A 55,974-nucleotide genomic window follows, 5' to 3' on the forward strand; every position below is an offset into this window, starting at 1 on the left:
CCCCCCCCCCCCCCCCCCCCCCCCCCCCCCCCCCCCCCCCCCCCCCCCCCCCCCCCCCCCCCCCCCCCCCCCCCCCCCCCCCCCCCCCCCCCGCCGTGGAGGCAGGCATGCCGCGTCAGCGCACGAACACCCCCGCCTGTCCCGCCAGGTCCAGGAAGTACTGCGGTGCCACACCGAGCACCACCGTGACCGCCACGCCGACGCCGATCGCCGCCATGGTCAGCGGCGACGGGACGGCGACGGTCGGGCCCTGGGGCCGCGGCTCGCTGAAGAACATCAGCACGATCACGCGGATGTAGAAGAACGCGGCGATGGCCGAGGAGATCACACCGATCACGACCAGCGGGGCCGCGCCGCCCTCCGCCGCCGCCTTGAACACGGCGAACTTGCCCGTGAAACCGGAGGTCAGCGGGATACCGGCGAAGGCCAGCAGGAACACCGCGAACACGGCCGCCACCAGCGGCGACCTGCGCCCGAGCCCGGCCCACTTCGACAGGTGCGTCGCCTCGCCGCCCGCGTCGCGCACCAGCGTGACCACCGCGAAGGCGCCGATCGTCACGAAGGAGTACGCGGCCAGGTAGAAGAGGACGGACGAGACACCGTCCGGCGTGGTCGCGATGACGCCCGCGAGGATGAAGCCCGCGTGGGCGATCGACGAGTACGCCAGCAGCCGCTTGATGTCGGTCTGCGTGATCGCGACGATCGCGCCGGCCAGCATGGTGACGATCGCCACGCCCCACATCACCGGCCGCCAGTCCCAGCGCAGGCCGGGCAGGACGACGTAGAGGATGCGGAGCAGGGCGCCGAAGGCCGCGACCTTGGTCGCCGCGGCCATGAAGCCGGTCACCGGCGTCGGCGCGCCCTGGTACACGTCCGGCGTCCACATGTGGAACGGCACCGCGCCCACCTTGAACAGCAGGCCCATGACGACCAGCGCGGAGCCGACGAGCAGCAGCGCGTCGTTGCCCATGGTGTTCGCGAGCGCCGGGGTGACGTTCTGCACGGTGCCGTCGACGACCCGCGCGATGGTGCCGTACGACATGGAGCCCGCGTAGCCGTAGAGCAGGGCGATGCCGAACAGGGTGAAGGCGGAGGCGAAGGCGCCGAGCAGGAAGTACTTGACCGCCGCCTCCTGCGACATCAGCCGCTTGCGGCGGGCCAGCGCGCACAGCAGGTACAGCGGGAGGGAGAAGACCTCCAGGGCGACGAAGAGCGTCAGCAGGTCGTTGGCCGCCGGGAAGATCAGCATGCCGGCGACGGCGAACATCAGGAGCGGGAACACCTCGGTGGTGGTGAAGCCGGCCCTGACCGCCTTCTGCTCGCTCTCGCTGCCGGGCACGGCCGCGGCCTGCGCGGCGAAGGAGTCGACGCGGTTGCCGTGGGCCTCCGGGTCGAGCCGCCGCTCGGCGAAGGTGAACACCGCGACGAGGCTCGCCAGCAGAATGGTGCCCTGCAGGAACAGGGCCGGGCCGTCGACGGCGAGGGCGCCCATCGCCGCGATGCCCGCCCTGGTGGTGCCGTACCCGTTCGCCGCCAGCGCGACGACCGCGGCGAAGGCGGAGATCAGCGCGACGGCGGACAGGAACAGCTGCGTGTGGTAGCGGGACCGGCGTGGTACGAAGGCCTCGACCAGAATGCCGGCGATCGCGGCGCCGAGGACGATCAGCGTGGGCGCGAGCTGCCCGTACTCGATCTTCGGCGCGTCGATCCTGGCGATCGGGTCGGCCGCCGTCGCCGCCGTTGTCCACAGACTGTGGACGGCTGTTGCGCTCACTTGGCCGCCTCCACCTCAGGCTGGGGGTCCTTCTTGTGTACGTCGGACATGGTCTGCCGCACCGCCGGGTTCACGATGTCCGTCACGGGCTTGGGATAGACGCCGAGGAAGATCAGCAGCGCGACCAGCGGCGCCACGACCACCAGCTCCCGCACCCGCAGGTCGGGCATCGCGGATACCTCCGGCTTCACCGGGCCCGTCATCGTCCGCTGGTAGAGGACGAGGGTGTAGAGCGCGGCGAGGACGATGCCGAAGGTGGCGATGATCCCGATCACCGGGTAGCGCGTGAACGTGCCGACCAGCACCAGGAACTCGCTGACGAACGGGGCGAGTCCCGGCAGGGAGAGCGTCGCCAGGCCGCCGACCAGGAAGGTGCCGGCGAGCACCGGGGCGACCTTCTGCACACCGCCGTAGTCGGCGATGAGCCGCGAGCCGCGCCGGGAGATCAGGAAGCCGGCGATCAGCATCAGCACGGCGGTCGAGATGCCGTGGTTGACCATGTACAGGGTCGCGCCGGACTGGCCCTGGCTGGTCATCGCGAAGATGCCCATGATGATGAAGCCGAAGTGCGAGATCGACGCGTAGGCGATCAGGCGTTTGATGTCGCGCTGGCCGACCGCCAGCAGCGCGCCGTAGATGATGCTGACGACCGCGAGGACGAGGACGACCGGCGTCGCCCACTTGCTGGCCTCCGGGAACAGCTGGAGGCAGAAGCGGAGCATCGCGAAGGTGCCGACCTTGTCGACCACCGCCGTGATGAGCACGGCGACCGGCGCGGTGGCCTCCCCCATCGCGTTGGGCAGCCAGGTGTGCAGCGGCCACAGCGGCGCCTTCACCGCGAAGGCGAGGAAGAAGCCGAGGAACAGCCACCGCTCGGTGCTCGTCGCCATGTCCAGCTCGCCACTGGCGCGGGCCTCGGCGATCTCGGTGAGGGAGAAGTTCCCGGCGACCACGTACAGCCCGATCACCGCGGCCAGCATGATCAGTCCGCCGGCCAGGTTGTAGAGGAGGAACTTCACCGCCGCGTACGACCGCTGGGTGGCGGCCGTCTGCTCGCCGTGCTCGTGCGCCCGGTCCCCGAAGCCGCCGATCAGGAAGTACAGCGGGATCAGCATGGCTTCGAAGAAGATGTAGAAGAGGAAGACGTCGGTGGCCTCGAAGGAGATGATCACCATCGCCTCGACGGCCAGGATCAGGGCGAAGAAGCCCTGCGTCGGCCGCCACCGCTTGCTGCCGGTCTCCAAGGGGTCGGCGTCGTGCCAGCCCGCGAGGACGATGAACGGGATCAGCAGGGCGGTCAGCGCGATCAGCGCCACCGCGATGCCGTCCACGCCCAGCTCGTAGCGGACGCCGAACTCGGCGATCCAGGAGTGGGACTCGGTGAGCTGGTACCGGTCGCCGTCCGGGTCGAAGCGGACCAGGACCGCGATCGCCAGCGCGAGCGTGGCCAGCGAGAACAGCAGCGCCAGCCACTTGGCCGCGGTGCGTTTCGCGGCCGGTACGGCGGCCGTGGCGATGGCCCCCACGGCCGGGAGCACCGCCGTCGCTGTCAGCAGGGGAAAGGACATCGGTATCAGACCGCCCTCATCAGCAGGGTCGCGGCGACGAGGACCGCCGCACCGCCGAACATCGAGACCGCGTAACTGCGCGCGAAGCCGTTCTGCAGCCGGCGCATCCGCCCGGACAGGCCGCCGAACGAGGCCGCCGTGCCGTTGACGACCCCGTCGACCAGGGAGTGGTCGACGTAGACCAGCGAGCGCGTGAGGTGCTCGCCGCCGCGGACCAGGACGACGTGGTTGAAGTCGTCCTGGAGCAGGTCGCGGCGGGCGGCCCGGGTGAGCAGCGACCCGCGCGGGGCCACGGCCGGCACCGGACGCCGTCCGTACTGCGCCCAGGCGATCGCCACGCCGATGACCATGCAGGCCACGGTCGCCCCGGTGACCGTGGCGGCGCTGATCGGCGCGTGCCCGTGGTCATGCCCGGTGACGGGCTCGAGCCAGTGCAGGAAGCGGTCGCCGATGCTGAAGAAGGCACCGCCCGCGACCGAACCGACGGCCAGCAGGATCATCGGGATCGTCATCAGCCCCGGCGACTCGTGCGGGTGGGGCGGTGCGTACTCGCCGCGGGTCTCGGCGGCGGGCTCCACGTCCGGCTGGGCCGGGGACGGCGTCGGGGCGTCGCGCCAGCGCTCCTCGCCGAAGAAGGTCATCAGCATCACGCGCGTCATGTAGTACGCGGTGACGGCCGCGCCCAGCAGGGCGCAGGCGCCGAGGATCCAGCCCTCGGTGCCGCCCTTGGCGAACGCCGCCTCGATGATCTTGTCCTTGGAGAAGAAGCCGGACAGGCCCGGGAAGCCGATGATGGCGAGGTAGCCGAGGCCGAAGGTGACGAAGGTGACCGGCATGTACTTGCGCAGGCCGCCGTAGCGGCGCATGTCGACCTCGTCGTTCATGCCGTGCATGACGGAGCCGGCGCCGAGGAACAGGCCGGCCTTGAAGAAGCCGTGCGTCACCAGGTGCATGATCGCGAAGACGTAGCCGATGGGGCCGAGGCCCGCGGCGAGCACCATGTAGCCGATCTGCGACATGGTCGAGCCGGCCAGCGCCTTCTTGATGTCGTCCTTGGCGCAACCGACGATCGCACCGAACAGCAGCGTGACCGCGCCGACGATGGTGACCACCAGCTGGGCGTCCGGGGCGCCGTTGAAGATCGCCCCGGAGCGGACGATCAGGTAGACGCCCGCCGTCACCATGGTCGCGGCGTGGATGAGGGCCGAGACCGGGGTCGGGCCCTCCATCGCGTCCCCGAGCCAGGACTGCAGCGGCACCTGGGCGGACTTGCCGCAGGCGGCGAGCAGCAGCATCAAGGCGATCGCGGTGAGCTTGCCCTCGTCGGCCGAGCCCGCGAGCCCGGCCTCCCCGTGGCCGCCGAGCACCGGCCCGAAGGCGAAGGTGCCGAACCACAGGAACATCAGCATGATCGCGATGGACAGGCCCATGTCGCCGACGCGGTTGACCAGGAAGGCCTTCTTCGCGGCGGTGGCGGCGCCGGGCTTGTGCTGCCAGAAGCCGATCAGCAGGTAGGAGGCGAGACCGACGCCCTCCCAGCCGGCGTACAGCAGCAGGTAGTTGTCGGCGAGGACGAGGATCAGCATCGCCGCGAGGAACAGGTTCAGGTAGCCGAAGAAGCGGCGGCGCCGCTCGTCGTGCTCCATGTACGCGATCGAGTACAGGTGGATCAGCGAGCCGACGCCGGTGATCAGCAGGACGAAGGTCATCGACAGCTGGTCGAGCCGGAAGGCGACGTCGGCCTGGAAGCCCTCCACCGGGACCCAGCTGAACAGGTGCTGTGTCAGGGTGCGGTCCTCGGCGGCGCTGCCGAGCAGCTCGGTGAAGAGGACGACGCCGATCACGAAGGACACGGCGGCCAGCAGTGTGCCGATCCAGTGGCCGACGGCGTCCAGCCGGCGGCCGCCGCAGAGCAGGACCGCGGCTCCGAGCAGGGGCGCCGCCACCAGCAGCGCAATCAGGTTCTCCACGATTCTTCCGACCCCTTACAGCTTCATCAGGCTGGCGTCGTCGACCGAGGCCGAGTGACGGGCGCGGAACAGGGACACGATGATCGCGAGTCCGACCACGACCTCGGCGGCGGCGACGACCATCGTGAAGAAGGCGATGATCTGCCCGTCGAGATTGCCGTGCATGCGGGAGAAGGCGACGAACGCGAGGTTGCAGGCGTTGAGCATCAGCTCGACGCACATGAAGACCACGATGGCGTTGCGCCGGATCAGCACGCCCGTGGCGCCGATGGTGAACAACAGGGCCGCGAGGTAGAGGTAGTTGACCGGGTTCACTTCGACGCCTCCTCGGACCGCTTGAAGGTGGCCGGCTCGGCCGCCCTGCGCTCCAGACGCTCCTCGGCGCGCTGCTCCAGGGCCTTGAGGTCGTTCAGCGCCTCCATCGAGACGTCGCGGATCTGGCCCCGCTCGCGCAGCGTCTTGCTGACGGTCAGCTCGGACGGGGTGCCGTCGGGCAGCAGGCCCGCGATGTCGACCGCGTTGTGCCGGGCGTAGACGCCGGGCGCCGGCAGCGGCGGCAGGTACTTGCCCTCGCGGACGCGCTGCTCGGACAGCTCGCGCTGCGTCCTGGCCCGCTCGGTGCGCTCGCGGTGGGTGAGCACCATGGCGCCGACGGCGGCCGTGATGAGCAGGGCGCCGGTGATCTCGAAGGCGAAGACGTACTTGGTGAAGACGAGGGACGCGATGCCCTCCACGTTGCCGTTGGCGTTGGCCTGGGCGAGGCCGGTGAACTCGCTGACGGAGGCGTTGCCGATGCCGGCGATCAGCAGGATGCCGAAGCCGAGCCCGCAGAGCAGGGCCAGCCAGCGCTGCCCCCTGATGGTCTCCTTCAGGGAGTCCGCCGCGGTGACGCCGACGAGCATCACCACGAACAGGAACAGCATCATGACCGCGCCGGTGTAGACGACGATCTGCACGATGCCGAGGAAGTAGGCGCCGTTGGCGAGGTAGAACACCGCCAGCACGATCATGGTCCCGGCGAGGCAGAGGGCGCTGTGCACGGCCTTCTTCATGAAGACGGTGCACAGGGCGCCGATCACCGCGACCGTGCCGAGGATCCAGAACTGGACGGCCTCTCCGGTGGAGGTGCCGGCGGAGAGAGTCGCCGCGGCGGCGAGCTGCGCGCTCATCGGCGGATCACCTCCGGGGAGGCCGGTTCGGTCCCGCCGAAGGTCGAGTCGCCCTCCTGGACGACCTCGCCCTCGGAGTGGGCGACCTGCTGGACGGTGCCGGGCGCGGCCTCGGTGACCAGGCCCCGGTAGTAGTCCTGTTCGTCCGTGCCCGGGTAGATGGCGTGAGGCGTGTCGACCATGCCCTCCTCCAGGCCGGCGAGCAGCTGTTCCTTGGTGAAGATGAGATCGGCGCGGCTGGAGTCGGCCAGTTCGAACTCGTTGGTCATCGTCAGCGCGCGCGTGGGACAGGCCTCGATGCACAGGCCGCACAGGATGCAGCGGGCGTAGTTGATCTGGTAGACGCGGCCGTACCGCTCGCCCGGCGAGTAGCGCTCCTCGTCGGTGTTGTCCGCGCCCTCCACGTAGATCGCGTCGGCGGGACACGCCCAGGCGCACAGCTCGCAGCCGACGCACTTCTCCAGGCCGTCCGGATGGCGGTTGAGCTGGTGCCGTCCGTGGAAGCGCGGAGCGGTGGTCTTCTTCTGCTCCGGGTACTGCTCGGTGAGCCGCTTCTTGAACATGGCCTTGAAGGTCACGCCGAAGCCGGCCACGGGGTTCAGGAAACCGGGGTCGGTCTCCTTGGGTTCCTCAGCCATCGGACGCCTCCTTTCCATCCGTAGATCCGCCCACGGGTCCGTCACGGTGAGTATCGGGCCCGCCACTGACAATCAGCTCCCGCTCCCCGCGCGGGCGGCGCCTGGGCACCGGCGGCAACTCCTGACCGGGCAGCGGCGGTACGGGGAACCCGCCGGCCATCGGGTCGAAGGCGGCGGCCGGTTCCTCCTCGGGGGGCTCGGCCCGCCTGCCCTTGTCGCGGTACATGTCGACGAGGAAGGACAGCACCAGGAGGGCCAGGACACCGCCGCCGATGTAGAGGGCGATGTCGGTGAAGCCGTAGTTCTCGTTCCTGAGGGCCCGCACGGTGGCGACGAGCATCAGCCACACCAGGGAGACCGGGATGAGGACCTTCCAGCCGAGCTTCATCAGCTGGTCGTAGCGGACGCGCGGGAGCGTGCCGCGCAGCCAGATGAAGAAGAACAGCAGCAGCTGCACCTTCACCACGAACCAGAGCAGTGGCCACCAGCCGTGGTTGGCGCCCTCCCAGAAGGTGCTGACGGGCCAGGGGGCCCGCCAGCCGCCGAGGAAGAGGGTGGTGGCGACCGCCGAGACCGTCACCATGTTCACGTACTCGGCGAGCATGAACATCGCGAACTTGATCGACGAGTACTCGGTGTTGAAGCCGCCGACCAGGTCGCCCTCGGACTCCGGCATGTCGAAGGGGGCGCGGTTGGTCTCGCCGACCATGGTGACGATGTAGAGGATGAAGGAGACCGGCAGCAGCACGATGTACCAGCGGTCGGTCTGCCCCGCGACGATCTCCGAGGTCGACATGGACCCCGAGTAGAGGAACACCGAGGCGAACGCGGCGCCCATCGCGATCTCGTAGGAGATCATCTGCGCGCAGGAGCGCAGACCGCCGAGGAGCGGGTAGGTCGAGCCGGAGCTCCAGCCGGCGAGCACGATGCCGTAGATGCCGACCGAGGCGACCGCGAGGATGAACAGCATCGCGATCGGCAGGTCGGTGAGCTGCATCGCGGTGCGGTGGCCGAAGATCGAGACCTCGTTGCCGGCCGGTCCGAAGGGGATCACGGCGATCGCCATGAAGGCCGGGATCGCCGCGACGATCGGAGCGAGGACGTAGACCGCCTTGTCGGCGCGCTTGACGACGACGTCTTCCTTGAGCATCAGCTTGATGCCGTCGGCGAGCGACTGGAGCATGCCCCAGGGGCCGTGCCGGTTGGGGCCGATGCGCAGCTGCATCCAGGCGACGACCTTGCGCTCCCACACGATGGAGAACAGCACGGTCACCATCAGGAAGGCGAAGCAGAAGACCGCCTTGATCACCACCAGCCACCAGGGGTCGGTGCCGAACATCGAGAGGTCTTCGGCGGCGAGGTACGGGCTCATGCCTCCACCTCCTGGAGGGCCTCGCCCGCGAGCGTGGCCGGGCCGATGCGGACGAGGGTGCCGGGCAGCGCCCCGGCGTCGGAGGCGACGCCGCGGCCGGCCGAGTTCAGCGGGAGCCAGACCACCCGGTCGGGCATCTCGGTGACCTCCAGCGGGAGTTCCACGGCTCCGGCGGGCCCGGTCACGGCCAGGAGGTCGCCGTCCTTGACGCCCGCCTCGGCGGCCGTGGCGGGCGACACGCGCGCGCGTGCGGCGTGCCGGGTGCCGGCGAGCGCCTCGTCGCCCTGCTGGAGGACGCCCCGGTCGAGCAGCAGCCGGTGCCCGGCGAGGACGGCCTCCCCGGCGGCCGGCCGGGGCAGGGCGCCCGCGGAGTGCGCCGGTTCGTCGGCCCGGGGCCCGTCCCAGGCGCCGAGCCGGTCGATCTCCGCGCGTGTGGTGCGCAGGTCCGGCAGGCCCAGGTGGACGTCCATGGCGTCGGCGAGCATCTGCAGCACCCGGCCGTCGGTGGGCGCGACGCGGCGGGTCATCTGGTCGGGCTTGAGCGCGGCCTCGAAGGAGCGCGCCCTGCCCTCCCAGTTGAGGAAGGTGCCGGCCTTCTCGGCGACCGCGGCGACGGGCAGGACCACGTCGGCGAGCGCGGTGACCTCACCGGGCCGCAGCTCCAGGGACACCACGAAGCCGGCCTCGGCGAGTGCCGCACGCGCGCGTGCCGGGTCGGGCAGGTCGGCGATCTCCACGCCCGCCACCAGCAGCGCCTGCAGCTCACCGCGTGCGGCGGCCTCGACGATCTGGCCGGTGTCGCGGCCGTAGCGGTGCGGGAGGTCGGCGACGCCCCAGACGGCGGCGACCTCCTGACGCGCGCGGGGGTCGGTCGCGGGGCGTCCGCCGGGCAGCAGCGACGGCAGCGCCCCCGCCTCGATCGCGCCGCGCTCCCCGGCCCGGCGCGGGATCCACACCAGCCGGGCGCCGGTCGCGGCGGCGGTCCGCACGGCGGCGGTGAACCCGCCGGCCACGGCCGCCAGCCGTTCGCCGACGACGATGACGGCGCCCTCGGCGCGCAGGGCCTCGGCGGCCCTGGCCCCGTCGTCCTCCAGGCCGACGCCGCTCGCGAGGGCGTCCAGCCATTCGGTCTCGGTGCCGGGGGCGGCGGGCAGCAGCGTGCCGCCGGCCTTCTCCAGGCCCCGGGTGGTGTGGGTGGCCAGCGAGAACACCTTCAGCCCGTGCTTGCGCCAGGCCTTGCGCAGCCGCAGGAAGACGCCGGGCGCCTCCTCCTCGGCCTCGAAGCCGACCAGCAGCACCGCCGGCGCCTTCTCCAGCGCGGTGTACGTGACACCCGTGCCGTCCAGGTCGCGGCCGCGGCCGGCCACCCGGGCGGCGAGGAAGTCGGCCTCCTCGGCGCTGTGCGCGCGTGCGCGGAAGTCGATGTCGTTGGTGCCGAGGGCCACGCGTGCGAACTTGCTGTACGCGTAGGCGTCCTCGACGGTGAGCCGGCCGCCGGTCAGGACGCCGGTCCGGCCCTTGGAGGCGAGCAGTCCCTGGGCGGCGATCTGCAGGGCCTCCGGCCAGGAGGCCGGCTCCAGCTCGCCCTCGGCGCCTCGCACCAGGGGGGTCGTCAGCCGGTCCCGCTGCTGCGCGTACCGGAAGGCGAAGCGGCCCTTGTCGCAGATCCACTCCTCGTTGACCTCGGGGTCCTCGGCCGCGAGGCGTCGCATGACCTTGCCGCGCCGGTGGTCGGTGCGCGTCGCGCAGCCGCCGGAGCAGTGCTCGCACACGGACGGCGAGGAGATCAGGTCGAAGGGGCGGGAGCGGAACCGGTAGGCGGCCGAGGTGAGCGCGCCGACCGGGCAGATCTGGATGGTGTTGCCGGAGAAGTACGACTCGAAGGGGTCGCCCTCGCCGGTGCCGACCTGCTGGAGCGCGCCCCGTTCGATCAGCTCGATCATCGGGTCGCCCGCGACCTGGTTGGAGAACCGGGTGCAGCGGGCGCACAGCACGCACCGCTCGCGGTCGAGCAGCACCTGCGTGGAGATCGGCACGGGCTTCTCGTAGGTCCGCTTCTTCCCCTCGAAGCGGGACTCGGCGTTGCCGTGCGACATGGCCTGGTTCTGCAGGGGGCACTCGCCGCCCTTGTCGCAGACCGGGCAGTCCAGCGGGTGGTTGATGAGCAGCAGCTCCATCACCCCGTGCTGGGCCTTCTCGGCGACGGGCGAGGTGAGCTGGGTCTTGACCACCATCCCGTCGGTGCAGGTGATGGTGCAGGACGCCATGGGCTTGCGCTGGCCCTCGACCTCGACGATGCACTGGCGGCAGGCGCCGGCCGGGTCGAGGAGCGGGTGGTCGCAGAACCGGGGGATCTCGATGCCGAGCTGCTCGGCGGCCCGGATGACCAGGGTGCCCTTGGGCACGCTGATCTCGATGCCGTCGATCGTCAGCGTGACGAGGTCCTCGGGCGGTACCGCCGCGGCTCCCCCGCCGGAGGGAGCGCTCGTGGTCACGGTCATGCGTTCACCTCCATGCGGTGGTCGGCCCAGGCCGTGGACCTGGCCGGGTCGAAGGGGCAGCCGCCGCCCGTGATGTGCTGCTCGTACTCCTCGCGGAAGTACTTGAGCGAGGAGAAGATCGGCGAGGCGGCGCCGTCGCCGAGGGCGCAGAAGGACTTGCCGTTGATGTTGTCGGCGATGTCGTTCAGCTTGTCGAGGTCGCTCATCGAGCCCTTGCCGGCCTCGATGTCGCGCAGCAGCTGCACGAGCCAGTAGGTGCCCTCGCGGCAGGGCGTGCACTTGCCGCAGGACTCGTGGGCATAGAACTCGGTCCAGCGGGTGACGGCGCGCACCACGCAGGTCGTCTCGTCGAAGCACTGGAGCGCCTTGGTGCCGAGCATGGATCCGGCGGCGCCCACCCCCTCGTAGTCGAGGGGGACGTCGAGGTGCTCGTCGGTGAACATCGGCGTGGAGGAGCCGCCCGGGGTCCAGAACTTCAGCCGGTGGCCGGGGCGCATGCCGCCGCTCATGTCGAGGAGTTGGCGCAGGGTGATGCCGAGCGGGGCCTCGTACTGGCCGGGGGTGGCGACGTGGCCGCTGAGCGAGTAGAGCGTGAAGCCCGGGGACTTCTCGCTGCCCATCGACCGGAACCACTCCTTGCCCTTGTTGAGGATCGCGGGAACCGACGCGATGGACTCGACGTTGTTCACCACGGTGGGGCAGGCGTAGAGGCCCGCGACGGCGGGGAAGGGGGGACGGAGCCGCGGCTGGCCCCGGCGGCCTTCGAGCGAGTCGAGCAGTGCGGTCTCCTCGCCGCAGATGTACGCGCCGGCGCCCGCGTGCACGGTGAGTTCGAGGTCGAGTCCGCTGCCCAGGATGTTCTCGCCGAGGAAGCCGGCCGCGTAGGCCTCGCGCACGGCCGCGTGCAGCCGCCGCAGCACGGGGACGACCTCGCCGCGCAGATAGACGAAGGCGTGCGACGACCTGATGGCGTAGCAGGCGATGACGATGCCCTCGATGAGGCTGTGCGGGTTGGCGAAGAGGAGCGGGATGTCCTTGCAGGTCCCCGGCTCCGACTCGTCGGCGTTGACGACGAGGTAGTGGGGCTTGCCGTCGCCCTGGGGGATGAACTGCCACTTCATGCCCGTGGGGAAGCCGGCGCCGCCGCGGCCGCGCAGACCGGAGTCCTTGACGTACGCGATCAGGTCGTCCGGCGACATCGCCAGCGCCTTGCGGAGCCCCTCGTACCCCTCGTGCCTGCGGTAGACGTCCAGCGTCCAGGACTCGTCCTCGTCCCAGAAGGCCGACAGCACGGGTGCGAGCAGCTTCTCCGGGCTGTGGTCCTTGATCTCGGGTGCCAAGGTCATCACTCCCCCTCCTCGGCGGTGGGCCCTGCGGGATGCGCCGGGTCGGAGGCCGATGTGTCCTGCGGCGCGTCGTGCGAGCTGAGGTGGCGACTCGGCGACGGGTCGTGCACGGCCCGGTCCTGCGGCGCGTCGTACGGTCCGCCGTCCCGCGGGTGCACCACGCGCGCGGCGGACGTCTCGCCCTTGGCCAGCTTCAGTCCGGCCAGGGAGGCGGGGCCGGCGCTGCCGCCGGCCGCGACGGCGCCCTCCCGCTCGTCGGGGAAGCCCGCCAGGATGCGGGCGGTCTCCTTGAAGGTGCACAGCGGCGCGCCGCGCGTGGGTGTCACCTGGCGTCCCGCACGCAGGTCGTCGACGAGGCGGCGGACGCTCTCGGGGGTCTGGTTGTCGAAGAACTCCCAGTTGACCATCACGACCGGGGCGTAGTCGCAGGCCGCGTTGCACTCGATGTGCTCCAGCGTGACCTTGCCGTCCTCGGTGGTGCCGCCGTTGCCGACGCCCAGGTGCTCCTGGAGGGACTCGAAGATCGCGTCGCCGCCCATGACCGCGCACAGGGTGTTGGTGCAGACGCCGACCTGGTAGTCGCCGCTCGGCCCGCGCCGGTACATGGTGTAGAAGGTCGCGACCGCGGTGACCTCGGCCGTGGTCAGTCCCAGCACGTCCGCGCAGAACCGCATGCCGGTGCGGGTGACGTGGCCCTCCTCCGACTGCACGAGGTGCAGCATCGGGAGGAGGGCGGACCGGGAGTCCGGGTAGCGGGCGATGATCTCGCGCGCGTCGGCCTCCAGCCGGGTCCGGACGTCGTCCGGGTAGGCGGGCGCGGGCAGTTCCGGCATGCCCAGGCCGACGCCCCGCCCGGACCGCTCGGAAGAAGAGGTGGTCACCGGTCGACGCCTCCCATCACGGGGTCGATGGACGCCACCGCGACGATGACGTCGGCGACCTGGCCGCCCTCGCACATCGCCGCCATGGCCTGCAGGTTGGTGAAGGACGGGTCGCGGAAGTGGACCCGGTAGGGGCGGGTGCCGCCGTCGGAGACGACGTGCGCCCCGAGCTCGCCCTTGGGCGACTCGACCGCCGTGTACGCCTGTCCCGGCGGGACGCGGAAGCCCTCGGTGACCAGCTTGAAGTGGTGGATCAGGGCCTCCATGGAAGTACCCATGATCTTCTTGATGTGGTCCAGGGAGTTGCCGAGTCCGTCCGGTCCGAGCGCGAGCTGGGCGGGCCAGGCGATCTTCTTGTCGGCGACCATGACCGGTCCGGGCCGGAGCCGGTCCAGGCACTGCTCGACGATCCTGAGCGACTGGCGCATCTCCTCCAGCCGGATCAGGAAGCGGCCGTAGGAGTCGCAGGTGTCGGCGGTCGGGACGTCGAAGTCGTACGTCTCGTAGCCGCAGTACGGCTGGGTCTTGCGCAGGTCGTGCGGGAGGCCGGCGGAGCGCAGGACGGGGCCGGTGACGCCGAGGGCCATGCAGCCGGCCAGGTCGAGGTAGCCGACGTCCTGCATGCGGGCCTTGAAGATGGGGTTCCCGGTGGCGAGCTTGTCGTACTCCGGGAGGTTCTTCTTCATCTTCTTCACGAACTCGCGGATCTGGTCCACCGCGCCCGGCGGCAGGTCCTGGGCGAGCCCGCCGGGGCGGATGTACGCGTGGTTCATCCTCAGGCCGGTGATCAGCTCGTAGATGTCGAGGATCAGTTCGCGGTCGCGGAAGCCGTAGATCATGATCGTGGTGGCGCCGAGCTCCATGCCGCCGGTGGCGATGCACACCAGGTGGGAGGAGAGCCGGTTCAGCTCCATCAGGAGCACCCGGATGACCGACGCCCGGTCCGGGATCTGGTCCTCGATGCCGAGGAGCTTCTCGACGGCCAGGCAGTACGCCGTCTCGTTGAAGAACGGCGTCAGGTAGTCCATGCGCGTCACGAACGTGGTGCCCTGCGTCCAGGTCCGGTACTCGAGGTTCTTCTCGATGCCGGTGTGCAGGTAGCCGATGCCGCAGCGGGCCTCGGTGACCGTCTCGCCGTCGATCTCCAGGATCAGGCGGAGCACGCCGTGGGTGGACGGGTGCTGGGGGCCCATGTTGACGACGATGCGCTCGTCGTCGGCGCGGGCCGCGGACTGGACGACCTCGTCCCAGTCGCCGCCGGTGACCGTGTAGACGGTGCCCTCGGTGGTCTCGCGCGCCGACGCCGACGAGGGGGTGTGCGTGCTCATGAGTACGACCTCCGCTGGTCCGGAGCCGGGATCTGGGCGCCCTTGTACTCGACGGGGATGCCGCCGAGGGGGTAGTCCTTGCGCTGCGGGTGGCCCTGCCAGTCGTCCGGCATCATGATCCGCGTCAGGGCCGGGTGACCGTCGAAGACGATGCCGAAGAAGTCGTACGTCTCGCGCTCGTGCCAGTCGTTGGTCGGGTAGACCGAGAACAGCGACGGGATGTGCGGGTCGCCGTCGGGGCAGCTGACCTCGAGCCGGATCATCCGGTTGTGGGTGATCGAGCGCAGGTGGTAGACGGCGTGCAGCTCGCGGCCCTTGTCGTTCGGGTAGTGGACGCCGCTGACGCCGGTGCACAGCTCGAAGCGCAGGGCCGGGTCGTCGCGCAGGGTGCGGGCGACGCGGACGAGGTGCTCGCGCTCGATGTGGAAGGTGAGTTCGCCGCGGTCGACGACCGTCTTCCCGATGGCGTTCTCGGGCAGCAGCCCCTGTTCCTCCAGGGCGCCCTCGAGCTCGTCGGCGACCTCGTCGAACCAGCCGCCGTAGGGCCTGCTCGCCGGTCCCGGGAGGCGGACCGAGCGGACCAGGCCGCCGTAGCCGGAGGTGTCGCCGCCGTTGTTCGCGCCGAACATGCCGCGCTGGACGCGGATCTCCTCGCCGCCCTGACCGCGCTGGCCGGGAAGGTTCTGCGCGGAGAGGTCCTTCTCGGGGTTCACGCCGTTCGCGTCACCGTTCGTGTGGTTCGCGTCGCTCACCGCAGCAGCCCCTTCATCTCGATGGTGGGCAGGGCCTTGAGCGCCGCCTCCTCCGCCTCGCGGGCCGCCTCCTCGGCGTTCACCCCGAGCTTGGAGTTCTGGATCTTGTGGTGGAGCTTGAGGATGGCGTCCATCAGCATCTCGGGCCGCGGCGGGCAGCCGGGGAGGTAGATGTCGACCGGGACGATGTGGTCGACGCCCTGGACGATCGCGTAGTTGTTGAACATGCCGCCCGAGGAGGCGCAGACCCCCATGGAGATCACCCACTTGGGGTTCGGCATCTGGTCGTAGACCTGCCGCAGCACCGGCGCCATCTTCTGGCTGACCCGGCCCGCGACGATCATCAGGTCCGCCTGCCGCGGCGAGCCGCGGAAGACCTCCATGCCGAAGCGCGCCAGGTCGTAGCGGCCGGCGCCGGTGGTCATCATCTCGATGGCACAGCACGCCAGGCCGAACGTGGCCGGGAAGACGGACGACTTGCGCACCCAGCCCGCGGCCTGCTCGACGGTGGTCAGCAGGAATCCGCTCGGCAGCTTTTCTTCGAGTCCCATGACTAAAGGCCCCTCAGTCCCATTCCAGGCCGCCGCGCCGCCATACGTACGCGTACGCGACGAAGACGGTGAGCACGAAGAGCAGCATCTCCACGAGCCCGAAGATCCCCAGGGCGTCGAAGGTGACGGCCCAGGGGTAGAGGAAGACGATCTCGATATCGAAGATGATGAAGAGCATCGCCGTCAGGTAGTACTTGATGGGGAAGCGCCCGCCGCCGGCCGGCGTGGGGGTCGGCTCGATGCCGCACTCGTAGGCCTCGAGCTTCGCCCGGTTGTACCGCTTCGGACCGATCAGCGTGGCCATCACCACGGAGAAGATCGCAAAGCCTGCCCCGAGGGCTCCCAGTACGAGGATGGGCGCATACGCGTTCACCGCTCCTCGCTCCTCTCAGTCGGCACTGACTGGTGGCGGTTCTGTGCCGGACTCACAACCGCCCCGGCAGTCCCACGAGTCCCACCCGTTCCGGGGTGAAGATCGCGAACATGTGAAGCAGGTCACAAGCCCAACTGCCTCGCATCTTATGCCTGCCGCTCTGTGATCTGCGACACGGGGTATCGCACAAGCTTTGTGATCTTCACCACCTGACGAAGGATCATGAAGTCGGATGAGCGGTGATCTTCGTGCAGGAAGTGTTCAGCCGATCACCATAGGTGACATTTTCACTCGTCGTCGCTGGTCAGATGGGTAACGGGAGGTACGTTCCACTATCAAGGCGCTTCGCGACGAAGCAAATTGGCACTGGACCGGATCTCTTGATAGAGGGACGCGATCACACCTCGGAGGGACGGCGGAACCCGGCGTGGACACGTGCACGCGTTCACGAGCGGCACCGGCCGGCGGCCCGCGCACGGGACGCAGCCGACGGGGCGCCCGTTCCGTGACCTCCGCCACATCCACGAGGGGCGCCCGGGAGCCGGGCTTGGCCATCCATGTCAACAAGTGGTAGGCGAGGGGCAATTCGGGCGAAACGATCAAAGCCCGTGATCACAGGTGGGTTACGGTCGGCCCGCTATGTCCGTTACGTCGTCAAGAAAGGGCGACACGCCCGGGTTTCGGGCCCCCGGCCGGGCAACTGTGGCGCACGACACGTTTCTTGAAGGTACGGAGGAGGTCCTGATACCGGTTGTCCCTATGTCCCACACCGCTCACATACGCAGCCACCGGAAGCCCCGCCGCAGCGCGTCGACCATCGCGATGCGGGCCGGAGTTGCCGGTGGCGTCCTCAGCACCCTGGCAGTGGCCGGGGCGTCGGGTTCGGCCCACGCGGCCGAGCCGGTGACGCAGACCCTCGAACTGCCCACCCTGACGGCCGACCTGGCCGCCCAGATCGCCCAGTCCGCGGACGCCACCCAGCAGGCCGCCGTCGCCTACGAGCTGCGCGCCGAGCGTGACGCGGCCGCCGCCGAGGCCGCCGAGAAGGCCGAGGCGGACCTCGCCGAGGCCAAGAAGAGGGCCGCGGAGGAGAAGAAGAAGGCCGAGGAGGCCGCCCGCCAGGAGGCCGCCGAGCGCGCCTCCCGCACCGCCGAGCGCGCCACCCTGAGCGCCTCCGCCGACACCGGTTCCCCGTCCGCCTCATCGGCCTCGTCCGCCTCCTCCGGCAGCACGGCCACGGTCGGCTCGTCGGCGACCGGTTCGGCCGCCGCGGTCGTCTCCTTCGTCCGGGCGCAGGTCGGCGACGCCTACGTCTCCGGCGGCACCGGCCCCAACTCGTGGGACTGCTCCGGTCTGGTGCAGGCCGCCTTCAAGCAGGTCGGCGTCGACCTGCCGCGCGTCTCCCAGGCCCAGTCGACCGCCGGCACCCAGGTGTCGCTGAGCAACCTCCAGCCGGGCGACATCCTGTACTGGGGCGGCGCGGGCAGCGCGTACCACGTGGGCGTCTACGTCGGTGACGGCATGTTCGTCGGCGCGCAGAACCCGTCGACGGGCGTCGCGCTGAAGCCCCTGTCGTACGACCCGCCGAGCGGCGCGGTGCGCGTGCTCTGACGCCCGCGTCCGGACGGACCCGGACCGTCCCGGACACACACGTCCGGACACGCCGGAACAGAACAGACGAAAAGGCCGCAGCCGCTCGGGGCTGCGGCCTTTCGGCGTGGTTCAGGCCTTCGGCGCGACCTTGCTCAGTCCGTTGATGATGCGGTCCATCGCGTCGCCGCCCGTCGGGTCCGTCAGGTTGGCGAGCATCTTCAGCGTGAACTTCATCAGGACCGGGTGGGTGAGGCCGCGCTGCGTCGCGATCTGCATGACCTTCGGGTTGCCGATGAGCTTCACGAAGGCGCGGCCGAGCGTGTAGTAGCCGCCGTAGGTGTCCTTCAGGACGCGCGGGTAGCGCTGCAGGGCGGCCTCGCGCTGGGCCGGCGTGGTCCGCGCCTGGGCCTGGACGATGACGTCGGCGGCGATCTGGCCGGACTCCATGGCGTAGGCGATGCCCTCGCCGTTGAAGGGGTTCACCAGTCCGCCGGCGTCGCCGACCAGCAGCAGGCCCTTGGTGTAGTGGGGCTGGCGGTTGAAGGCCATGGGGAGCGCGGCGCCGCGGATGGGGCCGGTCATGTTGTCGGGCGTGTAGCCCCAGTCCTCGGGCATGGAGGCGCACCAGGCCTTGAGGATCTCGCGCCAGTCGAGTTCCTTGAAGGAGGCGGAGGTGTTGAGCACGCCCAGGCCGACGTTGGACGTGCCGTCGCCCATGCCGAAGATCCAGCCGTAGCCCGGCAGCAGGCGGTCCTGGGCGCCGCGGCGGTCCCACAGCTCCAGCCAGGACTCCAGGTAGTCGTCGTCGTGGCGGGGCGAGGTGAAGTACGTGCGCACCGCGACGCCCATCGGGCGGTCCTCGCGGCGGTGCAGGCCCATCGCCAGGGACAGGCGGGTGGAGTTGCCGTCGGCGGCCACGACCAGCGGCGCGTGGAAGGTGACCTCGCGCTTGTCCTCGCCGAGCCTGGCGTGGACGCCGGTGATGCGGCCGGTGCGGTCGTCGATGACCGGCGCGCCGACGTTGCAGCGCTCGTGCAGGCGGGCGCCGGCCTTCTGGGCCTGCCGGGCGAGCTGTTCGTCGAAGTCGTCGCGCTTGCGGACCAGTCCGTAGTCCGGGAAGGAGGCCAGGTCAGGCCAGTCCAGCTGGAGGCGGGAGCCGCCGCCGATGATGCGCAGCCCCTTGTTGCGCAGCCAGCCGGCCTCCTCGGAGATGTCGATGCCCATGGCGACGAGCTGCTTCACCGCGCGCGGGGTGAGGCCGTCGCCGCAGACCTTCTCCCGGGGGAAGGCGGTCTTCTCCAGCAGGAGGACGTCGAGCCCGGCCTTGGCCAGGTGGTACGCGGTCGTGGAGCCGGCTGGCCCCGCGCCCACGACGATCACATCGGCGGTGTTGTCGGAGAGGGGCTCGGTCACGGCGGGTTCTCCCCAGAGTTTCGAAATCTGTGTGCCGACGGGCACAGGACACGGGCAGTCTATTCAGCGTCACCGATCACCCGGCTGAAGGGCTGCCCCGTGAACCGAGCTCTGCCTGTCGTACGGCTGCGCGTCCCCACCGACGAGGACGCCGTCGCCTGGCACCGGGTCTTCGACGACCCGGACGTCATGGAGTTCCACGGCGGGAGGCCCGCCGAGCTGTCCGTCTACGAGGAGCTCACCGCGCGCCAGCGCCGCCACGACGCCGAACGCGGCTTCTGCCTGTGGACGATGGTGGACGAGTCCGGCCGGGTCATCGGCTTCACCGGCGCCCAGCCGTGGCCCGGCGACTGGGGGCCCAGGGGCGAGATCGAGATCGGGTGGCGGCTGGGACGGGCGTACTGGGGCAAGGGATACGTCACGGCGGCGGCCCGGCAGACGCTGGAGCGGGTGCGCGCGGCGGGCGTGACGGAGGTGGTCGCGATGGTCGACGCCCGCAACAGGCGCTCCATCGCGGTCACGGAACGGCTCGGCATGCGGCTCGCCGAGGTGTTCACGACACCGGCGTCGCAGCAGCGGGGGCACTGCTACCGGCTCGCGCTGTGACGGCGGCTCAGGCCTCCTTGAAGCCCCGGTGCAGCGCCACGACGCCACCGGTCAGGTTGCGGTACGCCACCTTGGACCAGCCGGCCTCGCGCAGCCGTCCGGCGAGCGCCGGCTGGTCGGGCCAGGCGCGGATGGACTCGGCGAGGTAGACGTAGGCGTCCGGGTTGGAGGAGACCGCGCGGGCCAGCGGCGGCAGGGCGCGCATCAGGTACTCGGTGTAGACGGTGCGGAAGGGCGCCCAGACCGGGTGCGAGAACTCGCAGATCACGACCCGGCCGCCGGGCCTCGTCACCCGGTACATCTCGCGCAGCGCCGCGTCCGTGTCCTGCACGTTGCGCAGCCCGAAGGAGATGGTGACCGCGTCGAACACGTCGTCGCGGAACGGCAGCCGCGTCGCGTCGCCCGCGGTGAACGGCATCCACGCGTGCCGCTCCTTGCCGACCTGGAGCATGCCGAGGGAGAAGTCGCAGGGGACGACGTAGGCGCCGGCGCGGGCGAAGGGCTGGGACGAGGTCGCCGTGCCGGCGGCCAGGTCGAGGACCTTCTGCGCGGGCCGGGCGTCGACGGCCCGGGCGACCTCCTTGCGCCACGCCCGGTCCTGCCCGAGCGAGAGCACGGTGTTCGTCAGGTCGTACCGTTCCGCGACGTGGTCGAACATCGAGGCGACTTCGTGCGGCTGCTTGTTCAGGGAAGCGCGGGTCACCGGCCCATTGTTGCAGCACCGCGTCACGGCACGAGCCCCGGCCTCCTCCGCGCGGCGACGTGCCGAGACGCGCGGGGAAGGACCCGTTCAGCGCCGCCGGTACACCAGGCGGCCCGCGACGACCGTCGCCACGCACGTGGACGCGCCGTCCCGCACGAGCGCGGCCCGGTCGGGCACGTCGAACACCGCGAACCGCGCGGGTCTCCCGGGGGCGAGCCCAGGAAGCAGCACGAGCGGCACCGGTGAGAACGACGCGGGCCCGGGCAGAGCGGCCGGGCGCCCCGCCAGGGCGAGCCCCGCTCCGCGCACCGCGTCCAGGGCCGCGCGGCTGCGCAGTTCACCGGCGACGGCGACCGTGCCGTGCGCCAGCATGCGCTGTACTCCGCGGCGCGCGCTGGCGCCCCGCGCGGACGGGGCGGCGGTGAGAAGTGCGAGCGCGCGCTCCCCGAAGACCGGCTCGGTACCGAGCCGGTCCGCTTCGCGCGGGTCGGGGTGGTAGGCCTGTTCCAGCAGTTCCGGACCGTACGGGTTGAGCAGGCCGGGCGTCAGGATGCCGGGCCACCGGCGCACTCGCGCCCGCGGGTGGTCGGCGGCCAGCGCCTCGTACGGGCCGACGGCGGCGACATGCGCGCCGTCGACCACGACGGCCGCCTCGGGCGAGGCCTCAGGGACGTGAATCGTCAGCACGGCGGCGTCAGTTGGGGGCGAGCAGCTTCAGCTCGGGGTGGGCCGTGCCGCCCTCGATGGCCGTGGACGAGATGTGGGAGACGACGCGCTCGTCGACGGGGTCGTTCGCCGGGTCGTCGTGCACGACGAGGTGCTCGTAGGTCGTGGACCGCTGGGCCGGGACGCGTCCCGCCTTGCGGATCAGGTCGATGATCTCGAGCCGGTTGGAGCGGTGCCTGGCGCCCGCGGAGGAGACGACGTTCTCCTCCAGCATGATCGAGCCGAGGTCGTCGGCGCCGTAGTGCAGGGAGAGCTGGCCGACTTCCTTGCCGGTGGTCAGCCAGGAGCCCTGGATGTGGGCGACGTTGTCGAGGAAGATCCGGGCGATGGCGATCATCCGCAGGTACTCGAAGAGCGTGGCCTGCGTGCGGCCCTTCAGGTGGTTGTTCTCGGGCTGGTAGGTGTACGGGATGAAGGCGCGGAAGCCGCCGGTGCGGTCCTGCACGTCCCGGATCATGCGCAGGTGCTCGATGCGCTCGGCGTTGGTCTCGCCGGTGCCCATCAGCATGGTGGACGTCGACTCCACGCCCAGGTTGTGGGCGATCTCCATGATCTCCAGCCAGCGCTCGCCGGACTCCTTCAGCGGGGCGATCGCCTTGCGCGGCCGCTCCGGGAGCAGTTCGGCGCCGGCCCCGGCGAAGGAGTCGAGCCCGGCCGCGTGGATGCGCCGGATCGCCTCCTCGACCGACACCTTCGAGATCCGCGCCATGTGCTCAACCTCGCTCGCCCCCAGGCTGTGGATGACGAGCTCGGGGAACTCCTTCTTGATGGCGGCGAAGTGCTTCTCGTAGTACTCGACGCCGTAGTCCGGGTGGTGGCCGCCCTGGAACATGATCTGCGTGCCGCCCAGCTCGACGGTCTCCGCGCAGCGGCGCAGGATGTCGTCGAGATCGCGGGTCCAGCCCTTCTTCGTGTCCTTGGGGGCCGCGTAGAAGGCGCAGAACTTGCACGCCGTGACGCACACGTTCGTGTAGTTGATGTTGCGCTCGATGATGTACGTCGCGATGTGCTCGGTACCCGCGTAACGGCGCCTGCGGACGGCGTCGGCGGCGGCGCCCAGCGCGTGCAGCGGGGCGTCGCGGTAGAGGGCGAGCGCCTCTTCGGGGGTGATCCGCCCACCGGCGGCGGCACGGTCGAGGATGGGCTGAAGGTCGGCCTTCTCGGTCACCGGCGTCCCTTTCGTAAGGGTTGTGGACAGACCTGCCCAGCGTACGCCAGCCCTTTCGGCCGGCCGCGCTCAGGCCGCGTACGCGCCCGCGAGGAGGCCGAGGAACACGCCGCCGAGCAGGAACGGCCCGAAGGCGATGGCGGTGCCGCGCCCGGCCCGCCCCGCGAGGACGAGCACACCCCCGTACAACGCCCCGAGCAGGAACCCGGCGAAGGTGCCCAGCATCAGCGTCGGCCAGCCGTACCAGCCGAGGACGGCGCCGGCGCCCAGGGCGAGCTTGACGTCGCCGAAGGCCATGCCTGCGGGGTTGACGAGGAACAGCGTGAAGTAGCCGGTGCCGAGCGCGAGGGTGCCGAGCAGGGCGGTGGTCCACTGTCCGGCGTGCCCGGGCACGAGCGCGGTGACGCCCAGCAGGGCGAGCGCGGCACCGGCGAGCGGCAGGGTCAGCGGGTCGGGCAGCCGCCGTACCCGCAGGTCGACGACGGCCAGCAGCACGCCGGCCGGCGCGAGCAGCAGCCAGACACCCAGCTCGGGCCGGACCCCGGTGGCTGCGGCGAGGAGGGCGCAGACCAGTGCGGTGACGACGGCGAGGACGAGACCGCTGGGGCCGTAACGGAGCACCGTCGGCTTCCGGTGGTACCCGGTGACTGTGGTGACATCACCGGCCGGTCCGCTCACGTACCCCCCGGTCACGGCCCCCGCCGGGGTGCACTTCCGGCAGCGGGCCCGTCCGAGCCAGCCCGGAACCGGGTGTCCGCCGGGACACTCGGCGCGCCATGCCTCGCCCGACGGAGCGGAGAACCGGTAGGCCGCCCGGGGCAGCAGGCCGCCGGCCGCCAGTCCCCACGCCGCGGCTCCCCCCACCAGCACGGACTCCATCATCCGAAGAGGGCGAGGTCGACGAGGGCGGGGCCGACGAGCAGCGGAGCGGCGACAAGCCGACGGCCCGGCGGCCGACCGGGCCCGGTCCCCGGCACTCGCCCCGGCGTCCCGGCATCGGACGACCACCGCCGCGTACACGCGGACCGGGCCCTGCGGTTCCCCGGAGCCGGGGGAACCGCCGAGGACGGGAGAGAGGGGATGCGGTGTCGCGGCATGGATGGTGTCCCGGGGTGCGTGTCGTGTGCGGACTTGGCGGACCTACGCGAAAGACCCAGGAAGGCGCGGTCCCGGAAGAGCCTGTACCTCACCCGCCGAACAGGTCCTCGGCCCGCTCCACGGTCATCGCACGCCGGGCCCAGGTCTCGAGCTGGTCCAGGTCGGAGCAGGCCCGCACCCGTTCCCGCACGACGTCGGGCACCGGAACGTCGCGCCATTCGAGAATGCGCAGGGTCATCTCGGCCCGGTCCTCGGCACGCCCTTCCTCACGCCCTTCCTCGCGCCCCTCCTCACGTACCTTCTCGGCCACCGGATGCCGAAAGAAATAGTGCACCTCCGCCATCAGTTCCCTCCAGATCTCCTGCGCCCGGCGGTCGGCCAGGCACGATTCGACGAACTGCCCGAAAACCGCCGCACTCTCCCCGTCGATCGTCCGCAGAGCGGTAGCCAGTGGCTCCAGTATGGCGGCGGCGTTCGCACCGCGGCCATGCGTCATGGCGGAGAGCACGGCAAGCGGGACGTCCTTCTCCGCCTCCCGCTCACTCGCGATCACCGGCACGTTCTCCGGGCCGATGACGAGCGGCCGCACCGTCAGCGAATGCCAGCCCGGCAGCCCCCGCCGAATGGGCCGGGCCGCCCGACGTGCCGTCGCGCTGTCCTGTGTGATCACGACGAGAACCGGCTCACAGCGGTACTTCGCGTACAGGTACGACAGGTAGTACGCCCAGCTTCCCCGCTTGCCCTCGTCCTGCTTCCCCTGCGCCTCGACGACGAGGAGGTACGCCCCGTCGTCCGTCTCCACCCGCATCAGCGTGTCCACCCGCCGCTCGACGGGTTCGATCTCCGTCAGGTCGGCGTTCAGGACGGCGAAGTCCCGTGGCTCGGGAAAGGGGACGCGCAGGACATTCTGGAACGCCCGGGTCAGCAGCGCGGGATCCTTCTGGAACACCCGGTGCAGCGCCTCGTGCGACGAACCGACCATGTGCTCTCCCTCCGGTACGACACGGTCAACGCGCTGTACCGCGACGAGGTCACGCCACCTGGCTGTCTCCCGGTGGCCGGGGTCCCGTACTCGTCGTGCTGCCCGTGTGGCACGGCGCACGCGCCGCGCCCCGTCTACCCGACCTTCGTCAGCCGGGCCTCGGGTCTTCCCGAGGCCGCGCTCTCGGAGGCGTACTGCAGGTCGTCGCCGACCGGGGTGAACCGGACTGTCGTGGGCGCCTGGTTGCAGCCGCCGTGGTTGTCCTGCGCGCCGACGGACTCGGCGACGACCTGCCGGTCCGTCACCTGCTTGAGCGTCAGGACGTCGACGCAGACCCCGCCCAGCTGGTCGGTCTGGGTCAGCCGCCCCAGCTCCTCGCCGACGCCGGCCTGGGTGAGGGTGACGCGGAAGGTGCCCGCCGGCAGCGCGCCGTCGAGGGCGGTGCCCTTGCCCTCCCAGGTGCCGAGGTAGGCGGCGGGGACGGCGCCCGCGCCGCGGGGCGGGGGGCTGCCGCCGTCCGCCCCGCCCGAGCCGCCGCCGGTGTCCGGGGCGGGCGAGGAAGGGGCGGCGGAGCCCTCGTCCTTGCCTCCCGCGGTGTCGCGGTGACCGCCCGGCAGCTGGTCGAGGAGGAACACCGAGCCGACCGTCACCGCCGCCAGTGCCCCCGCCACCGCGAGGGCCACGGTGCAGCTGAGCCGGCGGCCACGTCCGTCCCCGCCCCGCGTGGAGGCCGCCGCCACCTGTACGGAGAACCTGCCGGGCCCCCGGCCGCCGTCCCGCTGTCCGGGCACGGCGGTGGGGGGCGAGAGAGGCGAGGGAAGTGCGGAAGCCGTCGCGGGGACGGGCGCCGCGGAGGGCACGGGCGGCGAAAGGGGCACCGAGGACACCGGCACCGGGGAAGGCGCGGCGAACGGTCCGGCGGCCGGCGCGCCGTTCGCCGCGGAACCGGAGGACACCGGCGCGGGCATCACCGGCGGCGGCCCGAAGACACCCCCGTCGGCCGGCCCCGCCTCCGCCCCGCCCGTCACCGAGGACCGGCTGAAGCCCACCGGCCCCGACCCCGCGCCGTCCGCCGGACCGCCGTCCTCCCCCGCGGCCTCCAGATTGAGCAGCTGTACGGCGCTCCGGCTGACCCGCTCCACCAGCGTCCCCGGCAGCCAGCCGCCCGCGACCAGCCGGGCGGCGCCGTCCGGGGCGAGCCGCCGGGCCACCTCGCCGGGTGCGGGCCGGGCCCCGGGCTCCTTGGCCAGGCACCGCCGCACCAGTTCCCTCATCTCACCGTCCAGGGCGCCGAGTTCCGGCTCCTCGTGGACGACCTTGTAGAGCAGCGCGGCCGAGGAGTCCCCGGGGAAGGGCGGTGCGCCGGTCGCGGCGAAGGCGAGGACCGCGCCGAGGGAGAAGACGTCGGCGGCGCCGGTGACGCCCTTGCCGAGGATCTGCTCGGGCGACATGTAGCCGGGCGAGCCGATGGAGACGCCCGTCGAGGTCAGGGAGGCGGTGCCTTCCGTGGCACGGGCGATGCCGAAGTCGATCAGCAGCGGGCCGTCGAGGGTGAGCAGCACGTTGGACGGCTTCACGTCCCGGTGCACCAGCCCCAGCTCGTGCACCGCGGCCAGCGCCTCGCCGAGGCCCGCGCCCAGCGCCCGCACCGAGTGGGCGGGCAGGGGGCCGCCGTCCGCGACCGCCGCCGACAGGGACGGCCCGGCCGCGTAGGCGGTGGCGACCCAGGGCACGCGCGCCTCCGGGTCGGCGTCGAGCACCGGCGCGGTCCAGGCGCCGCCGACCCGCCGGGCCGCCTCCACCTCCCGCCGGAACCGGGCCCGGAACTCCTCGTCCAGCGCGAAGTGCGGATGGACGATCTTCACGGCGACCGTCCGGCCGCCCGTGCTGCGGCCCAGGTAGACCCGGCCCATGCCGCCGGAGCCCAGCCGGCCGAGCAGCCGGTAGGGCCCCACGACCGTGGGCTCGTCCTCGTCCAGCGGCCGCATGGCGTCCACCCCTCCCCCCTCACGCCGGATCCCCTGCACGTCGGATCCCCGGTGCGCCGAAACCTTCCAGCAGGGTAGTGGGCCGGGCCTGCGGCGCTCAGGGCTCGAGCAGTTCGACCTTCACGTCCGCCGGGAAGCCCGTCGTCGGTCCGACCCGGCGGGCGAACTCCGCGACCGCCTCCAGCTGCGGGGCGCCGAAGCGGAAGTCCAGGGTCGTGAAGTACTGCTCCAGGGTCTTCTCGTCGAAGGCCTCCCAGCGGGCCGCCTGCTCGGCGACCTTGCCGACCTCCTCCAGGGAGAGGTTGCGGGAGGCGAGGAAGGCCTCGTGCACCTTGCGGGCGATGACCGGCTCGCGTTCCACGTAGTCGCGCCGGGCCGCCCAGACCGCGAAGACGAACGGCAGGCCCGTCCACTCCTTCCACAGCGCGCCCAGGTCGTGCACCTCCAGGCCGAAGCGCGGCCCGTCGATCATGTTGGCCCGCAGCGCCGCGTCGCCGATGAGGACGGCCGCGTCGGCCTCCTGCATCATCACGCTCAGGTCCGGCGGGCAGGTGTAGTAGTCGGGCTGTACCCCGAAGCGCTCGGCCAGCAGCAGCTGGGCGAGCCGGACCGAGGTGCGCGAGGTCGACCCGAGGGCGACCCGGGCGCCGTCCAGCCTGTCCAGCGGGAGCTGCGAGACGATCACGCACGACATCACCGGGCCGTCGCAGCCGACAGCGATGTCGGGGAAGGCGACGAGCTCGTCGGCGTGCTTGAGGAACTCGACCAGGGTGATCGGCCCGATGTCGAGAGCGCCCTGCACCAACTGCTCGCTGAGCCTCTCCGGGGTGTCCTTCGTCAGCTCGAAATCGAGGAGCGTTCCCGTTCTCGCGAGCCCCCAGTACAGAGGCATGCAGTTCAGGAACTGGATGTGGCCGACGCGCGGCCGGGTGCGAGAATTGTCCACATCGCGAGGCTAGCCCTCCGCCGCGGACCGTCCGGCGGCACCCCCCGCCGTCAGCCGAATGACACATGCGTTCAAACATTCGGGTGAAGTGATCTTGGCCTCTGTTGCGCCGGGGGGCCTGCGTGCTAGGCTCACAGCAAGTTGCAGTTTGGTTTCCCTTGCAGTACAGAGCCTGCGGAGCATGTGACCGCGGGCTCTCGTCATTCTCAGACATATGCAGTTGTGCGGATCGGTCTTCACACTTGCTGGTTCTGGAGCAGGGCAACCCTTTGGGCCCAAGGAGGGCTTATGGCTACCGGAACCGTGAAGTGGTTCAACGCCGAAAAGGGCTTTGGTTTCATCGCCCAGGAAGGCGGCGGCCCGGACGTCTTCGTCCACTACTCCGCGATCAACGCTCAGGGATTCCGTTCCCTCGAGGAGAACCAGCAGGTGTCCTTCGACGTCACGCAGGGTCCGAAGGGCCCGCAGGCGGAGAATGTCACTCCTGTCTGACCGACAGCAGTACCCAAGGAGCCCCGCGCCGTTTCCGGCGACGGGGCTCCTGCCCTTTTCGGCGTCCCTTTTCCGCATCCCTGTGAATTTCCGGTGAATTCCCGCGTACGCCGGTGCACGGTCATCCGCGGACGCCGGTTCCCGCCGGCGAGCGGGCGGGGGCCGATGCCTGTCAGTGGCGGCCCCTAGAGTCCCGCCATGACCCACGACACCGGTTTCCTCGACACCACCCGGACCTTCTACGACACCATCGCCGAGGACTACGCGTCCCTCTACCGCACCGTGCTCGACGACTCCCCGCTGGACCGCGCGCTGATGGGCGCCTTCGCCGAGCTGGTGGGACCGGAGGGCCGGGTGGCCGACCTGGGGTGCGGGCCCGGCCGGGTCACCGCCCACCTCGCCTCGCTCGGCCTGCGCGTCTTCGGCCTCGACCTCTCCGCCTCGATGCTCGCGATCGCCCGCCGCGAGCATCCGGACCTGCGGTTCGAGCAGGGTTCCATGCTGGAGCTGGACCTGCCCGACGGCGCTCTCGCGGGGGCCGTCTCCTGGTACTCGTCGATCCACACGCCGTGGGAGCGGCTGCCGGACCTCTTCGCGGAGGTGCGGCGCGTGCTGGCCCCCGGCGGGCATCTGCTCCTCGCCTTCCAGGCCGGCGACGAGCCGGGCCGCGTCGACCGTCCCTTCGGCCACGAGGTCGCCCTGGACTTCGAACGGCGGCGGCCCGAGGCGATGGCGGAACTGCTGGAGGCGGCCGGCTTCACGGTGCTGTCGCGGACGGTGCGCGTGCAGGAGGCGGACACCTCCGCGAAGGTTCCGCAGGCCTGTCTGATCGCCCGCCGCTGAACGCCCGCCGCCGGGCGCACCCGGACCCACGGGCCCACGAGGGCCACAGGGGAGAACACCGACCGTGCTTCTTGAAGGCGACCGCGGTACCGCCGCACACTTGGGCTTCGGCCCGGAGAGCGAGGAAGCGCTGTGGGACATCGGATCCCGTCGGGAAGCCGGCGGACCGTGGACCGCTCGCCCGCACCGGCGTGATGGGGGGGATCATGCCCGAGTGGCTGATCGCCGTACTGATTCCGCTGGGTCTGCTGGGGCTGGGCGCGGCCGTGTACCTGGTCTGGGTCTCCTTGGGCACCCAGGATCCCGTGGGCCGCGACGTGTCCGACCCCGACAAGGACCACTGGTCCTACCCCAGCTGAAGCGCGTACGGGCGGCGCCCCGCACCCGTGCCGGGTGCGGGGCGCCGTCCGTGAGGACGTCAGCGGTCAGGCCGCGACGGGGACGGGCCCCTTCTCCCGCTGTTCCGTCTCCGCCTCCGGCTCGTCCAGCGGCGAGCTGTGTGCCTCGTCGTACGCCTTGCGGTCGAGCAGGCCCTCGCGGGCGGACACGATGACCGGTACCAGGGCCTGGCCGGCAACATTGGTCGCGGTGCGCATCATGTCCAGGATCGGGTCGATGGCGAGGAGGAGACCGACGCCCTCCATGGGCAGGCCCAGGGTGGACAGGGTCAGGGTCAGCATGACGGTGGCGCCGGTGAGACCGGCCGTGGCGGCGGAGCCGACCACCGAGACGAAGGCGATCAGCAGGTAGTCGCCGACACCGAGCTGGATGTCGAAGATCTGCGCGACGAAGATCGCGGCGATCGCCGGGTAGATCGCGGCGCAGCCGTCCATCTTGGTCGTCGCGCCGAAGGGCACGGCGAAGGACGCGTACTCCTTCGGCACGCCGAGGCGCTCGGTGACCCGCTGGGTCAGCGGCATGGTGCCGACGGAGGAGCGGGAGACGAAGGCCAGCTGGATGGCGGGCCAGGCGCCCTTGAAGAACTGCAGCGGGCTGACCTTGGCGACGGTCGCGAGCAGCACCGGGTAGACCACGAACAGGACGAGCGCGCAGCCGACGTAGATGTCGGCGGTGAAGGTGGCGTACTTGCCGATGAGGTCCCAGCCGTAGGTGGCGATGGCGCGGCCGATGAGGCCGACGGTGCCGAGCGGGGCCAGGCGGATGACCCACCACAGGGCCTTCTGGAGGAGTTCGAGGACGGACTCGCTCAGGGTGAGGATCGGCTGGGCCTTCTCGCCGAGCTGGAGGGCGGCGATGCCGGCGACGGCGGCCATGAAGACGATCTGCAGGACGTTCAGCTCGGTGAACGGCGTGATGACGTCGGTGGGCACGATGCCGGTCAGGAAGTCGAGCCAGGAACCGGTGTGCTCGGGCTTCGCGCCGTCGGCGGGCGTGAGGCCGGTGCCGGCGCCGGGGTTGGTGAGCAGGCCGATGGCGAGGCCGATGGCCACCGCGATCAGCGACGTGATCATGAACCAGAGGAGGGTGCGCGACGCGAGGCGGGCCGCGTTGTTGACCTTCCGCAGGTTGGTGATCGAGACGAGGATCGCGAAGAAGACGAGCGGGGCGACGGCCAGCTTCAGCAGGCCGACGAAGGTGCCGCCGATCTTGTCCAGGGTGGTGACCAGCCAGGAGAGGTCCTGGCTGCGGGCCAGCCAGCCCAGCAGGACGCCGAGCACGAGGCCGGCGATTATCTGGGCCCAGAAGGGCACCTTGAAGGACTTCAGGGGAGAAGACACGGACAGGCTCCGTAGGGGGACGTGACGCGGGGACGGACGCGCGTGACTGACGTGGAGAACGGTGGGATGAAGAGGAACGTCAGAGGCGACAGTTCGCGGACGAGCACCGACAGAGGTCCACGTGCAGGCGCGCCACGAGCGCGAGGCTCGGCGGCGTGGCGGGCGCGACTGCTGACTTCATGCGTATGACTTTAACACCATCACTTTGGGGGTCTCAAAGCCTCTCTTTGAGAGGTGACGGGCGGCCGCTGCCCGTAAAACGCAAAGCGCCCCGGTTCCTGCGCATTCGGGAACCGGGGCGCGCGAGTCGTGTGTGACGAGGGTTACGAGGCCTGTCGCTGGGCGCGGGCGGCGTCGTCGGCGAGGTCCTCCTGGGTGCGGCTGGCCTCCAGGTTGGCCTTCATCCGGTCCACCCGCTGCACGACCTGCACGGAGGCGCGGTCCCGCTCCCCGCGCAGCACCACGTAGCTGATGGGCGCCGACAGCAGCAGCGACAGCAGGACGATCCACATGCCGTTGGAGTCGCCGAGGCCGCGGGGGAACACACCGGCGTAGACGAGGCCCCAGACGGCCACGAGGCAGCCCACGAAGACACCGAGGCGCATCAGCGTGTAGCGGAGCATCTCAATCCACTCTTCCGTTCGGGGGTGGCCGGAACATACCCAAAAGGGCACCCTCCAGTGAAGCATGGTGGAGCCCGCGCGCCGCAGGCGGGGTACGTCGGCCGGACGTCAGGTCAGCGGGAGCAGGAGCGTGATGTCGTCCCGGTCGTCGCCCGGCGCCACCCGGATCGCGCCGGGCACGCGGCCGACCTCCTTGTAGCCGCAGGACTCGTAGAACCGCTCGAGGCCGAGGCCGCCCCGGCAGGTGAGCCGGATCGCCTCGATGCCTTCGCAGGCGCGGGCCGCGTCCGCGGCGGCGGCCATCAGGTCCCGGCCGTAGCCGCGGCCCTGGTGGCGGGGGTGGACCATCACCGTGTAGAGCCACAGCCAGTGGGTCATCAGCCGGTGGGTGTTGCGGGTGAGGAAGGCGGTGGCCGCGACCCGCCCCGCCTCGTCGTGTCCGACGAGCAGCCGGGTGCGGCCCTCGGCCATCGCCACCAGGTGCCTGACCAGCTCGGGCCGGACGTCCTCGCGGGTCACCGGCGGCACGAAGCCCACGGAGCCGCCGGCGTTGGTGACGTCCGTCCACAGGTCGAGCACGCCGTCGCGCAGTTCGGGGGTCAGGGCGGGATCGAGCGTGAAAGCAAGGGACACGCCGTCATTTTTCCACGGCCCGCATCCGGCCCACGGGGGACCGTCTCACACCCGCATCGGCTGCGGCGCGTCACGGCGCGCCGGGTCGGGACCGTCGTACTCGCGGATGATCTCGTACCGCGTGTTCCGCTCGACCGGCCGGAAACCGGCGTCGCGGATCAGGTCGAGCAGGTCCTCGCGGCTCAGCTTGTTCGGCGTGCCGTAGTTGTCCGCGTCGTGCGTGATCTTGTACTCGACGACCGAGCCGTCCATGTCGTCGGCACCGTGCTGGAGCGCGAGCTGGGCGGTCCGGACGCCGTGCATGACCCAGAAGACCTTGACGTGCGGGACGTTGTCGAAGAGCAGCCGGGAGACCGCGAAGGTCTTCAGCGCCTCCGCGCCGGTCGCCATCTGCGTCCGCGCCTGGAGCCGGTTGCGGATCTTGCCGTCCTTCATGTCCACGAAGTCGTGCTGGTAGCGCAGCGGGATGAAGACCTGGAAGCCGCCCGTCTCGTCCTGCAGCTCACGCAGGCGCAGCACGTGGTCCACGCGGTGGCGGGGCTCCTCGATGTGGCCGTAGAGCATGGTGCACGGGGTCTTCAGGCCCTTCTCGTGCGCCAGGCGGTGGATGCGCGACCAGTCCTCCCAGTGGGTGCGGTGGTCGACGATGTGCTGCCGCACCTCCCAGTCGAAGATCTCGGCGCCGCCGCCGGTCAGGGACTCCAGACCGGCGTCGATCAGCTCGTCGAGGATGTCGGAGGCGGACATCCCGGAGATCGTCTCGAAGTGGTGGATCTCGGTGGCGGTGAACGCCTTCAGCGACACGTCCGGCAGCGCGGCCTTCAGTTCGCGCAGCGAGCGCGGGTAGTAGCGCCACGGAAGGTTCGGGTGCAGGCCGTTGACGATGTGCAGCTCGGTGAGGTTCTCGCCCTCCATCGCCTTGGCGAGCTTCACCGCCTCCTCGATGCGCATCGTGTACGCGTCCTTCTCCCCCGGCTTGCGCTGGAAGGAGCAGTACGCGCAGGACGCGGTGCACACGTTGGTCATGTTGAGGTGGCGGTTGACGTTGAAGTGGACGACGTCGCCGTTCTTCCGCGTCCGCACCTCGTGCGCGAGGCCGCCGAGCCAGGCCAGGTCGTCCGACTCGTACAGCGCGATGCCGTCCTCGCGGGTCAGGCGGACGCCCGCCCGCACCTTCTCCTCCAGCTCGCGCTTGAGCCCGGCGTCCATGCGATACCTCTTTCTCCAGCAGACTCCGTAAACCGTACGCCCCGGGGGCTACACCTCTTCGGGCAGCTCGCCCACCCGGTTCTCCCACTTGGTGGAGAGCACGATGGTGGTGCGGGTCCGCGAGACGCCCTTCGTCCCCGACAGGCGCCGGATGATGCTCTCCAGGCCGTCCACGTCGGCCGCGCGCACCTTGAGCATGTACGAGTCGTCGCCGGCGATGAACCAGCAGTCCTCGATCTCCCGCAGCTCCTTGAGCCGCTGCGCGACGTCCTCGTGGTCGGCGGCGTCGGAGAGCGAGACGCCGATCAGGGCGGTGACGCCGAGTCCGAGCGAGGCGGAGTCGACGGTGGCCCGGTAGCCGGTGATGACTCCGGCCGCCTCCAGCCGGTTGATGCGGTCGGTGACGCTGGGTCCCGACAGTCCGACGAGGCGTCCCAGCTCCGCGTAGGAGGCCCGCCCGTTCTCCCTCAGGGCCTGGATGAGCTGCCTGTCCACCGCGTCCATGCGATCGAAGCCTTCCACTGAAGAGGTCTGAAGATCTGGGGTCCTGAAACGTGTGGGGGGAGGTGATGCTCAGCCGGCGGTGCGCGACCCTCCGCCGAGCTCGCCGCGCCAGCGGCGGTACAGGCCGTGCCCGACGCCCGCCGCGTCCAGGACGCGTCCGGCGACGAAGTCCACCAGGTCCTGGATGTGCGTCGCCCCCGCGTAGAAGGCCGGGGAGGCGGGCACCACGGCCGCGCCCGCGTCGTCCAGGGTCACCAGGTGCCGCAGCGTCCGGCCGTCCAGCGGGGTCTCCCGTACGGCGACGACCAGCTTGCGCCCCTCCTTCAGGGTCACGCTCGCCGCCCGCTGCAGCAGGTCCTTGGACAGCCCCAGCGCCACCCCGGCCACGCAGGCCGTGGAGGCGGGCACGATCAGCATGCCCTTGGCGGGGTACGACCCGGAGGACGGCCCGGCCGCGAGATCGCCCGCGCTCCAGTGCCGTACCCGGTCGCCGTCGAGGTCGACGTCGAAGGTGTCCGGCCTGCCGTCGGCTCCGCGGGCCAGCCACTCGCGCAGGTCGTGCTGCCAGTGGGCGTCGCGGAAGGAGATGCCGGTCTCGTCGAGCAGGGTGAGCCGCGAGGCCCGGCTGACCACCAGGTCGACGCTCTCGCCGGCCGCGAGCAGCGCCCGCAGCACGGACGCCGCGTACGGGGTGCCGGATGCCCCGGACACCCCCACGATCCAAGGCACGCGCTGCGTTTCTCCTGGTTTCACATCTTGAGCCTACCGGTGGACACGGCAGACCTCAGGACCGGTCCGCCGCCTCGGGAAGACGGTCGCCCATGTGACGTGCGCCACTTCGTGGTCTACTCCAGACCATGCCGATTAGACACGTGTCATTTGGGTAGACGCTTTTCGACGGGAGGCTGCCAGCAGGCGGCCGAATGGACCTACCTCAGAGCCACCTGCCGATTGCACGCTCTACGATGGGTAGGTTTCGGCACGCCACATGTCGGTGCCGCTGTCACCTAGTCGAAGGAGCACCATGCCCACGGCCGTCGACCCCAGTCTCAACCGTCGCAAGTTGCGCCTCGCCCTCAAAGCGGCACGCGACAAAAGGGGACTGACCCAGCGGGACGCGGCGGACGCTCTTGAGTGGTCATTGTCGAAGCTGATCCGTATCGAGGCCGGCACCGTCAGCCTGTCCGTCACCGACCTGCGGGCCATGCTCCACGAGTACGGGGTCGAGGACCCGGACGTCGTCGCCGAGCTGGAAGAGGCGGCCCGGGGCAGCAAGGGCCAGTCCTGGTGGACGCCGTACAGCGACGTCATCTCCCAGCCGTTCAGCCAGTACTTGGGCTACGAGAGCGCGGCGAGCGACATCCTCGGCTACCACCCGAGCCTCATCCCCGGTCAGCTCCAGACCGCCGACTACATCAACGCGCTCTTCGCGGTGGGCCCGGCCCCCACCAACGCCCAGCAGCGCATCGATCTCCGCCTGGCCCGCCAGGAGCGGATCTTCCACAACGACGGCCCCAAGGTCGAGATGATCCTGGACGAGGCGGCCCTGCGCCGCCAGGTGGGCGGCCCGGCGGTCATGCGTCGCCAGCTGGCCTTCCTCAAGGAATTGATCACCGAGCAGAAGGCGATCCTGCGGGCGCTGCCGCTGACCGCGGGCGCGCACGACAGCCTGGACAGCAGCTTCTTCCTCCTCGGCTTCCGGGACGACGAGGACGTGCTGTACCTGGCCGGCCCCGGGGGCGTGTCGACCATCCGGGACGACCGGGAAGTGGTGGCCCGCTACCAGGAGTGCTTCGAAGACCTGCGGAACAAGGCCGTCTCCGTGGAGGACACCGTGACGCTGCTCGACGAACTCGTCGTCGGATACCACGCCGACTGACACCCGATTTCGTGCCTTCGGGGCCCGGGAGGGGGGGAGCCATGGCAACCGGCAAAGGGCGCGACAAGCGCCGCGAACAGGAGGCGAGCCACGCTGCGACGAGCGTGGAGTCCGCACGTCCTGGCGCCGTTCCCGGGCCCCGTCGGCAACCGGCGAGCTCCTCCCTCGTCCGGATGGTGCTCGGCAGCCGTGAGGCGTGCGGGCGTCTGCTCCGCTGGAAGCGGACGGAGGCCGACACCCGTATCCGGCGCCGCCGCGCCCATGTGAACGACCTCCTGCGCGTCACGCGCAACGTGGCGGCGCTCGTGCTCCTCTTCTCGGGCGTGTCGGTCCTGGTGGCCTACGCCGGGATACGGATGGGGGTGCCGCCGGAGATCTGCTGGATCGGTTCCGTCACCGGAGGCCCGACCCTCGTCAGAACGTTCATCAAGCTCTTCGAGACGCTGCGTCCCGCGCTGCCGGCCGCACCAGAAGATCCACCGTCCAGTGACGCGCTGTAGCCGGGGATCTCACCCACCACCAGCCCGCGGTGGCGGCCACCGCCGCCAGCACCGTCAGCCAGAGGGCCGCCCGCGCCCAGGCGCTCCCGCCCAGCAGCGAGACTCCCGCACCGGCGCCGGACGCGATCACTCCAGTCACCAGGCAGTAGCCCACGACACCGGTGCCCCTGCCCGTCGTGCACTCCCGCTGTTCGCTGCTCATAGCCCGTCCCGTGGTCAGGTCCGAGTCAATCATGGCTGCGCCCTGGGCCGCCCTGCTCCGACAGCAGGGCCAGCGCGGCCCGCCAGGCATCGGGGGCGAAGCTCAGCACCGAGGAGTCCGGACACTTGGAATCCCGTATGCGTATCTCGTCCGGGAGCATGGCGACCTCGCAGCACGCCTCGTCCTCGTTGTTGCCGCTGTAGGTGCTCTTCCGCCAGCGAACCGTGCCCCGTTCCACGGCCAATGCCGCCCCCTCCCTGCACCGCACCGGGCTGACGCCCTGCGCCCACCGGATCGACAGAAGAACGCCATGCGTCTGTGAAGGCTTACCCGCTGTCCCACCGCTTCAAGAGTCGCTCTCCGGCCGGGGACGGGTCGCACCGGGGCGCACGAGAGCACTCAGACGGTGAGGCCCCGCACCAGCAGGTCCAGCAGCGCGCACACGAACAGCGCGATGCCGATGAAGCCGTTGACGCTGAAGAACGCCCTGTTCAGGCGGGTCAGGTCGTGCGGGCGGACGATGGTGTGCTCGTAGACGAAGGCGCCGGCGACGATCAGCAGGCCGAGCCAGAAGAAGAGGCCGGCGTCGGTGGCGAGGGCGTACCAGGCGAACAGGGCCGTGGTGACGGTGTGGCAGGCGCGGGCGCCCCAGATGGCGGCCGGGATGCCGAAGCGGGCCGGGACCGACTTCACGCCGATCTCCCGGTCGGTCTCGACGTCCTGGCAGGCGTAGATCAGGTCGAAGCCGCCGATCCAGATGCCGACGGCGAGGCCGAGGATCACGGCGTCCCAGGACCACTCGCCGGTGATCGCCAGCCAGCCGCCGATGGGGCCCATGGCCTGGGCGAGACCCAGGATGGCCTGCGGGAAGTTCGTGAACCGCTTGCCGTACGGATAGACCACCATCGGGATCACCGCGACGGGGGCGAGGGCGAGGCAGAGCGGGTTGAGCAGGGCCGCCGCGCCGAGGAAGACGACGAGGGCGACGAGCGCGCCGGTCCAGGCGTGCCTGACCGACATGGCGCCGGTGACCAGCTCGCGGTGGGCGGTGCGCGGGTTACGGGCGTCGATCTCGCGGTCGATGATCCGGTTGACGGCCATCGCGAAGGTGCGCAGGCCGACCATGGCGACGGTGACCAGGAGCAGCCTGCCCCAGTGGATGTTCTCGTCCCACAGGTACATCGCGGTGAGGGAGGCGATGTAGGCGAAGGGCAGCGCGAAGACCGAGTGCTCGATCATCACCAGGCGCAGGAACGCCCTGGTGCGCCCCGGCTGCTGCGGTAGCGCGGCGGAAGCCGACGTCACAGTCCGTACTCCTTCCAGCGGCGGTCGACCATCGCCGCCGTCTCCGGGTCGGACAGCACCATGTCCGGCCAGCCCCCGTCTCGTGTGTACCCCTCCTCGGGCAGCTTCTTCGTCGCGTCGATGCCCGCCTTGCCTCCCCAGAACTGCTGGTAGGAGGCGTGGTCGAGGTGGTCGACCGGGCCTTCGACGACGGTGAGGTCGCGGGCGTAGTCGGTGTTGCCGAGCGCGCGCCAGGCGACCTCGTGCAGGTCGTGGACGTCGCAGTCGGAGTCGACGACCACGATCAGCTTGGTGAGGGACATCATGTGCGCACCCCAGATGGCGTGCATCACCTTCTGGGCGTGTTTGGGGTACTTCTTGTCGATCGACACGATCGCACAGTTGTGGAAGCCGCCCGCCTCGGGGAGGTGGTAGTCCACGATGTCCGGGACGATGATCTTGAGGAGCGGGAGGAAGAAGCGCTCGGTGGCCTTGCCCAGCGGGCCGTCCTCCGTCGGTGGCCGCCCGACGACGATCGACTGGAGCAGCGGGCGCTTCCGCATCGTCACGCAGTCGATCTTCAGGGCCGGGAAGGGCTCCTGGGGCGTGTAGAAGCCGGTGTGGTCGCCGAAGGGGCCCTCGGGCAGCATCTCGCCGGGCTCCAGCCAGCCCTCCAGCACCACCTCGGCGTTGGCCGGGACCTGGAGCGGCACGGTCTTGCAGTCGACCATCTCGATCCGCTTGCCCTGCAGGAAACCGGCGAACAGGTACTCGTCGATGTCGCCGGGCAGGGGTGCGGTGGAGGCGTAGGTGACGGCGGGCGGGCAGCCGAAGGCGATGGCGACGGGCAGGCGTTCGCCGCGCCGGGAGGCGACCTGGTAGTGGTTCCGGCTGTCCTTGTGGATCTGCCAGTGCATGCCGATGGTGCGCCTGTCGTGGCGCTGGAGCCGGTACAGGCCCAGGTTGCGGATGCCGGTCTCGGGGTCCTTGGTGTGGGTGAGGCCGAGGTTGAAGAAGGAGCCGCCGTCCTTGGGCCAGGTGAACAGGGCGGGGAGCCGGTCGAGGTCCACCTCGTCGCCGCGCAGGACGACCTCCTGGACGGGGGCGCTGTCGCCCTTCACCTTCTTCGGCGGCACGTGGGTCATCGCGCCGAGCTTGCCGAAGGCCTCGCGGATGCCGACGAAGCCCTGCGGCAGCTCGGGCCTCAGCAGCCCGCCGATCTTGTCGGAGATGTCGCTGTACGACTTCAGACCGAGGGCCTTGAGCAGGCGCCGGTCGGTGCCGAAGACGTTCATCGCCAGCGGCATGTCGGAGCCCTTCACGTTCTCGAAGAGCAGGGCGGGGCCGCCGGCCTTGTTCACCCGGTCGACGATCTCCCCGACCTCCAGGTACGGGTCCACCTCGGCCTTGACGCGCTTGAGGTCGCCCTCGCGTTCCAGGGCCCTGAGCAGGGAGCGGAGATCGTCGTAAGCCATGCGGTCCAGTATCCCCGAGCGGCTACCCTGGCCCTGTACCTGGGGGCCGTGACGCGTCCCCGCCCACCGCTTGAGCTGGAGAGGCCCCATGCTCCGGGTGCTGATGTTCCTCGTGCCACTGGCGTTGAGCGTCTACGCGTTCATCGACTGCATCAGTACGAAGGAAGAGGACGTCCGCCACATGCCCAAGCCGCTGTGGGCGATCCTCGTGCTGCTCTTCCCGCTGGTCGGGTCGGTCTCCTGGATCATCGCGGGCAAGAGGCGGAGCCCGGCCGGCGCGGGGCCCTGGCAGGGCGGCGGGCGGCGGCAGTGGGTCGCGCCCGACGACAACCCCGACTTCCTGAAGTCCCTCGGCGGGGAGAAGAACCGGGACGGGGACGGCGACAGCGAGGGCCCCGGGGGCGGCGGCAAGGGTCCGGGCAAGGAGAAGGACCCGGACCGGGACAAGGACGAGGACCCGAAGCGGGACTGAGGCGGCGTCGGTGTGCCGGTCCGGGCCCGTTGCCGTGCGTTCCCCTCGTACCGCGCGGATCCGGACCCGGACCAGGGCCCGGATCAGGATCCGGGCGGCCTCCAGTGTGTACCACCACCGCAGTGAACTGGAATGTTTTTCTAGAGGCGAATTCTAGAATTTCACCGGAAGCGATACGGGAGGCAGGCTGCCTCCCGTGGTCCTTCCCGGTCCCCGGCGAGGAACGGTCGTCCCATGAGCCCCAAACAACAGCGCGGCGAGGCCACGGTCGAACTGCTCCTGGACTCCGCTCTGCGCCTCTACGCCGAGCAGGGTGAGCAGGGGCTGACCGTCACCGCGGTGACCAGGACCAGCGGCGTGAGCCTGGGCAGCCTCTACCACCACTTCGGCGGCGTCGACGGCCTCGTCGACGCCCTGCTGATGCGGTGGCTGGAACGGCTGCTGGGCGAGATGGTCACCGCGCTGGAGCACTCGCGCACCGCCCGGACCGGCGTCCGTGCCCTGGTGCGGGCCTACCTGGCCTTCGTCCGGGAGCACCCGGAGGCGGCCCGGCTGCTGCACTCCTCCCACGCCGACCGCCTCGGCATGGCCCGGGCCAGGCAGCTCCGTGACGCCCAGGAGGCCCGGCTCACGCCCCTGACCTGCTGGATCCAGCGGTACGTCGACAAGGGGCAGCTCGCGCCGCTCTCCCCCGCGCTGACCGAGAGCCTCGTGCTCGGACCGGTCATCGGCGCGGCCCGCCGCTGGCTGACCGTCGGCGACATCGACCTGGACGAGGCCGCGCGCGTCCTGCCGGACCGGATCTGGCGGTCGGTGAGCGCGGACGCGGAGGCACCTGCGGCGTCCTCCTCCTGAAGCCCGGAGACCGGAGGGAGGAGAAAGGCCCCCGGGGCGGAGATCGCGCCGGCCGGGCGGCGGGTGAGCGGAGCGGGCCGGGCGGCGGGTGAGCGGAGCGGGCCGGGGCGGTGGCGGGCACTGCGTACCGCCGTTCGAGGGGCCATCCGTTTCGTTGAAGAGTGCCGACACGCCTGGTAAGCCCTCGCGGGCACGGCATTCCCTTGGTCGGGTCTGGTGACATCTGTGAACGGAGACCCCTCGTGCGAATGACCGACCTCCAGCGCTGCGGGATCAGGCCCGGGCGCCTCGTCGAGTGGACGCTCAGTGCCCGGACCGTCGGTCTGGCGGCGGCGCTGCCGGACGACGCCCGGCCGCCGGCGTACATCCAGGAGTCGCACATCCGCACGGCCCGGTCCGTGCGCGACGACGGGCTGTTCGTGCCGACCTGGCTCGGGGCCGCGTTCGACGTCCCGGGGCCGGTCGACCTGGACGCGCTGCAGGAGGCGCTGCGCCGCTGGACGGTGCGGCACGAGACGCTGCGCAGCGGCTTCCGCTGGAGCGGGGAGGCCGGGGACGGGATGCGCAGGTTCACGCTGGACGCGGACGCGGTGTCGCTGCACCGGGAGGACGTCGGGGAGTTCGGCGACGCGACGGTCCTCGCGCGCTACCTCCAGGACCGGTTCGACGACGTGGCCGACGCGCTGCGCTGGCCCAACCTCATCTACACGGCGGTCGTCCGCGACGACGGCGCCAGCGTGTACATGGCCTTCGACCACAGCAACGTCGACGCCTACTCCATCTACCGCATCCCCGCCGAGATCCACGAACTGTACGCGGGCGGGGCGGCCGTGGAGCAGCCGCCGGCCGGCAGCTACGTCGACTTCTGCGAGGCGGAGCGGGCCGACGCCGACCGGATCGACGCCGGTCACGAGGCCGTCGGACGGTGGCGGGAGTTCATCCGGCGGTGCGACGGGCGGCTGCCCTCCTTCCCCGTGGACCTCGGTCTGGAGCCGGGCGGCGCTCTGCCCGCCCAGAGCATGCTGCGCGAGCCCCTCGTGGACGCCGGTGACGCCGCCGCCTTCGAGGCGTACTGCCGTCCACACGGCGGCAGTCTGGCCGGGGTGCTGGCCGCCACCGCGCTCGCCGTCCACGAGATCGGCGGCGCGCCCGTCTACCGCACCGTCGTGCCCTTCCACACCCGGGCGCGGTCGCAGTGGTCGGACTCGGTGGGCTGGTACGTCGGCGGCGCCCCGATCGAGGTCCCGGTGACCCCGGCGACGGACTTCCCGGCCGCGCTGCGCACGGTCCACGCCGAGCTGCGCGCCAACCGGCGGCTCGCCCGCATGCCGATCGACCGGGTGCTGCGCCTGCTCGGCACCGACTTCCGGCCCACCTCGCCCGACCTGTACTCGATCGTGTCGTACGTCGACACACGCGCCGTCCCCGGCGCGGACCGCTGGCCGGACCTGACGGCGTACGGGCTGCTGCGGGTGTCGTACGGCGATCAGGTGTGCGTGTGGGTGACGCGGCTGCCGGAGGGGCTGTGGTTCGCGAGCCGCCACCCGGACACGGACCTCGCGCACAAGAACATGCGCCTGTACGTGGAGCGGCTGCGGGACGTCGTCACGAGCGTCGTGCGGGAGCGGGTGGCGAACTGACGGCACGGCGAAGGCCGGCTCCCGTGACCCGTGTCACGCGAACCGGCCTCGGTGTGCCGCGGGTTCAGAACCCGGCCGCCTGGAGCGCGCCCAGGCCGACGTCGGCGTAGGAGTGCTTGCCGGAGACGAAGATGTTCACGCCGTAGTAGTTGAACAGCCAGCAGGCGAAGGCGGCCAGGGCCAGGTAGGCGGCCTTGCGGCCCTTCCAGCCGGCCGTGGCGCGGGCGTGCAGGTAGCAGGCGTAGGCGACCCAGGTGATGAAGGACCAGACCTCCTTGGGGTCCCAGCCCCAGTAGCGGCCCCAGGCGTCACCGGCCCAGATCGCGCCCGCGATGATCGTGAACGTCCACAGCGGGAAGACGGCGGCGTTGACGCGGTAGGCGAACTTGTCGAGGGAGGCGGCGGCGGGCATCCGGTCCAGGACCGAGTTGGCGAAGCGGCCGGGGGTGCCGCCGGTGGCGAGCTTGTTCTCGTACGAGTCCTTGAAGAGGTACAGGATCGTGGCGACCGCGCCGACGTAGAAGACCGCGCCGCAGAAGATCGCCGTCGAGACGTGGATGTACAGCCAGTACGAGTGCAGGGCCGGGACCAGCTGGTCGCTCGCGGTGTACAGGACGGTGACGGCGAGGCCGAGGTCGAGCAGGACCGTGGTGGACAGGAACAGGCCGAGCCAGCGGACGTTCTTCCTCAGGGCGAGCAGCAGGAGGTACACACCGACGACCACCGTGGTGAGCGTGATGTTGAACTCGTACATGTTGCCCCACGGCGCCCGCTTCACCGACAGGGCGCGGGTGAGCACGCCGCCGGCCTCGATGGCGAAGGCGAGCACGGTGAGGGAGACGGCGATCCGTCCGTAGAGGTCGCCCTTCTCGGTGCCGCCGTGGGCGCCCGGCCCGTCGGGCACGTCGCGGGAACCGGCCGCCGCGCGCACGACGACCTTCGGCCGCTCCAGTACGGCGGTGCCCCCGGCCTTGTTCACGGTGACGGCCGGTGCGGCCTTCGCCTTGTCCGCCGTGTCCGCGGTGAGCGCGGCGGCGGTGCGGCCGACCTTGCTGCGGCTGCCGAAGAGCCACTCGGCGATGTAGGCGAAGAAGGCCAGGGTGTAGACGGCCATCGCGGAGTAGATCAGCGTGTTGCTGAGGTTCGCGAGGTGCTCGTTGGTGGCGGCGGCCAACTCCGTTGCGGCCTCTGTTGCGGCGGCGAGAGTCATTTCTCAGCCCCTTCGGCAGGTACGGCGTGGGTGTCGGGGGAATCGGGGGTGTCGTCGTTCTCGGGGGCGCCGGGCGCCCGCTCGTACAGGAGCCCGGCGAGTTCGCCGAGTTCCTCGGGCACCTTGGCGGACTCGCTGCGGCCGAGGCCGGCCATCTCGACGACGGTGACGCCGTCGGCGCCCTTCACGGCCCGCACCCACACGCGGCGGCGCTGGATGAACAGGGAGCCGGCGAGGCCGAGGATCGCGGCGACGGCCCCGGCGAGCGCCCAGCCGCTGGCGGGCTGCCGGGTGACCTGGAAGCCCGCCCACTCCTTCACGCCTTCGAAGGTGACCGTGCCGGCGCCGTTCGGGAGGGTCATGGTCTCGCCGATCTTCAGCTGCTTCTTGAACAGCTCCCCGTCGGAGTCCTTGAACTCCTCCAGGTTGGTCTTGTCGAGCTGGTAGATGCTCTTCGGGAAGCCCGCGTCGACGCCGAGGTCGCCGTGGTAGGCGGAGAGCGCCAGCATCGGGTTGATCAGCGCAGGGAAGGCCGAGAGCATCGTGCTGCCCTGGCCTCCGTGGGTGGGCAGGAAGAAGGCGTTGAAGCCGAGCTGTTCCTTCTTGCCCTCGGCGTTGCGGTAGCCGTCGCGGACCATGACGGCGCCGGAGGAGGTGACGTTGGCGTCCAGCGGCAGCAGGGCGGTCGCCTCCTTGTCCATGACGACGTTGCCCTTGGCGTCCTTGACGGTGAGGACGGGCGCGTAGCCGTGGCTGACGAGGTAGACCTTGGAGCCGTCGATCTCCAGCGGCTTGTTGACCTCGATGGTGGCCGGCCTGTCCTTGCCGTAGGCGCCCTCGCTGTAGTCGATCCTGGCCTCGAAGACGCGGGGGGTGCCGCGGTTGGGGCCGGTCGCCTCGTAGGTGCCGCGGAAGTCCTTCAGGGTGAAGCTGAAGGGTGCCAGGTCGTGGTCCGGGTCGAAGAGGCTGCCGGACTTGAAGTCGTCGTACTGGGTGAGCGTGTTGGAGAAGCCGTCGCCCTCGACGATCAGCTTGTTCCCCTCGTACTTGAACAGCTGGCCCCAGGCGAAGGCGATCAGCATCACGATGAGGGCGATGTGGAAGACCAGGTTGCCGGCCTCGCGCAGGTAGCCCTTCTCTGCGGCGACCGCGTCACCGGCGGTGTGGGCGCGGAAGCGGCGCTTGCGCAGCAGTGCCAGCGCGGCCTCGCGGACCTGCTCGGGCTCGGCCTCGGTGCGCCAGGTGGTGTACGCGGGCAGCCGGGTCAGGCGCCGGGGCGCGCCGGGCGGGCGGCCGCGCAGCTGGCCGACGAACTGCCAGGTGCGCGGGACGATGCAGCCGATGAGGGAGACGAACAGCAGGATGTAGATCGCGGAGAACCACACCGAGCTGTAGACGTGGAAGAGGCCGAGCTTGTCGTAGACCGGCGCCAGGACGTCGTGCCTGTCGCGGAACTCCTCGACCTTGAGTGCGTCGACGCCCTCCTGCGGGATCAGCGAGCCGGGGATCGCGCCCAGCGACAGCAGCAGGAGCAGCAGCAGCGCCACCCGCATCGAGGTGAGCTGCCGCCAGAACCAGCGGGCCCAGCCGACGACGCCGAGGGCGGGGAGGTTCGGCGTCTCCTCCTGCGGGGCGGTGGACAGCTGGGAGCCGGCGGCGCCCAGGTCCTGGTCGTCGCCGGCCTGCCGGCTCTCGTCGGTCGTGGTCTTGCTCATCGGGTCAGATCCCTACAGTGAAGCCGTTGGACCAGGTCTGCATGTCCTGCACGATGCGGTCCCACGCGCCGGTCAGCAGCAGCAGGCCGGTCGCGATCATCATGATTCCGCCGATGCGCATCACCCAGACATAGTGGCGCTTGATCCAGCCGAAGGCGCCGAGCGCCTTGCGGAACGCGACCGCGGCGAGCACGAAGGGCACGCCGAGGCCGAGGCAGTAGGCGACGGTCAGTACGGCGCCGCGGCCGGCGGTGCCCTGGTCGGCGGAGAGCGCCAGCACGGAGGCGAGGGTCGGGCCGATGCAGGGCGTCCAGCCGATGCCGAACAGGGCGCCGAGGACGGGGGCGCCGATCAGGCCGCTGACGGGCTTCTTGTGGAAGCGGAACTCGCGCTGGGTGAGCCAGGGCATCATCCCCATGAAGAAGACGCCCATGAGGATCATGAAGACGCCCAGCACCCTGGTCAGGACGCCCTGGTTCTCCTGGAGCGTCTGGCCGAAGTAGCCGAACAGGGCGCCGCTGGAGACGAACACGGCGGTGAAGCCGAGGACGAAGAGGGAGGCGCCGGCGACCATCCGGCCGCGCCGGGCCTCACCGAGGTCGGTGCCGGTGACCCCGGTCACGTAGGAGAGGTAGCCGGGGACGAGCGGCAGGACGCAGGGCGAGAAGAACGAGACGAGGCCGCCGAGGACCGCGATGGGCAGGGCGACCAGCAGGGCGCCGTTGAGCACCGTGCCGTTGCTGCCCGCCGCGGCGAGCGTGGACAGTGCGTTCACGTCACTTCTCCGCCAGGACCGGGTCGAGCATCTTGCGCAGCTTCTCCTCGCTGAGTGCCTGGAGGGTGCGCGCGGCGACCTTCCCGTCCCGGTCGATGATCAGCGTGGAGGGGATGGCCTGCGGATTGAGGGTGCCCTTCTCGAAGCGGAGCATCAGCTTGCCGGCCGGGTCGTACAGACTCGGGTAGCTGACCCCGAACTCCTTCTCGAAGGCGCGGGCCGGTCCGGTGGAGGTGTCCCGGGTGTTGATGCCGACGAACTGGACACCCTGGTCCTTGACGTCCTGGTAGACCTTCTCGAAGTTCTTGGCCTCGGCACGGCAGGGCGGGCACCAGGAGCCCCACACGTTGAGGACGACGACCTTGCCCCGGTGGTCGGCGACGTCGAGCCGGCCCCCGTCGACGGTCTCGCCGGACAGGTCCGGAGCGTCGGCCCGCTCACCCTTCTTCACGGTGGCGATGCCGTCGGAGCCGGTGACGAAGCCGGTCTGGCCGCCTCCGCCGGACGTCCCGCCCGAGCTGCACGCGGTCACGAGCAGCGCGGCCACTGCGGCGCCGACCGTCAGGGCGGCGCGGCGGACACGGGCGGCGGTGCGGTTCGAGCGCAGGGGGGCGCGGCTGGCGGCACTCATGTGAAAAGTTTCGCATGTCCGTTCCGGGGATCTTGCGCACCCCCCTCGCGGGCGGGAACCCGCATTTCAGGCGGTGTCCCCGGGGCGGGGCCCCGGGGACGCGGGTCCGGATGTGCGGTGCGGGACCGTCAGGCCCCGAAGGCCTTCCCCTTGCCCTTCACCGGCTTGGCCCCCGCGAGGAGGTGGGCCGGGACCAGGTCGCGGGCGGGCTCGGTGTAGCCGACGGACACGATCCGGTCGCCCCGGAAGGTGAACGTCGTCAGCGAGGCCAGCGTGCACTGCCGCTTGCGCGGGTCGTGCCACAGCCGCCGCCGCTCGACGTAGGACCGCAGGATCCAGATCGGCAGCTGGTGGCTGACGACGACGGCCTCGTGCCCGCGCGCCTTGTCCTTCGCCGCGGTCAGCGCGCCCATCATCCGCACCACCTGGTCGACGTACGGCTCGCCCCAGGACGGCTTGAACGGGTTGAGCACGTGCCTCCAGTTGGCGGGCCGGCGCAGCGCGCCGTCGCCGATGCCGAAGGTCTTGCCCTGGAAGACGTTGCCGGCCTCGATGAGCCGCTCGTCGGTGTCGAGGTCCAGCCCGTGCGACTTGGCGATCGGCGTCGCCGTCTCCTGCGCCCGCTCCAGCGGGGAGGCGACGACGTACGTCACGTCGCGGGTGGCGAGGTGCTCGGCGACCCGGTCGGCCATGCGCCGGCCCAGGTCGGACAGGTGGTAGCCGGGCAGCCGGCCGTAGAGCACGCCGGTCGGGTTCTCGACCTCGCCGTGCCGCATCACGTGGACGACGGTCAGCTCGTCGTTGCGCGCGTCGCTCATGCCGTCGCCTCCGCGGCCGCGCGGGCCGCCGCCGGGAGGGCGTCGGCGACGCGCTGGACGGCCCGCTCGTCGTGGGCGGCGGACACGAACCAGGACTCGAAGGAGGACGGCGGCAGGTAGACGCCGTTCGCGAGCAGCGAGTGGAAGAACGCCGTGTACCGGAAGGACTCCTGCGCCTTGGCGTCCTCGTAGTTCCTGACCGGCCGGTCCGTGAAGAAGACGGAGAACATGTTGGAGGCCCGCTGCAGCGTGTGCGCGACGCCCTCCTTGGTCAGCGCCTCGGTGACCAGGCCCTGGATCTGCTCCGACGCGGCGTTGACCCTGGCGTACGCCGCGTCGTCGAGCAGGCGCAGCTGGGCGAGGCCGGCGGCGGTGGCGACCGGGTTCCCGGAGAGGGTGCCGGCCTGGTAGACGGGCCCGGCCGGGGCGAGGTGCGCCATGACGTCGGCGCGCCCGCCGAACGCGGCCGCGGGGAAGCCGCCGCCCATGACCTTGCCGAAGGTCATCAGGTCGGGAACGACGCCCTCGACGCCGTACCAGCCGGCCCTGCTGGTGCGGAAGCCGGTCATGACCTCGTCGGAGACGAACAGCGCGCCGTTCGCGGCGCAGGCGTCCTTGAGTCCCTGGTTGAAGCCGGGCAGCGGCGGGACGACGCCCATGTTGCCGGGGGACGCCTCGGTGATCACGCAGGCGATCTCGCCCGGGTGGGCGGCGAAGGCGGCGTGCACGGCGTCGAGGTCGTTGTACGGCAGCACGATCGTGTCGCTCGCCTGGGCGCCGGTGACGCCCGGGGTGTCGGGCAGCGCGAAGGTGGCGACGCCCGAGCCGGCGGCGGCGAGGAGGGAGTCGACGTGACCGTGGTAACAGCCGGCGAACTTGATCACCTTGGTGCGCCGGGTGAAGCCGCGGGCGAGCCGGATCGCCGACATGGTCGCCTCGGTGCCGCTGGACACCAGCCGCACCTGCTCCAGCGGGGCGACCCGCTCGACCATCGCCTCCGCGAGCGCGACCTCGCCCTCGGCGGGCGTACCGAACGAGGTGCCGCGGGTGACCGCCTCCTGCACGGCGGCGACCACCTCGGGGTGCGCGTGCCCGAGGATCATCGGGCCCCAGGAGCAGACCAGGTCGACGTACTCGCGTCCGTCCGCGTCCGTCAGGTACGGTCCGGTGCCGGACACCATGAACCGGGGCGTGCCGCCCACGGCTCGGAACGCCCGCACCGGGGAGTTCACGCCGCCGGGCGTGACCGCCGCCGCGCGGTCGAACAGCGCCTGCGAGGCCGGTGCTTCGTATGGGTATTCCAGTTCGCTCATGATGTGCGACTTCTCCGACCTTCTCGACCTTCTCCGACTTCTCGGACACCGGTTGCCCAGAGTGACCTCGTTCAGGGTAGACAACCCGCCCGAACGCCGTGCCGTCTGCCAGACTGGAGCCCGTCCACGCAGCTCACACGGCGGCGCGGACGGAGGCCGCCGGCGTCCTGCGGACATATGACGGGCATATGACAGGCATATGTCCGGCCGCACGTTTCGCCGGACGGCCGTGGGGGAGGTCACTGACACGATGATCGGGTTGCGCGGCGGGGGTCACGCGTCCTAGAAAAGCAGTCGGGTGGAGATATGCATCGCGGTGGCGGACTGGGCGAGGGGACCGACGACCTGGGTCCTCGGCGTGCCCGGCGGGGAAGGCACCGGCGCGAGGCGGCGGAATCGACCGAAGCGCGCCAGGCGCACGGACCTCCGCGCGAGCCCGACCGGCTCGACGCGCGGGCCGGCCGGCCGGTGGCGGGGAGCGGGAATGGTGGTCGGGTGGGGGTGACGTACAAGTACTTCGGCGCGCCCGACGGCGCGACCGCGGCCCGCGTCCCGATCTCGATGCGCCCCGAGGAGCTGGGCGGCGACGAGCTCGGGATGAACGGCATGTTCACCAGGATCAAGCCGGAGACGATGGCCGCCATGGTCCTCACCGGCATCGAGGGCGTCCCCCTGCACCGGGTGCCCCCGCTGGAACTGGTCGTCCTGCACCCCGACTACGCCGTCGTGAAACTCCCGATGACCGTCGTCGACCCCCTGCGCGGCATCGGCGAGGAGGCGGTCGGCGCGGCGGCCTTCATCTGGTCGACGGTCCCGGACCGCGGCGGTCCGCAGGACGCGTTCAACGTGTACCGGCTGCTGCACGAGTGGCAGGACTTCAGCCACCGGCTGCACGAGGCGGGGCATCAGGCGTACTGCCTGGTGTGGCCCTGAGCCGGGGCACCGTGCGACACGGGCGGGACCTTCGGGTCCCGCCCTCTTCTTTTTCCGGAAGGAAGGCCCGTCGTGCCGGACACGCACGCGGGTTCTCCCGACCGACGGCTGCCGTGCGGCGGACGCTCCGCACCGTGCGGCTCTCGGTCACGCCCCGTGGTTCCGGTGGGGCCGGATGTTTCTTCGTCGACCGGTGACGGGTCCGGAACCCCCCTGGCCATATACCCCCTAGGGGTATATCTTTCTTGGTAGTGGGGCCGTCAGGGGCCTTGTGGGTCGTCGAACGGGGATGAGGGTCATGGACCACAGCACACACCACTCCGGTACCACGCACGGTGCCACCTGGGCGACGGCGGTGCGGGCGACGCTGCACTGCCTCACCGGGTGCGCCGTCGGCGAGATCCTCGGCATGGTCATCGGCACCGCCCTGATGTGGGGGAACGTGCCGACGATGGCCCTGGCCGTCACCCTGGCCTTCGTCTTCGGTTACTCCTTCACCCTCTTCGCGGTGGTGCGCGCCGGGGTGTCACTGAAGGCCGCGGTCAAGGTCGCGCTGGCGGCCGACACCGTCTCCATCGCGGTGATGGAACTGGTCGACAACGGCATCATCGCGCTGACGCCGGGAGCGATGGACGCACACCTGTCGGACGGCCTGTTCTGGTACGCGCTGCTCGGCGGCTTCGCCGTCGCGTTCGTGATCACCACGCCGGTCAACAAGTGGATGATCGGCCGCGGCAAGGGGCACGCCGTCGTCCACGCCCACCACTGACCCGCACCACCACCGAGACGCCGCCCGCGCGCCGGTCACCGTCCCCGGGGCGGGGGGCCCACGTCGGTGTGGCGGCCGGGGCGCACGGCGGCGTGCCGTTGTCCGGGGCCCGGACCCGACCTGGCGGCCAGGGCGTCGGCGACGACGCCGGTGGCGAAGGCGTACACCGTCTTGTGGAGCAGGTCGACGACGAGTTCGCGGCGCGGCCAGGTCGGGGGCGGGGCGCCGACGCCGGTGGCGTTCTCCAGGATCTGGTCGTTGGTCAGCCGGACGACGGCGAACTGCGCCGAGGACCAGGGCCCGCGGAGTCCGGCGTGCGACATCACCGACCGCAGGATCCCGAGGAGGGCGCCCTGACCCACGTGCATGGCCAGGTTCACCGGCACGGGCTGACGGCCCGGGTGCTCCCGCATGCCGGTCAGGCGTTCCAGGGTGCGGCCGGGGACATGGGAGTCGGGCCGGCCGGTCAGCCGTTGCTCCGCCTTCTCGCCCAGCGTCATCACCAGCACCCCGGTCGTACCGGCCAGCAGTCCCTGCCACAGCGCGCGCTTCATCATGCCGGGGCGAGTACCCAGCGCTTCCCGGCCCACTTGCTCCCCGGCCTCTCCCGGCCGGCGCCGCGCCGGTGTCCGCGCTGTCCTACCGGGTGGGTGAGCGCGAACGGGTCCTGACGGCCTTCCCCGTCCCCGGCCCGAGCGGCGCTCCGCAGGACACCATGCCGGCCCTGTGGCAGGAGCTCGCCCGCCGGCCCGTCCGCTTCGGCCTGCGCGCCGCCGCCCCCGACGAGCCCTGGCGCACCTTCGCCTCGCTGACCCTGGAAGCCGCGCACACGGCTCCGGCCACCCGCACCGTGTCCTACGGCCCCTACGCCCACAGCCTCCCCGGACCGTGTCCCGCCGGACGGCTGCGCCGGCTCCGCGACGCCGCGTACGCCGGCTCCCGCCACGGACGGGCCGCCGTCGAGCGCGACGAGTGACCGGCGGGCCCGCCGGCGGTGGGCGGCCCTGCCTCACTCCCCGCCGGGGCTTCCCGCCGGGCGGGCGGCGTGCCGGGGGGCCGGGCCGGCGAGGAGGCGGCGTGGGTCGGCGGCGCGGTCGATGGCCGACTCGACGGCCGCGATCCGGTCGGCCAGCAGGCCGAGGGCGGCGACGGCCCGGGTGAGGGTGTCGGTCCCGGGGCCGCCGAGGGCCTGGGTGCGGACGTACGCCGTCTTCACCTCGGCCCAGCGGGCGGCCTGGCCGGCGGTGAGGGTGCCCCGCAGCTCGGCCAGTTTCAGCAGGCCGGCCTCGGCGCCGGCGGTGAGGGTCTGGGCCTCGGCCGCGTAGTGGTCGTCGATCAGGGCGGACAGCTCGGCGTCGTTCATGACCGGCTGGATGCGCTGGGCGATCTTGTTCATGTTGCGGTAGGAGCCCTGGAGCCGGAAGGGCGGCTCGGTCCGGGTGGCGTCCGAGCGGGCGGCCGAGGCGATGTACGCGGCGTTGACCGCGAGGACGGTCTCGCGGGCCGTGAGCAGATGGCGCAGGACCGCGGTGATCCGTTCCAGCTCGGCGGGCGCGTACGGGTGGGTCAGCCGGTCGGCGCGGGCCTCCGGGTCACCGGCGGCCAGCCGGAGCAGCAGTTCCAGGTCGGCGCGGTCGCGGCCGGCGAGCGGGGCGAGGACCGGGTTGGCGGTCAGGGCGTTCTCGACGAAGGAGGCGGCGAAGGCGTCCGCCCTGCCGGTCAGGACGTCGCCGAGGTTCCACACGTCGGCGCGGTTGGCGAGCATGTCGGGGACCTGGAAGCGGCTGCCGGTCTCGGTGTACGGGTTGCCGGCCATGCACACCGCGAAGCGCTTGCCGCGCAGGTCGTAGGTGCGCGGTTCGCCGTCCCGTACGCCCTCGATGCGGCGGGTGGCGTCGCACAGCGGGATGAACCTCTGGAGCAGCTCGGGCGAGGTGTGCTGGATGTCGTCCAGGTACAGGAGGGTGTTGTTGCCCGCCTCCAGCGCGAAGTTGATCTTCTCGATCTCCCGGCGGGCGGTGGCGTTCGGGGCCTCGGCCGGGTCGAGGGAGGTCACCGCGTGGCCCAGGGCGGGGCCGTCGACCTTGACCAGGAGCAGGCCGAGCCGGTCGGCGACGTACTCGACGAGGGTCGTCTTGCCGTAGCCCGGCGGGGAGAGGAGCAGCAGCAGACCGCCGGTGGCGGGGCGCCCGTTCTCGCCCGTGGTGCCGAGCTGCTTGGCGAGGCTGTCGCCGATCAGGGGGAGGCAGACCTCGTCGACGAGCCTGCCGCGTACGAACGTGGGCAGCACGCGCGGCCGGTGCTCGTCGAGGCGGAGGCGGTCGCGCTCGGCGGCGACCAGGGCGGCGCGGCGGCGCTGGTAGGCGCGGTGGGCGGGGACCTCGCGGGTACGGAACTCCCGGGTGCGGGCGAGGAGTTCGTCGACGCGGACGGTCAGGGACCGGTCGCGGATGCGGGGGTGGGCGCCGAGCAGTCCCTCGACGGTCTCGGTCAGGGGTGCGTCCGACGCGTAGCGGGGCAGACCGGGGCAGAGTTCGGCGGCCACCGCCTCGGCCAGGTCGCCGGGGGCGAGGTCGGTGCCGGTCGCGGTGGCGTACGACGTCAGCCACGCCTCGACGAGTTGCCTGCGGGCGGCCGGGTCGGTGAGGGCGGTGAGGTCGTCGTCGTAGGCGGAAGTGCCCACCGCGCGGCGGAACTTGTCGAGGAGGGTCCGGGTGCCGGTGCTGATGACGAAGCCTTCGGGGCCGGTCGTCAGCTCCTCGAGGAGGTAGGCGGCCGCCGCCCGGGTGCCGGCCGCCTCGGCGAGTTCGGCCTCCAGGTCGGCGAGCGCGGGCGTGGGACCGAAGGTGTCGCGGGCCCGGACGAGGGAGCGGGCGCGGCGGGTCCAGGCCTCGCGTTCCCCGGCCGTCGTGCCGTGCGCCCAGAAGAGCTGGGCGGCGGCGCGGGCGGCCGGCTCGTGGCGCAGGAGGCCCGCGCTCTCGTGCAGGCGCAGCAGGGCGGCGAGGATCAGCGCCGCGTCGTGGTCGTGGACACCGGGCTCGTGGCCCTCGTCGTAGGCCTCCCGGGCCGCCTGGCGGACCAGGGCGGGCAGGTCCTCGGCCGCGGCGAGGGCGGCGGGGCCGTGCTCGTCGAGCAGGCGGGCGGCGAGGTGTTCGGCGCGGTAGACGTCGGGCGACTCCGAGGGCAGCGGGCGGTCCCAGTAGGGGCGGGTCGCGGCGAAGCCGGGGTCGGTGACCGGGGCGCGGTAGTCCGTGCCCGCCAGGGCGAAGGCCAGGCCCTCGCCCTGGGGGACGAGGGTGAGGTCCAGGGGCTGGGTGTTGACCGCGAAGCGGTGGGCGCCCAGGCGGACGGTGCGGCCGTCGTCGGCGTACAGGTCGGTGCGGTCGCGCAGCGCGCGCAGGGCCTGCTGCCGGGCGGACCTCAGCCGGCCGTCCAGTTCCTCCGCCCTGCCCTGGTCGCCCAGCGAGCGCAGTTCACCGGCGGTGCGGCGGACCTTGGCGGGCATCGGGTCGGAGGTGAAGTACGTGGTGACGGCGTCGGCGTCGGCGAGGGCGGAGGCCCGGCGGACGACGGTGTCCAGCACCCGGGCGGCCGACTCGGCCAGCCGCTCGGCGCGGCGGGCGCGGGCGTCGGCGAGGGTCTGCTTGCGGGCGGTGAGCGCCTCGTGGACCTCCTCGCGCTTGTCCGCCAGTTCGGCGAGGAAGTCGTCGGACTCGGCGAACCGGGACTCCAGGTCCTCCACCCGCGCGAGCAGCCGGGCCAGTTGCTCGTCGCACTCCTCGGGGGTGCCGGCCGCCGCGAGGGCGCCGGTGACCGCCTGGCCGAGCAGCGCGAACTCGGCGGCGAACTCGGCCCGGCCCTCGCTCTCCCGCAGGGCGCGGCGGCGGCCGTCCAGCGTGGCACGGGCGCGGTTGACGCCTCCGAGGACCTCGGCGATGCGTTCCAGGACGGCCGTGCGGACGGTGGCGTCGCCGATGTCCAGGCCGGAGACGACGTCGGTCACCGTGCGCAGGGCGGCGGCGTGTTCGTCGAGGCGGGCCGCGACGGGTTCCGCCTCGGCGACGGTGGTGATGGCCTCGGCGTCGGCGACGAGCCGCTCGATGTCGGCGCGGTGGCCGGCGAAGGCGTCCTCGCGCGCCAGGTGGGTCACGGCCCGCCGGCCGAAGGAGGCGAGGTCGCGTGCGACGTCGGCGGCCAGTTCGTCGATGCGGCCGGTGTCCGCGTACCGCATGTCCTTGAGGGTGAGCAGGTGTCCCTGGGCCTGCCGGAGCTCGGTGAGCCCGGACACCCACGCGGCGGCGTCGCGCGGGGCCTCGCCGCGCAGGCGCCGTACGACGGCGGTGACGCGTGCCGTCGCCTCGGTGAGCGCGTCGGCGGCCCGCCGGGTGAGCGCCCGTACCGTCTCGAACTCGGCCAGGACCTGTTCGGCGGTGGCCCGGACCTGCGCGAGCGGTTCGTGCAGGGCGCCGAGGTCCGGTTCGGCCAGCCAGTGGTGGGTGTCGGCGACCCGTGCGCAGTCCGCCACGAGTGCCTCGTACACCTCGCCGGTGGGGGTGGTGTCGGTGACGGCGCGGGTGACGGACAGGCAGTCGGAGATGCCGCGGACGAGGTCGGCGTTGCCGACGCGGGCGAGCGGACCGGTGCCCGCCCGGCGGGCGGCGTGGAGGTCGGAGACGTACGGGGAGGTCCACCGCTGGACGGGGTGCACGCGCTGCGGCTCGGCGCCGGCCGCCCGCAGGGCGAGGAGGGTGCCGTCGTCGAGGAGCGCCCAGCCGGAGCAGGTCAGCGGGGCGGCCACCTCCTTGCGGATCACGTTGTAGGGCAGCAGCAGCGTGCGTCCCGCGGCGCGGGCGTGGAAGGTGAACAGCACGTCCTCGCCGTTCGGGGAGCGGACCGCCCGCTCGAACTCCATGCCCTCGGTGCCGACGCCGTCGAACGTCCGGTGGACGCCGGTGGCCAGGCAGTAGCCGCCGGGGAAGACGATGCCCTGGTCCCCGGGCAGGCGGCGGCACGCCTGCCCGATGCCGTCGAGGCGGACGACGGCCTTGGTGAGGGTGTTGAACACCAGATAGCGGTGGGTGTCCTCCTTGTAGGGGAGGACGTCGAGCAGGAGGAGGGCGCCCACGCGCGCGTAGGCGATGTGCGCGTCGGCGAGCGACTGCAGCGGCTCGGCGACCGGCTCGGTGTGGACGCCCTCGTCCGTCTCGGTGTCGTTCTCGGTCTTGACGGTCAGGGTGCCGCCCAGCGTGTCGACGAACACCTCGCCCTCGACGGAGACGTGCGGGTGCCGGCCCGGGACGTGGTTCTCGCGGGTGGTCACCGTCCACGTGAAGTCGTGGGCGGGCGGGAGGACGTGGTCGCGGTCGCCGCGCGCGTCGAGGAAGGAGACCCGGCCGTCGTCGGTGACGGCCCAGCGCAGGACCCGGATGTCGTCCGCCTTCTCCCCGGTCCGGAAGACGGCGAGCACCTTGCCCTCCACGCGCCGCAGCCGCAGGAGCCGGGCCTGGTGGAAGTACCGGTGCAGGGCGGTGAACTCGCGGACGAAGGCCGGGTCGTCGAGCAGTCCGGGCACGGCGCCGTCGGGCAGCCTGTTCAGGTCCCGGTCGTGCAGTGCGAGGACGTCACCGACGGTGGTTCCGGGGCCCCGGCCGGGGACGGTGTCGTAGCCGAAGAGCAGGACGTCGCCGACGGCCACGAGGTCGCGCGGCGCGCACGCCGACTCCGTGCGCAGGTGCTCGGTGCCGGCCAGTTCCAGGCGCTGGGAGCCGAACTCCTCGACGCGGCGGGCGTTCAGCGCCTCGGCGCGGCGGGCCAGCTCGGCCGCCTGCGCGGTGAGGCGGTCGCGCAGCACCTCGTACGTACCCGTGTCCAGGGCGGTGGTCATGAGTCCCTCTCAGGAAGTCGGAAAGAGCGGTGGGGGGGGGGGGGGGGGGGGGGGGGGGGGGGGGGGCGCGGGGCGGGCCGCGCCCCCCCCCCCCCCGGCCCGGCCGCGGCGGGCGCGGCCGCGCGCCCCG

General features: G+C 71.5%; 53 protein-coding genes. 13 read left to right on the top strand and 40 right to left on the bottom strand.

The features are described 5' to 3' along the window. Positions 1–115 precede the first annotated feature (115 nt). From nuoN to ACFYOJ_RS34040, 14 genes are read right to left on the bottom strand one after another with little or no spacing between them, the layout of a single operon-like run. Entirely contained in the window at positions 116–1,774 is a 1,659-nt protein-coding gene (gene nuoN / locus ACFYOJ_RS33975; protein ID WP_356556659.1) for an NADH-quinone oxidoreductase subunit NuoN, read from the bottom strand. Next, positions 1,771–3,342 (bottom strand): NADH-quinone oxidoreductase subunit M, encoded by a 1,572-nt coding sequence (locus ACFYOJ_RS33980; RefSeq protein ID WP_356556658.1) that lies wholly within the window; start codon positions 3,340–3,342, stop codon positions 1,771–1,773. The genes nuoN and ACFYOJ_RS33980 overlap by 4 nt, the downstream gene beginning before the upstream one ends. A 5-nt stretch (positions 3,343–3,347) precedes the next feature. Beyond that, entirely contained in the window at positions 3,348–5,312 is a 1,965-nt protein-coding gene (gene nuoL, locus ACFYOJ_RS33985; protein WP_356556657.1) for an NADH-quinone oxidoreductase subunit L, read from the bottom strand. A gap of 15 nt (positions 5,313–5,327) precedes the next feature. Beyond that, complete coding sequence (nuoK, locus tag ACFYOJ_RS33990) at positions 5,328–5,627, bottom strand: NADH-quinone oxidoreductase subunit NuoK (RefSeq protein WP_062928520.1); 300 nt, start codon at positions 5,625–5,627, stop codon at positions 5,328–5,330. Next, positions 5,624–6,481 carry an NADH-quinone oxidoreductase subunit J gene (locus tag ACFYOJ_RS33995; RefSeq protein ID WP_356556656.1) on the bottom strand — a complete coding sequence of 286 codons (858 nt, stop codon included), beginning with the start codon at positions 6,479–6,481 and terminating at the stop codon, positions 5,624–5,626. The genes nuoK and ACFYOJ_RS33995 overlap by 4 nt, the downstream gene beginning before the upstream one ends. Next, a complete protein-coding gene (nuoI, locus tag ACFYOJ_RS34000) occupies positions 6,478–7,119 on the bottom strand; it encodes an NADH-quinone oxidoreductase subunit NuoI (protein WP_356556655.1) in 642 nt (213 codons plus the stop codon). Before nuoI ends, ACFYOJ_RS33995 begins: the two co-directional genes overlap by 4 nt. Then, positions 7,112–8,491: an NADH-quinone oxidoreductase subunit NuoH gene (gene nuoH / locus ACFYOJ_RS34005; RefSeq protein WP_356556654.1), complete on the bottom strand. Its 1,380-nt coding sequence runs from the start codon at positions 8,489–8,491 to the stop codon at positions 7,112–7,114. The genes nuoI and nuoH overlap by 8 nt, the downstream gene beginning before the upstream one ends. Further along, positions 8,488–10,992 carry an NADH-quinone oxidoreductase subunit G gene (locus ACFYOJ_RS34010; RefSeq protein ID WP_356556653.1) on the bottom strand — a complete coding sequence of 835 codons (2,505 nt, stop codon included), beginning with the start codon at positions 10,990–10,992 and terminating at the stop codon, positions 8,488–8,490. Before ACFYOJ_RS34010 ends, nuoH begins: the two co-directional genes overlap by 4 nt. Then, positions 10,989–12,341 (bottom strand): NADH-quinone oxidoreductase subunit NuoF, encoded by a 1,353-nt coding sequence (nuoF, locus tag ACFYOJ_RS34015; protein WP_356556652.1) that lies wholly within the window; start codon positions 12,339–12,341, stop codon positions 10,989–10,991. The genes ACFYOJ_RS34010 and nuoF overlap by 4 nt, the downstream gene beginning before the upstream one ends. Beyond that, positions 12,338–13,219, bottom strand: a complete 882-nt coding sequence (gene nuoE / locus ACFYOJ_RS34020) for an NADH-quinone oxidoreductase subunit NuoE (protein ID WP_356556651.1) — start codon at positions 13,217–13,219, stop codon at positions 12,338–12,340. The genes nuoF and nuoE overlap by 4 nt, the downstream gene beginning before the upstream one ends. Next, a complete protein-coding gene (locus ACFYOJ_RS34025) occupies positions 13,216–14,547 on the bottom strand; it encodes an NADH-quinone oxidoreductase subunit D (protein ID WP_356556650.1) in 1,332 nt (443 codons plus the stop codon). Before ACFYOJ_RS34025 ends, nuoE begins: the two co-directional genes overlap by 4 nt. Further along, on the bottom strand, positions 14,544–15,299 hold the full coding sequence (locus ACFYOJ_RS34030) for an NADH-quinone oxidoreductase subunit C (RefSeq protein WP_356556649.1): 756 nt from the start codon (positions 15,297–15,299) through the stop codon (positions 14,544–14,546). Before ACFYOJ_RS34030 ends, ACFYOJ_RS34025 begins: the two co-directional genes overlap by 4 nt. Beyond that, on the bottom strand, positions 15,296–15,850 hold the full coding sequence (locus ACFYOJ_RS34035) for an NADH-quinone oxidoreductase subunit B family protein (RefSeq protein WP_029381065.1): 555 nt from the start codon (positions 15,848–15,850) through the stop codon (positions 15,296–15,298). The genes ACFYOJ_RS34030 and ACFYOJ_RS34035 overlap by 4 nt, the downstream gene beginning before the upstream one ends. Before the next feature lie 13 nt (positions 15,851–15,863). Then, complete coding sequence (locus ACFYOJ_RS34040; protein WP_003974383.1) at positions 15,864–16,223, bottom strand: NADH-quinone oxidoreductase subunit A; 360 nt, start codon at positions 16,221–16,223, stop codon at positions 15,864–15,866. A gap of 759 nt (positions 16,224–16,982) precedes the next feature. Here ACFYOJ_RS34040 and ACFYOJ_RS34045 point away from each other — a divergent pair. Beyond that, positions 16,983–17,834, top strand: coding sequence for a C40 family peptidase (locus tag ACFYOJ_RS34045; protein WP_356556648.1), 852 nt, complete (start codon positions 16,983–16,985; stop codon positions 17,832–17,834). A gap of 111 nt (positions 17,835–17,945) precedes the next feature. Here ACFYOJ_RS34045 and ACFYOJ_RS34050 read toward each other — a convergent pair whose 3' ends face one another. Next, positions 17,946–19,229, bottom strand: coding sequence for a geranylgeranyl reductase family protein (locus ACFYOJ_RS34050; RefSeq protein WP_356556647.1), 1,284 nt, complete (start codon positions 19,227–19,229; stop codon positions 17,946–17,948). Between the two features lie 99 nt (positions 19,230–19,328). Between ACFYOJ_RS34050 and ACFYOJ_RS34055 the strand changes: the two genes are divergently transcribed. Next, positions 19,329–19,835, top strand: coding sequence for a GNAT family N-acetyltransferase (locus ACFYOJ_RS34055; protein ID WP_356556646.1), 507 nt, complete (start codon positions 19,329–19,331; stop codon positions 19,833–19,835). A gap of 7 nt (positions 19,836–19,842) precedes the next feature. Here the strand turns inward: ACFYOJ_RS34055 and ACFYOJ_RS34060 are convergent, their stop codons facing one another. The 7 genes from ACFYOJ_RS34060 to ACFYOJ_RS34090 form a co-directional block, all read right to left on the bottom strand. Continuing rightward, positions 19,843–20,538 (bottom strand): demethylmenaquinone methyltransferase, encoded by a 696-nt coding sequence (locus ACFYOJ_RS34060; protein ID WP_356556645.1) that lies wholly within the window; start codon positions 20,536–20,538, stop codon positions 19,843–19,845. An 87-nt stretch (positions 20,539–20,625) separates the two neighbouring features. Next, entirely contained in the window at positions 20,626–21,225 is a 600-nt protein-coding gene (locus ACFYOJ_RS34065; RefSeq protein WP_356556644.1) for a hypothetical protein, read from the bottom strand. 7 nt (positions 21,226–21,232) lie between these two features. Further along, a complete protein-coding gene (gene mqnC, locus ACFYOJ_RS34070) occupies positions 21,233–22,432 on the bottom strand; it encodes a cyclic dehypoxanthinyl futalosine synthase (RefSeq protein WP_356556643.1) in 1,200 nt (399 codons plus the stop codon). A gap of 69 nt (positions 22,433–22,501) precedes the next feature. Beyond that, positions 22,502–23,311 carry a prepilin peptidase gene (locus tag ACFYOJ_RS34075; protein WP_388598511.1) on the bottom strand — a complete coding sequence of 270 codons (810 nt, stop codon included), beginning with the start codon at positions 23,309–23,311 and terminating at the stop codon, positions 22,502–22,504. Between the two features lie 307 nt (positions 23,312–23,618). Then, positions 23,619–24,512 (bottom strand): hypothetical protein, encoded by an 894-nt coding sequence (locus tag ACFYOJ_RS34080; protein WP_356556641.1) that lies wholly within the window; start codon positions 24,510–24,512, stop codon positions 23,619–23,621. 134 nt (positions 24,513–24,646) lie between these two features. Beyond that, the gene (locus tag ACFYOJ_RS34085; protein ID WP_356556663.1) at positions 24,647–26,500 is read right to left on the bottom strand and encodes a serine/threonine-protein kinase; all 1,854 of its coding nucleotides are present in this window, start codon (positions 26,498–26,500) and stop codon (positions 24,647–24,649) included. A gap of 97 nt (positions 26,501–26,597) precedes the next feature. After that, positions 26,598–27,446 carry a menaquinone biosynthesis protein gene (locus tag ACFYOJ_RS34090; RefSeq protein WP_356556640.1) on the bottom strand — a complete coding sequence of 283 codons (849 nt, stop codon included), beginning with the start codon at positions 27,444–27,446 and terminating at the stop codon, positions 26,598–26,600. Between the two features lie 288 nt (positions 27,447–27,734). Here ACFYOJ_RS34090 and ACFYOJ_RS34095 point away from each other — a divergent pair, with 288 nt between their 5' ends. The 3 genes from ACFYOJ_RS34095 (at position 27,735) to ACFYOJ_RS34105 (ending at position 29,140) form a co-directional block, all read left to right on the top strand. Further along, complete coding sequence (locus ACFYOJ_RS34095) at positions 27,735–27,938, top strand: cold-shock protein (RefSeq protein ID WP_003974443.1); 204 nt, start codon at positions 27,735–27,737, stop codon at positions 27,936–27,938. Positions 27,939–28,136: 198 nt separating this feature from the next. After that, positions 28,137–28,781, top strand: a complete 645-nt coding sequence (locus tag ACFYOJ_RS34100) for a class I SAM-dependent methyltransferase (RefSeq protein WP_356556639.1) — start codon at positions 28,137–28,139, stop codon at positions 28,779–28,781. 206 nt (positions 28,782–28,987) lie between these two features. After that, positions 28,988–29,140, top strand: a complete 153-nt coding sequence (locus ACFYOJ_RS34105; protein WP_356556638.1) for a hypothetical protein — start codon at positions 28,988–28,990, stop codon at positions 29,138–29,140. A gap of 66 nt (positions 29,141–29,206) precedes the next feature. Here the strand turns inward: ACFYOJ_RS34105 and ACFYOJ_RS34110 are convergent, their stop codons facing one another. The 7 genes from ACFYOJ_RS34110 to ACFYOJ_RS34140 all read right to left on the bottom strand — a co-directional run bounded on the left by ACFYOJ_RS34110 (position 29,207) and on the right by ACFYOJ_RS34140 (position 34,218). Further along, the gene (locus ACFYOJ_RS34110) at positions 29,207–30,526 is read right to left on the bottom strand and encodes a dicarboxylate/amino acid:cation symporter (RefSeq protein ID WP_356556662.1); all 1,320 of its coding nucleotides are present in this window, start codon (positions 30,524–30,526) and stop codon (positions 29,207–29,209) included. Positions 30,527–30,599: 73 nt separating this feature from the next. After that, entirely contained in the window at positions 30,600–30,701 is a 102-nt protein-coding gene (locus ACFYOJ_RS34115; protein WP_356556637.1) for a putative leader peptide, read from the bottom strand. A gap of 142 nt (positions 30,702–30,843) precedes the next feature. After that, a complete protein-coding gene (locus ACFYOJ_RS34120; RefSeq protein ID WP_356556636.1) occupies positions 30,844–31,143 on the bottom strand; it encodes a DUF4229 domain-containing protein in 300 nt (99 codons plus the stop codon). 108 nt (positions 31,144–31,251) lie between these two features. After that, a complete protein-coding gene (locus ACFYOJ_RS34125; RefSeq protein WP_356556635.1) occupies positions 31,252–31,776 on the bottom strand; it encodes a GNAT family N-acetyltransferase in 525 nt (174 codons plus the stop codon). Between the two features lie 45 nt (positions 31,777–31,821). After that, a complete protein-coding gene (gene mqnE / locus ACFYOJ_RS34130; RefSeq protein WP_356556634.1) occupies positions 31,822–32,985 on the bottom strand; it encodes an aminofutalosine synthase MqnE in 1,164 nt (387 codons plus the stop codon). 48 nt (positions 32,986–33,033) lie between these two features. After that, positions 33,034–33,489 carry an Lrp/AsnC family transcriptional regulator gene (locus ACFYOJ_RS34135; protein WP_356556633.1) on the bottom strand — a complete coding sequence of 152 codons (456 nt, stop codon included), beginning with the start codon at positions 33,487–33,489 and terminating at the stop codon, positions 33,034–33,036. Positions 33,490–33,558: 69 nt separating this feature from the next. Beyond that, complete coding sequence (locus tag ACFYOJ_RS34140) at positions 33,559–34,218, bottom strand: UbiX family flavin prenyltransferase (RefSeq protein WP_356556632.1); 660 nt, start codon at positions 34,216–34,218, stop codon at positions 33,559–33,561. A 295-nt stretch (positions 34,219–34,513) separates the two neighbouring features. On the opposite strand from ACFYOJ_RS34140, the gene ACFYOJ_RS34145 reads away from it, so the two are divergent. Continuing rightward, entirely contained in the window at positions 34,514–35,368 is an 855-nt protein-coding gene (locus ACFYOJ_RS34145) for a helix-turn-helix transcriptional regulator (protein ID WP_356556631.1), read from the top strand. A gap of 41 nt (positions 35,369–35,409) precedes the next feature. After that, positions 35,410–35,868 (top strand): hypothetical protein, encoded by a 459-nt coding sequence (locus ACFYOJ_RS34150; protein ID WP_356556630.1) that lies wholly within the window; start codon positions 35,410–35,412, stop codon positions 35,866–35,868. A gap of 227 nt (positions 35,869–36,095) precedes the next feature. Here the strand turns inward: ACFYOJ_RS34150 and ACFYOJ_RS34155 are convergent, their stop codons facing one another. The 3 genes from ACFYOJ_RS34155 to ACFYOJ_RS34165 form a co-directional block, all read right to left on the bottom strand. Next, on the bottom strand, positions 36,096–36,308 hold the full coding sequence (locus ACFYOJ_RS34155; protein WP_356556661.1) for a DUF397 domain-containing protein: 213 nt from the start codon (positions 36,306–36,308) through the stop codon (positions 36,096–36,098). A 161-nt stretch (positions 36,309–36,469) separates the two neighbouring features. Continuing rightward, positions 36,470–37,375 (bottom strand): menaquinone biosynthesis prenyltransferase MqnP, encoded by a 906-nt coding sequence (mqnP, locus tag ACFYOJ_RS34160; RefSeq protein ID WP_356556629.1) that lies wholly within the window; start codon positions 37,373–37,375, stop codon positions 36,470–36,472. Further along, positions 37,372–38,829: a menaquinone biosynthesis decarboxylase gene (locus ACFYOJ_RS34165; RefSeq protein WP_356556628.1), complete on the bottom strand. Its 1,458-nt coding sequence runs from the start codon at positions 38,827–38,829 to the stop codon at positions 37,372–37,374. Before ACFYOJ_RS34165 ends, mqnP begins: the two co-directional genes overlap by 4 nt. A gap of 88 nt (positions 38,830–38,917) precedes the next feature. Between ACFYOJ_RS34165 and ACFYOJ_RS34170 the strand changes: the two genes are divergently transcribed. From ACFYOJ_RS34170 to ACFYOJ_RS34180, 3 genes are all read left to right on the top strand, one after another. Further along, the gene (locus ACFYOJ_RS34170) at positions 38,918–39,301 is read left to right on the top strand and encodes a PLD nuclease N-terminal domain-containing protein (protein ID WP_356556627.1); all 384 of its coding nucleotides are present in this window, start codon (positions 38,918–38,920) and stop codon (positions 39,299–39,301) included. Between the two features lie 234 nt (positions 39,302–39,535). Then, on the top strand, positions 39,536–40,156 hold the full coding sequence (locus ACFYOJ_RS34175; protein ID WP_356556626.1) for a TetR/AcrR family transcriptional regulator: 621 nt from the start codon (positions 39,536–39,538) through the stop codon (positions 40,154–40,156). A gap of 242 nt (positions 40,157–40,398) precedes the next feature. Continuing rightward, the gene (locus tag ACFYOJ_RS34180) at positions 40,399–41,796 is read left to right on the top strand and encodes a condensation domain-containing protein (RefSeq protein ID WP_356556625.1); all 1,398 of its coding nucleotides are present in this window, start codon (positions 40,399–40,401) and stop codon (positions 41,794–41,796) included. A gap of 64 nt (positions 41,797–41,860) precedes the next feature. On the opposite strand, the gene ccsB is transcribed toward ACFYOJ_RS34180, so the two are convergent. The 6 genes from ccsB to hemL form a co-directional block, all read right to left on the bottom strand. After that, positions 41,861–43,006: a c-type cytochrome biogenesis protein CcsB gene (gene ccsB / locus ACFYOJ_RS34185; protein WP_356556624.1), complete on the bottom strand. Its 1,146-nt coding sequence runs from the start codon at positions 43,004–43,006 to the stop codon at positions 41,861–41,863. Beyond that, entirely contained in the window at positions 43,003–44,721 is a 1,719-nt protein-coding gene (locus tag ACFYOJ_RS34190; RefSeq protein WP_356556623.1) for a cytochrome c biogenesis protein ResB, read from the bottom strand. Before ACFYOJ_RS34190 ends, ccsB begins: the two co-directional genes overlap by 4 nt. Positions 44,722–44,725: 4 nt before the next feature. After that, positions 44,726–45,496 carry a cytochrome c biogenesis protein CcdA gene (locus tag ACFYOJ_RS34195; RefSeq protein ID WP_356556622.1) on the bottom strand — a complete coding sequence of 257 codons (771 nt, stop codon included), beginning with the start codon at positions 45,494–45,496 and terminating at the stop codon, positions 44,726–44,728. Position 45,497: 1 nt separating this feature from the next. Continuing rightward, positions 45,498–46,127, bottom strand: a complete 630-nt coding sequence (locus tag ACFYOJ_RS34200; RefSeq protein ID WP_356556621.1) for a TlpA disulfide reductase family protein — start codon at positions 46,125–46,127, stop codon at positions 45,498–45,500. Between the two features lie 128 nt (positions 46,128–46,255). Further along, positions 46,256–46,945, bottom strand: a complete 690-nt coding sequence (locus ACFYOJ_RS34205) for a histidine phosphatase family protein (protein WP_356556620.1) — start codon at positions 46,943–46,945, stop codon at positions 46,256–46,258. Then, the gene (gene hemL, locus ACFYOJ_RS34210) at positions 46,942–48,258 is read right to left on the bottom strand and encodes a glutamate-1-semialdehyde 2,1-aminomutase (RefSeq protein WP_356556619.1); all 1,317 of its coding nucleotides are present in this window, start codon (positions 48,256–48,258) and stop codon (positions 46,942–46,944) included. The genes ACFYOJ_RS34205 and hemL overlap by 4 nt, the downstream gene beginning before the upstream one ends. 306 nt (positions 48,259–48,564) lie before the next feature. On the opposite strand from hemL, the gene ACFYOJ_RS34215 reads away from it, so the two are divergent. Both ACFYOJ_RS34215 and ACFYOJ_RS34220 read left to right on the top strand, forming a co-directional pair. After that, positions 48,565–49,191, top strand: coding sequence for a hypothetical protein (locus ACFYOJ_RS34215; RefSeq protein ID WP_356556618.1), 627 nt, complete (start codon positions 48,565–48,567; stop codon positions 49,189–49,191). 298 nt (positions 49,192–49,489) lie between these two features. Beyond that, positions 49,490–49,960: a DUF4396 domain-containing protein gene (locus ACFYOJ_RS34220; RefSeq protein ID WP_356556617.1), complete on the top strand. Its 471-nt coding sequence runs from the start codon at positions 49,490–49,492 to the stop codon at positions 49,958–49,960. Between the two features lie 35 nt (positions 49,961–49,995). On the opposite strand, the gene ACFYOJ_RS34225 is transcribed toward ACFYOJ_RS34220, so the two are convergent. Continuing rightward, entirely contained in the window at positions 49,996–50,517 is a 522-nt protein-coding gene (locus tag ACFYOJ_RS34225) for a hypothetical protein (protein WP_356556616.1), read from the bottom strand. A 68-nt stretch (positions 50,518–50,585) separates the two neighbouring features. Here ACFYOJ_RS34225 and ACFYOJ_RS34230 point away from each other — a divergent pair, with 68 nt between their 5' ends. Further along, positions 50,586–50,936 (top strand): hypothetical protein, encoded by a 351-nt coding sequence (locus ACFYOJ_RS34230; protein ID WP_356556615.1) that lies wholly within the window; start codon positions 50,586–50,588, stop codon positions 50,934–50,936. A gap of 33 nt (positions 50,937–50,969) precedes the next feature. Here ACFYOJ_RS34230 and ACFYOJ_RS34235 read toward each other — a convergent pair whose 3' ends face one another. Beyond that, positions 50,970–55,844, bottom strand: coding sequence for a DNA repair ATPase (locus tag ACFYOJ_RS34235; RefSeq protein WP_356556614.1), 4,875 nt, complete (start codon positions 55,842–55,844; stop codon positions 50,970–50,972). Positions 55,845–55,974 lie beyond the last annotated feature (130 nt).

Origin of the sequence: Streptomyces sp. NPDC006384 (assembly GCF_042870695.1) — a bacterium.
In the GTDB taxonomy this organism is placed as follows: Bacteria; Actinomycetota; Actinomycetes; order Streptomycetales; family Streptomycetaceae; genus Streptomyces.

Excerpts from the sequence above, each read along its gene's own strand:
- ACFYOJ_RS33980 (WP_356556658.1), bottom strand. The coding sequence starts at position 3,342 with ATGTCCTTTCCCCTGCTGACAGCGACGGCGGTGCTCCCGGCCGTGGGG.
- ACFYOJ_RS33995 (WP_356556656.1), bottom strand. The coding sequence starts at position 6,481 with ATGAGCGCGCAGCTCGCCGCCGCGGCGACTCTCTCCGCCGGCACCTCC.
- nuoI (WP_356556655.1), bottom strand. The coding sequence starts at position 7,119 with ATGGCTGAGGAACCCAAGGAGACCGACCCCGGTTTCCTGAACCCCGTG.
- nuoH (WP_356556654.1), bottom strand. The coding sequence starts at position 8,491 with ATGAGCCCGTACCTCGCCGCCGAAGACCTCTCGATGTTCGGCACCGAC.
- ACFYOJ_RS34010 (WP_356556653.1), bottom strand. The coding sequence starts at position 10,992 with ATGACCGTGACCACGAGCGCTCCCTCCGGCGGGGGAGCCGCGGCGGTA.
- ACFYOJ_RS34025 (WP_356556650.1), bottom strand. The coding sequence starts at position 14,547 with ATGAGCACGCACACCCCCTCGTCGGCGTCGGCGCGCGAGACCACCGAG.
- ACFYOJ_RS34035 (WP_029381065.1), bottom strand. The coding sequence starts at position 15,850 with ATGGGACTCGAAGAAAAGCTGCCGAGCGGATTCCTGCTGACCACCGTC.
- ACFYOJ_RS34045 (WP_356556648.1), top strand. The coding sequence starts at position 16,983 with ATGTCCCACACCGCTCACATACGCAGCCACCGGAAGCCCCGCCGCAGC.
- ACFYOJ_RS34075 (WP_388598511.1), bottom strand. The coding sequence starts at position 23,311 with ATGGAGTCCGTGCTGGTGGGGGGAGCCGCGGCGTGGGGACTGGCGGCC.
- ACFYOJ_RS34080 (WP_356556641.1), bottom strand. The coding sequence starts at position 24,512 with ATGGTCGGTTCGTCGCACGAGGCGCTGCACCGGGTGTTCCAGAAGGAT.
- ACFYOJ_RS34085 (WP_356556663.1), bottom strand. The coding sequence starts at position 26,500 with ATGCGGCCGCTGGACGAGGACGAGCCCACGGTCGTGGGGCCCTACCGG.
- ACFYOJ_RS34095 (WP_003974443.1), top strand. The coding sequence starts at position 27,735 with ATGGCTACCGGAACCGTGAAGTGGTTCAACGCCGAAAAGGGCTTTGGT.
- ACFYOJ_RS34100 (WP_356556639.1), top strand. The coding sequence starts at position 28,137 with ATGACCCACGACACCGGTTTCCTCGACACCACCCGGACCTTCTACGAC.
- ACFYOJ_RS34105 (WP_356556638.1), top strand. The coding sequence starts at position 28,988 with ATGCCCGAGTGGCTGATCGCCGTACTGATTCCGCTGGGTCTGCTGGGG.
- ACFYOJ_RS34115 (WP_356556637.1), bottom strand. The coding sequence starts at position 30,701 with ATGAAGTCAGCAGTCGCGCCCGCCACGCCGCCGAGCCTCGCGCTCGTG.
- ACFYOJ_RS34120 (WP_356556636.1), bottom strand. The coding sequence starts at position 31,143 with ATGCTCCGCTACACGCTGATGCGCCTCGGTGTCTTCGTGGGCTGCCTC.
- mqnE (WP_356556634.1), bottom strand. The coding sequence starts at position 32,985 with ATGGACGCCGGGCTCAAGCGCGAGCTGGAGGAGAAGGTGCGGGCGGGC.
- ACFYOJ_RS34135 (WP_356556633.1), bottom strand. The coding sequence starts at position 33,489 with ATGGACGCGGTGGACAGGCAGCTCATCCAGGCCCTGAGGGAGAACGGG.
- ACFYOJ_RS34145 (WP_356556631.1), top strand. The coding sequence starts at position 34,514 with ATGCCCACGGCCGTCGACCCCAGTCTCAACCGTCGCAAGTTGCGCCTC.
- ACFYOJ_RS34150 (WP_356556630.1), top strand. The coding sequence starts at position 35,410 with ATGGCAACCGGCAAAGGGCGCGACAAGCGCCGCGAACAGGAGGCGAGC.
- ACFYOJ_RS34165 (WP_356556628.1), bottom strand. The coding sequence starts at position 38,829 with ATGGCTTACGACGATCTCCGCTCCCTGCTCAGGGCCCTGGAACGCGAG.
- ACFYOJ_RS34170 (WP_356556627.1), top strand. The coding sequence starts at position 38,918 with ATGCTCCGGGTGCTGATGTTCCTCGTGCCACTGGCGTTGAGCGTCTAC.
- ACFYOJ_RS34175 (WP_356556626.1), top strand. The coding sequence starts at position 39,536 with ATGAGCCCCAAACAACAGCGCGGCGAGGCCACGGTCGAACTGCTCCTG.
- ccsB (WP_356556624.1), bottom strand. The coding sequence starts at position 43,006 with ATGACTCTCGCCGCCGCAACAGAGGCCGCAACGGAGTTGGCCGCCGCC.
- ACFYOJ_RS34190 (WP_356556623.1), bottom strand. The coding sequence starts at position 44,721 with ATGAGCAAGACCACGACCGACGAGAGCCGGCAGGCCGGCGACGACCAG.
- ACFYOJ_RS34200 (WP_356556621.1), bottom strand. The coding sequence starts at position 46,127 with ATGAGTGCCGCCAGCCGCGCCCCCCTGCGCTCGAACCGCACCGCCGCC.
- ACFYOJ_RS34205 (WP_356556620.1), bottom strand. The coding sequence starts at position 46,945 with ATGAGCGACGCGCGCAACGACGAGCTGACCGTCGTCCACGTGATGCGG.
- hemL (WP_356556619.1), bottom strand. The coding sequence starts at position 48,258 with ATGAGCGAACTGGAATACCCATACGAAGCACCGGCCTCGCAGGCGCTG.
- ACFYOJ_RS34215 (WP_356556618.1), top strand. The coding sequence starts at position 48,565 with ATGCATCGCGGTGGCGGACTGGGCGAGGGGACCGACGACCTGGGTCCT.
- ACFYOJ_RS34220 (WP_356556617.1), top strand. The coding sequence starts at position 49,490 with ATGGACCACAGCACACACCACTCCGGTACCACGCACGGTGCCACCTGG.
- ACFYOJ_RS34225 (WP_356556616.1), bottom strand. The coding sequence starts at position 50,517 with ATGATGAAGCGCGCGCTGTGGCAGGGACTGCTGGCCGGTACGACCGGG.
- ACFYOJ_RS34235 (WP_356556614.1), bottom strand. The coding sequence starts at position 55,844 with ATGACCACCGCCCTGGACACGGGTACGTACGAGGTGCTGCGCGACCGC.